Annotated in this window: 28 protein-coding genes (2 of these 28 cut by a window edge); 10 read left to right on the top strand and 18 right to left on the bottom strand. The window is 44.7% G+C overall.

What is annotated here, in order from left to right; genetic code table 11:
* The 5 genes from OW495_RS16850 to OW495_RS16830 form a co-directional block, all read right to left on the bottom strand.
* Positions 1–2: a 2-nt sliver of a leucine-rich repeat-containing protein kinase family protein gene (locus tag OW495_RS16850; protein ID WP_102514568.1), read on the bottom strand. 1237 nt of this gene lie to the left of the window's left edge; just 2 of its 1239 coding nucleotides fall inside the window; its start codon straddles the left edge of the window (only 2 of its three bases are visible, at positions 1–2); its stop codon lies beyond the left edge, outside the window.
* Positions 3–115: 113 nt separating this feature from the next.
* Complete coding sequence (locus OW495_RS16845) at positions 116–1690, bottom strand: ATP-binding cassette domain-containing protein (RefSeq protein WP_102514567.1); 1575 nt, start codon at positions 1688–1690, stop codon at positions 116–118.
* A gap of 491 nt (positions 1691–2181) precedes the next feature.
* A complete protein-coding gene (locus tag OW495_RS16840) occupies positions 2182–2760 on the bottom strand; it encodes a TetR/AcrR family transcriptional regulator (protein WP_065103388.1) in 579 nt (192 codons plus the stop codon).
* The gene (locus tag OW495_RS16835) at positions 2757–4193 is read right to left on the bottom strand and encodes a coniferyl aldehyde dehydrogenase (protein WP_102514566.1); all 1437 of its coding nucleotides are present in this window, start codon (positions 4191–4193) and stop codon (positions 2757–2759) included. Before OW495_RS16835 ends, OW495_RS16840 begins: the two co-directional genes overlap by 4 nt.
* 272 nt (positions 4194–4465) lie before the next feature.
* Positions 4466–5170: a class I SAM-dependent methyltransferase gene (locus OW495_RS16830; RefSeq protein ID WP_102514565.1), complete on the bottom strand. Its 705-nt coding sequence runs from the start codon at positions 5168–5170 to the stop codon at positions 4466–4468.
* Positions 5171–5594: 424 nt separating this feature from the next.
* On the opposite strand from OW495_RS16830, the gene speA reads away from it, so the two are divergent.
* The 3 genes from speA to OW495_RS16815 all read left to right on the top strand — a co-directional run bounded on the left by speA (position 5595) and on the right by OW495_RS16815 (position 29513).
* Complete coding sequence (gene speA / locus OW495_RS16825; protein WP_102514564.1) at positions 5595–7502, top strand: arginine decarboxylase; 1908 nt, start codon at positions 5595–5597, stop codon at positions 7500–7502.
* Positions 7502–8431, top strand: a complete 930-nt coding sequence (gene speB / locus OW495_RS16820) for an agmatinase (RefSeq protein ID WP_017082742.1) — start codon at positions 7502–7504, stop codon at positions 8429–8431. Before speA ends, speB begins: the two co-directional genes overlap by 1 nt.
* A gap of 664 nt (positions 8432–9095) precedes the next feature.
* Positions 9096–29513, top strand: a complete 20418-nt coding sequence (locus OW495_RS16815) for a retention module-containing protein (RefSeq protein WP_289887514.1) — start codon at positions 9096–9098, stop codon at positions 29511–29513.
* A 74-nt stretch (positions 29514–29587) separates the two neighbouring features.
* On the opposite strand, the gene OW495_RS16810 is transcribed toward OW495_RS16815, so the two are convergent.
* The 5 genes from OW495_RS16810 to OW495_RS16790 all read right to left on the bottom strand — a co-directional run bounded on the left by OW495_RS16810 (position 29588) and on the right by OW495_RS16790 (position 34985).
* Entirely contained in the window at positions 29588–30352 is a 765-nt protein-coding gene (locus OW495_RS16810) for a transporter substrate-binding domain-containing protein (RefSeq protein WP_102514427.1), read from the bottom strand.
* A gap of 245 nt (positions 30353–30597) precedes the next feature.
* The gene (locus tag OW495_RS16805; RefSeq protein ID WP_017110888.1) at positions 30598–32364 is read right to left on the bottom strand and encodes a sodium:solute symporter family protein; all 1767 of its coding nucleotides are present in this window, start codon (positions 32362–32364) and stop codon (positions 30598–30600) included.
* 618 nt (positions 32365–32982) lie between these two features.
* Positions 32983–33609: a bifunctional 4-hydroxy-2-oxoglutarate aldolase/2-dehydro-3-deoxy-phosphogluconate aldolase gene (locus tag OW495_RS16800; protein WP_017110887.1), complete on the bottom strand. Its 627-nt coding sequence runs from the start codon at positions 33607–33609 to the stop codon at positions 32983–32985.
* A gap of 73 nt (positions 33610–33682) precedes the next feature.
* A complete protein-coding gene (locus OW495_RS16795) occupies positions 33683–34615 on the bottom strand; it encodes a sugar kinase (RefSeq protein ID WP_289887511.1) in 933 nt (310 codons plus the stop codon).
* Positions 34616–34649: 34 nt separating this feature from the next.
* Positions 34650–34985 (bottom strand): cupin domain-containing protein, encoded by a 336-nt coding sequence (locus OW495_RS16790; protein ID WP_009846518.1) that lies wholly within the window; start codon positions 34983–34985, stop codon positions 34650–34652.
* Between the two features lie 333 nt (positions 34986–35318).
* On the opposite strand from OW495_RS16790, the gene OW495_RS16785 reads away from it, so the two are divergent.
* The gene (locus tag OW495_RS16785) at positions 35319–37517 is read left to right on the top strand and encodes a heparinase II/III family protein (RefSeq protein WP_289887510.1); all 2199 of its coding nucleotides are present in this window, start codon (positions 35319–35321) and stop codon (positions 37515–37517) included.
* A 2-nt stretch (positions 37518–37519) separates the two neighbouring features.
* Positions 37520–39673, top strand: a complete 2154-nt coding sequence (locus tag OW495_RS16780) for a heparinase II/III family protein (RefSeq protein WP_289887509.1) — start codon at positions 37520–37522, stop codon at positions 39671–39673.
* A 579-nt stretch (positions 39674–40252) separates the two neighbouring features.
* Here OW495_RS16780 and phnE (OW495_RS16775) read toward each other — a convergent pair.
* The 4 genes from phnE (OW495_RS16775) to phnD form a co-directional block, all read right to left on the bottom strand.
* Entirely contained in the window at positions 40253–41083 is an 831-nt protein-coding gene (gene phnE / locus OW495_RS16775; protein WP_289887508.1) for a phosphonate ABC transporter, permease protein PhnE, read from the bottom strand.
* 11 nt (positions 41084–41094) lie between these two features.
* Complete coding sequence (phnE, locus tag OW495_RS16770; RefSeq protein WP_017110881.1) at positions 41095–41949, bottom strand: phosphonate ABC transporter, permease protein PhnE; 855 nt, start codon at positions 41947–41949, stop codon at positions 41095–41097.
* Positions 41946–42764, bottom strand: coding sequence for a phosphonate ABC transporter ATP-binding protein (phnC, locus tag OW495_RS16765; protein ID WP_289887507.1), 819 nt, complete (start codon positions 42762–42764; stop codon positions 41946–41948). The genes phnE (OW495_RS16770) and phnC overlap by 4 nt, the downstream gene beginning before the upstream one ends.
* A gap of 142 nt (positions 42765–42906) precedes the next feature.
* Complete coding sequence (gene phnD / locus OW495_RS16760) at positions 42907–43863, bottom strand: phosphate/phosphite/phosphonate ABC transporter substrate-binding protein (protein ID WP_065104096.1); 957 nt, start codon at positions 43861–43863, stop codon at positions 42907–42909.
* Between the two features lie 265 nt (positions 43864–44128).
* Here phnD and OW495_RS16755 point away from each other — a divergent pair, with 265 nt between their 5' ends.
* Positions 44129–44845 (top strand): FadR/GntR family transcriptional regulator, encoded by a 717-nt coding sequence (locus OW495_RS16755; protein ID WP_017110878.1) that lies wholly within the window; start codon positions 44129–44131, stop codon positions 44843–44845.
* A 213-nt stretch (positions 44846–45058) separates the two neighbouring features.
* Here OW495_RS16755 and OW495_RS16750 read toward each other — a convergent pair whose 3' ends face one another.
* From OW495_RS16750 to OW495_RS16735, 4 genes are all read right to left on the bottom strand, one after another.
* Entirely contained in the window at positions 45059–46558 is a 1500-nt protein-coding gene (locus OW495_RS16750) for a tripartite tricarboxylate transporter permease (RefSeq protein ID WP_017077174.1), read from the bottom strand.
* 9 nt (positions 46559–46567) lie between these two features.
* Positions 46568–47023 carry a tripartite tricarboxylate transporter TctB family protein gene (locus tag OW495_RS16745; RefSeq protein ID WP_289887506.1) on the bottom strand — a complete coding sequence of 152 codons (456 nt, stop codon included), beginning with the start codon at positions 47021–47023 and terminating at the stop codon, positions 46568–46570.
* An 85-nt stretch (positions 47024–47108) separates the two neighbouring features.
* Positions 47109–48035, bottom strand: a complete 927-nt coding sequence (locus OW495_RS16740; protein WP_065111177.1) for a tripartite tricarboxylate transporter substrate binding protein — start codon at positions 48033–48035, stop codon at positions 47109–47111.
* 25 nt (positions 48036–48060) lie between these two features.
* Positions 48061–48531 carry a hypothetical protein gene (locus OW495_RS16735; protein ID WP_065111178.1) on the bottom strand — a complete coding sequence of 157 codons (471 nt, stop codon included), beginning with the start codon at positions 48529–48531 and terminating at the stop codon, positions 48061–48063.
* A 942-nt stretch (positions 48532–49473) separates the two neighbouring features.
* Between OW495_RS16735 and OW495_RS16730 the strand changes: the two genes are divergently transcribed.
* The 4 genes from OW495_RS16730 to OW495_RS16715 form a co-directional block, all read left to right on the top strand.
* A complete protein-coding gene (locus tag OW495_RS16730; RefSeq protein WP_017110873.1) occupies positions 49474–51252 on the top strand; it encodes a transporter in 1779 nt (592 codons plus the stop codon).
* Between the two features lie 220 nt (positions 51253–51472).
* Positions 51473–53551 (top strand): DUF4962 domain-containing protein, encoded by a 2079-nt coding sequence (locus OW495_RS16725; RefSeq protein ID WP_102383483.1) that lies wholly within the window; start codon positions 51473–51475, stop codon positions 53549–53551.
* A gap of 629 nt (positions 53552–54180) precedes the next feature.
* A complete protein-coding gene (locus OW495_RS16720) occupies positions 54181–55062 on the top strand; it encodes an NAD(P)-dependent oxidoreductase (RefSeq protein WP_004733521.1) in 882 nt (293 codons plus the stop codon).
* Positions 55063–56183: 1121 nt separating this feature from the next.
* Positions 56184–57671: the 5' portion of a methyl-accepting chemotaxis protein gene (locus OW495_RS16715; RefSeq protein WP_102543535.1), read on the top strand. Its footprint extends 384 nt past the window's final position; 1488 of the gene's 1872 nt are visible here — the first part of the coding sequence; it begins with the start codon at positions 56184–56186; the stop codon falls past the right edge of the window.

The raw sequence follows: 57671 nt of genomic DNA, 5'->3' as shown, positions 1-57671 counted from the left end.
AAACCTTAGCCTTATGAATAGATGTTCGAGGCGCGTAGTTTACTTGTCTCAATCGAGAAAGGCGAGCACCGGACGATGCTCGCTTAACTAAACTAAGTGAACGAATTTACGAAGGTTAAAGTCGTATATGGTTTTGGCTGACGCCGACCTCCTCAACAAAGTCGCTGTCATGACTCACCAAGATAAATGCGCCTTGGTATTCACGTAAAGCGGATGCCAGTATTTGCTTTGAGTCGATGTCTAGGTGGTTGTCCGGTTCATCGAGTAATAGAAGCGGGGTGTCTTGCTTATGGCTAACGATCAACATCGCCAGTTTCATTTTTTCACCACCACTTAAATGAGCCACTTTTCGGTATACAGAGTCTCGTCTGAACCCAATCCCTGCCAACAAGGTTCGAGCGTCACTTTCTGTTAACCCAAAGCTGTGTGTCATCAAGCTATCGAACATGGTGTCGTTGGTGTCTAACAGGCCAAAGTGTTGATCCAAGTATACGGTCGCCCCTAAGCGCTTAATGGATCCGATATAGTTCGAGTGTTGGCCGTGAATGGCTTTTAACAGTGTCGATTTTCCGCACCCATTAGCCCCGGTTAGATAGCATCGTTCCCCTTGTGATAGAGAGAAGCTAATAGGAGCACCAGAACCAAAGCTCAGGCGACACTCTTCAACGGTTAATAGTGAGTGTTTTTTAGAACTATTCGCTTGTTGTAGGTACAACGCTTGCGGCTTCAGTTGCTCTTGCTGTTCTTTAAGAGATTGAAGCTTATGTTGGTTTTGATCCTTTAAGTTCTTGTGGCTTGTTGCCGATGCGCCTTGGGTTCGCCCTGCTTTATCTTTCATGGCATCCAATAATATCTTGGGTTGGCTACCTGATTTTCGGAGTCGGTTACCTTGAGCCTCACGTTGTTGAGCTTTTTCCTTGTTAATCTGAGCTTGGCGCTCGAGTCGTTTCTTCTCCGATTGATGATGCGTTATCTGCTTGTCCAGTGCTTCACTTTGACTCGACATTTGCGTGAAGTAATCATCGTAGTTTCCTTTGTAGAAACGTAATCCCAAACTGTTGAGATGATAGATCCCTTCCATGTGTCTCAACAAGCTTCGATCGTGACTGACGACAAGCACTTTGCCTTCAAACAACTGGCACTGTTCTAGTAACCAATTACGTCCGTCGCTATCCAAATGGTTTGAAGGTTCGTCGAGAATCAGTATGTCGTGGTTTGATGCGAATAACCGATGAAGCTGTAAAAGAGCGAGTTGCCCACCGCTCAATGTACGGCACGGTGTGGTTAACCCACTGGTTATTTTCAATGTGGCTAAAAGTTGCTTGGTGTTCGCTTGTAAATCCCAATCCTCTCCAACGATATTGAAGTGTTGAAGTTCGCAGCTGCCTTGTTCTATGGCGTGTAATGCGTCTAGCTTTTCTGTGATCCCCAAGAAGTCAGCAATGCTGGTTGTGCTATCCAATAGTTTTGAAGGCAACTGGGAGTAAAAGCCGATCGAGTCTTGTCTGGAAACACTGCCTGATGTGGGTTGTGTTTGCCCGACCAGTAACGAAAGCAGTAGTGACTTCCCAGCTCCATTTCTTCCAACTAGACCTGTAAGGCGCGTGTTCAGATTAAAGGTGATGTCTTTGAATAACCACTCACCAGTATCGAGTTGGAATGAGAGATTGTTGGCTAATATAGTAGGCATAAAAATACCTCCCTTTACGTTTAAACGAGTAAAAGGGGTGAGGCGCTTTTCTACATAGACTTCAACATGGGAGTCTAAGAATAGATCGCCAAGACGTTACTTAGGTAGATGACCAATCAAAGATAGAAAGCTGCGCTGAGATAATTTCTGTCTTTGAGGTACAGTTCTGCAAGATATATGTTGTCAAAAGACGGATCTTTAAGAACTTGATTTGTCGCGAAAATAGATGACGAAGTAACGCCCACTAACCCCGAGTGTCCAAATGATTTTTATAAAAATAAATCGGATGTCAGGATGTTAGTACTTCATTATGGCGTTATTCTCTTTTGAAATGATGGTGGGATGTTACTGAAAGAGAGTGCTTAAAGTCAATATGGTGATGTGATTAAAATGTATCCAAATAATTAAAGCGCCTCATGCCTATATATAGATATAACCATGAGGCGCTTCAGAGTGTTCTTTTAAAGCAAGAGCTTCAAAGAATTTGAAAATTACAGGTTTTGTCCGCCGACAGCTCGCCAACACATGTCAAAGCTATCGCTGATGTACTTGCCTGACTGCTCTGGTGGTAACTCATTCTGCTCAATCAACCAGTTTGCGCAAATCAAAAAATGGCTGTGGATGAAGTGCCTAACAAGGTTGATGTCTAACACCATCAGCTCACCAGTTTCTTGTCCTTTCAAAATGATCTCGTCTAACGATGCGAACATCTTTGAAACAATCACTTCTCGAGTTTGAGTCGTCGGGTCGAAATGAACATTGGTGAAAAACTTCATCGCAACTGGATTTTCTAACGCCCATTCAAGCCCTGTGATCCACATGAACTTAAAGGCTTGGTAGCGATCTTGTTCAGCGATTTCTGTGTGCTGGTCAAGGGTAGAAAATAGCTCTATTTTCAGTTCACGAAACAGCTCATCAATCAACAACGATTTGTTCTCGAAGTGATGGAACAGCGTTGCCTTTGCCACACCTGCCGTTTTCGCTATTTGTCCGGTAGATGTGCCCTCTAGCCCTTGCTGAGAGAAGAGCAGGAGCGCAGCATCTAGGATTTTTTGCCTTTTCGTAATCATCTATTTAGTACTTTGAACAGAATCTTTTTAATTGGGTTGTTGTAAGGAGGGTGCATTAACTTGGTGAAGTTAATTTTTCCTCTACTTAGAACGGTTTTGGCATGGCTAAAGGTCTTAAAGCCTTCAATGCCGTGGTAGTGTCCCATGCCTGAAGGGCCAATGCCACCGAACGGCGCGTCTTCTGCGGCCACATGTACTAGAGAGTCGTTAATACAAACACCGCCAGAATGCGTGCTCGATAAGAACTGACCTTGCGTCTGCTTATCATGACTCATCAGGTACAGAGCAAGTGGACGTTCTCTTGCTGTGATGTAGCTGATCGCTTCTTCAATAGAATCATAAGGCACGATAGGCAGAATAGGGCCAAACAACTCTTCTTGCATTGCGACCATGTCGTCGTTCACTTCGGTTAGGAGGTGTGGCGTCATTCTGTGGTTCACATCGTCTTGTGCTTGCTCGGTGACAGTGTGAATAACCGCACCTTTAGACTGAGCATCTGCAATCACACCCTTCAAACGATTGTATTGGCGCATATCGATCACTGAGGTTAAGTCTTTGCTTTCAATACCGGCTTTATAAAGTTTTTTGAAGTACTGCTTATAAGCCGTGATGAACGCGTCGACTTTTTCTCGTGGCAATAAGATGTAATCTGGTGCTACGCAAATCTGGCCAGCGTTTAAGCTTTTTGCAAACAGGATGCGTTCAACGGCGTCAGCGACATCAAAGTCAGGCGCAATAATCGTTGGAGACTTACCGCCCAATTCCAAAGTTACTGGCGTTAAGTTGTTGGCTGCTGCTCTCATTACGTGCTTACCCACAGAGGTTGACCCTGTGAATAGAATATGATCAAACGGGAGTTGGCTAAATTTCGCGGAAACGTCAGCTTCACCTTCTATAATCGCAACCTGATCTTCGTTAAAACCCTCAGCCAACATCGCTTTCAACACTCGGTTTGTCGCTGGAGTGAACTCAGACATCTTGAGCATTGCAGTATTACCTGCCGCCAACGCCGTGATGAGAGGCCCTAAAGAGAGCATCACCGGGAAGTTCCAAGGAACAATGATACCGACAACACCCACTGGCTGATAATGAACGGTGATCTTCGCGGGTGTCAGCATTAAGCCTGCTTTTCTGCGAGATGGCTTCAACCATCTCTTAAGGTTCTTCAGGCTGTAATTGATCTGGTGAAGAGAAGGGGTGATATCAGCAATCAAGCTGTCGTGTTTTGCTCGATGGCCATAATCTTCAGACACCGCATCAATCAATTGCCCTTGGTAGCGCATTAGCAACGCTTTTAATTTCGAGAGGTCTTTTCTTCTCTGCTCAAGCGCTGGATTAACATTACTGCGGTAGTGATCTTTTTGTCGGTTGAATATTTGATCCATGTCGTTGATGTTCGACGTGGTTGGTTCAAGGTCTAGATTATGGCTCATAGTATCCCCTAAATTCGAAAGCTGACCGATTGGTTGGTCAGTTGAAATTACAAGAAGATTGAACCGAATACAAGATATGTGCGAGAAAAGTTTATTTTTTGTTCAGTTGCACGTTGTTTGTTCGAAGGGGAATTGAGGAAAAGTGACTTAGACGTTGGGTGATAATAGCTATCGTAAGAAGATAAGAAGATAAGAAGATAAGAAGATAAGAAGATAAGAAGACAACGAGTGCCTTTGACGGAATCAAAGGCACCAAGATAAGCGTTTAATGACTACGCAGGGGCTTTTTCACAACGGATAAAGATAAAGTTAACGTTCTTTGACAGTCGTTCGTATGTCGCTTCAGAAATTTCTTTAGCTTTCTCATCGATAGTGCCTTCCGTGATGTTTGAAATCAGCAAGCCTGATTGAGTCACCGCTTGGCAAAGCTCGGTTAAAGAACGGCGGTAGAAGCTCACTTGAACGGGGGTACCTACCGTGTTCCACTCTTCTTGAATGAATTCACGCTCGTAGTAATTACCAGAAATCGTACATTCAAAGTCAGCAAAAGGGTGGTGTGTTGAAAAGACGATGTAACCACCGGGCTTAAGGACTCGATGAAGATCATCAAAGACGGGTTTTAGATCTTCAATGTAGTGCAAGACTAGCGGACACACGATGACATCGGCACTGTTGTCGGCTTCACTAGGTAGGCCAAGGGCGGCATCTTGAGCGTAAGCGGAAACATTTTTGATTTGTTTTCCGTTCACCAAGTCGACCATATCCTGAGAGAGATCGGTGCACGTCACTTTATTCGCGCCTTGGTCAATAAACCATTGTGCGTAAATACCAGATCCACAACCTAGGTCGACAATATCCATGTCTTTTACATCGTCAAGCAATGCCATTGTTGATGGGCGTTCAAGTAGTGCATTGTAAATATTATCGCGGGCAGCAGAGTCGTATTGTTTAGCGTAGGTAGTGTACATTTCAGACATGATTTAGCACTCATCAATAGGCATGGGATAACAGGATACAAGGTATCGGGATGATAGCGACAGTTCTGGTAGATAAGTGGTTATATTTGTCACAATCCTGACTTAACTTGACCAGATTAACCGAGGATTTTATGTGTCTTTGGTATTTTATTCACCTGATTTTTTGTTAGAAAGTGCTTTAAATCTAATGCGCTTCAGCCTGTTTTTTTGCCTAAAACCTTGTAATACCTTACCTGTCACTTTAAGTCGGATCGACGATAAAAAAACGTAATCGTAACCACAAATATCAATGGTTGGACTCACTCTTAATAATATCGGTTAATGCAGCCAACAAATCGTTTTTGAACGTTTTTTGTTGGGTTATACCTCGCTATTCCAATGAGGTATCTTCTGTCGATGGCCCTATAGTGTGAGGTCTCTAGAATTGGAAAATTCGGTTAATTTGGAACGCATCCGTGCTGAGTATAATGTAAAGCACTGGAGCCAAGGTTTTTATGGAATTGATGATAACGGCGAAGTGTATGTATCACCGAGCGAAACCGATCATCAAGTTCCGCTAAGTCAGATCGTAAAACAGTTAGAGCAGCAAAATATTGGTTTGCCTGCTCTTGTGCGTTTTCCTCAAATAGTGCATCAACGTGTGCACAATATCTGTAACGCATTTAACCAAGCGATCGATGAATATCAGTATGACAACCGTTACCTGCTTGTTTACCCGATTAAAGTTAACCAACAAAAAGAAGTGGTTGATGAGATCTTAGCGAGCCAAGCTCAATTAGAGCAAAAGCAGCTAGGCCTAGAGGCGGGCAGCAAGCCTGAACTATTAGCGGTATTGGCGCTGGCTCAAAAAGCAAGCTCCGTGATCGTTTGTAACGGTTACAAAGACAGAGAATACATCCGTCTTGCGCTGATTGGTGAAAAGCTAGGTCATAAAGTATTTATCGTTCTAGAGAAACTGTCAGAGCTTGATCTTGTTCTTTCTGAAGCGAAAGCGCTTGGCGTGAAACCTCGTTTAGGTTTGCGTATTCGTCTTGCCTCTCAAGGCGCAGGAAAATGGCAAGCAAGTGGTGGTGAGAAGTCGAAGTTCGGCTTGTCTGCATCACAAGTGCTTACCGTTATTGAACGCTTGAAAGCAGAAGATCAGCTTGATGTTCTAGAGTTAGTGCATTTTCATCTTGGCTCACAAATGGCCAATATTCGTGATGTACGAAATGGTGTGAGCGAAGCGGCTCGTTTCTACTGTGAACTGCGCGATATCGGAGCTCAATTGAAGTACTTAGATGTTGGTGGTGGTTTGGCTGTGGATTACGACGGTACACGTAGCCAGTCTTCAAACTCAATGAACTACGGCTTGCTTGAATACGCTCGAAACATTGTGATGACAGTAGGGGATATTTGTAAGCTCTACAATCAACCACAACCTGTGATCATTTCTGAATCTGGTCGTTCGTTGACTGCGCATCACGCTGTGCTTGTTACTAACGTGATCGGTACAGAAAGCTATTCTCCGGAAGATATGGCTGCGCCTGAAGCTGACGCACCAATGTTGCTAAACAACATGTGGAAGAACTTCTTAGAGCTAGATGCGGGTAATGATGACCGAGCGTTGATCGAGATCTACAACGACACGCAGAGCGATATCGCAGAAGCGCACAACCAATTTGCAACAGGCATGTTGAACCTTCAGCACCGTGCTTGGGCAGAGCAGATGTCTTTGCGTATTAACTACGAACTTAGCTCTCGTATGAGCACTAAGAACCGTTACCACCGTCCTATTTTGGATGAGTTGAGCGAACGCTTAGCTGACAAGTTCTTCGTGAACTTCTCGCTGTTCCAATCGTTGCCAGACGCGTGGGGTATCGATCAGGTGTTCCCTGTATTGCCTCTAAGTGGTTTGGATAATGCGGACGAGCGACGCGCTGTAGTACTGGATATCACATGTGATTCTGACGGTACGATTGACCAGTATGTTGACGGCCAAGGTATTGAAACGACTCTGCCAGTTCCTGCATGGAACCCAGATGAACCATACCTGATGGGCTTTTTCTTAGTCGGCGCATATCAAGAGATCTTGGGCGATATGCACAACCTATTTGGTGATACCCACAGTGTCGTGGTGAATGTTGATGAAAGTGGCCGAGCGAATATCGACTACATCAACGAAGGCGATACGGTTGAAGACATGATGCGTTATGTTCACATCGATACGGATCTGATTCGTCAGAATTATAAAGATTTGGTCACGGCGAAAGTACCAGCACAAGAGCAACAAAGCGTACTTGAAGAGTTAGAGCAAGGCTTGATGGGTTACACCTATCTTGAGGATTTTTAATGAACGATCTATTTACCAAACCAGATTACTCTCTGTACTCCAACGCGATGACTTTTATGCGTCGTCCATTGGTACAGAACCCAATTGATAACGATGCTGATGTGGTTGTGTTGGGCGCGCCGTTAGATATGGCAACGTCGGGTCGTCCGGGCGCTCGTATGGGCCCTGATGCGATTCGTCGTGCGTCTGTAAACTTGGCGTGGGAAGGCAAAAAGTTTCCTTGGGACTTCAATGTATTTGAACACACCTCGGTGATTGATGCTGGCGATCTTGTGTTTGATTGCGGTGATGCAGAAGACTTAACTCAGCGTCTAGAAGCAGCCGCTGATGCGATTCTAAACAGCGGTAAAACACTGTTAGGGTTAGGTGGCGATCACTTCATTACATTGCCTTTGCTAAGAGCATACGGCAAGAAGTACGGTGAAATGGCTCTGATTCATTTTGACGCGCACACTGATACTTACAGTCAGGGTAGTCGTTACGATCACGGTACTATGTTCTACCATGCGCCAAATGAAGGGTTAATCTCGCCTGAGCATTCTGTGCAAATAGGTATTCGTACAGAGTATAAGCAGGAAGGTCATGGCTTTAATGTTATCAATGCGATGCAAGCGAATGACATGAGCGTGGATGAGATCATTGCTCAAGTGAAAGGCATTGTTGGTGATAAGCCAGTTTACCTAACGTTTGATATTGACTGTCTGGACCCTGCGTTTGCTCCGGGTACTGGGACACCAGTGTGTGGTGGTTTGAATTCAGATAAAGTGCTCAAAATTATCCGTGGCTTACAGGGTATCAACATGGTTGGTATGGATGTGGTAGAAGTGTCTCCAGCGTATGACCAAAGCGAAATTACGGCATTGGCTGGCGCGACGATTGCTCTTGAGCTGCTTTATGTTTGGACTGCTAATCGCCTTGCTAAATCATAGTGTTTGATTGTTAAAATCGTAACGCTACATACTGATTTTAAAGCCCACTAAGGTTCAACTTAGTGGGCTTTTTGTTTTTGGTGGTGGACAAATAGAGTAACTCATCGTTGGAAATGAGCAGCTTCTCCCTGCTATGAATTAATGCGCTATCAGGTGTGGCTTATGCAAGTCGTTTAATTGATTCTGGGTAGAAATACAGCATCTTTACTCTGGTTTCTGTCTCAAATGTGGGACTTACCTCTGCTTTGCTGTTAACGCATATCTCACCTCTATTAATGCCCCACATTCGCTAATGATTTATCAACTTTATTACTGTATATATTTATAAAACGAAGAGGTGCAATCAAGCTGTGCGTTTATTTGCATATAAATCAGCATCCTACTAACTTTTAACTCAGGTTTTCAAATCCCAGCCACAATACCCAGATTTGTGAAAAGACGTCTCGTCGCACAGACATGGCATTTTTTATGGGGAAGACTAGGCTTAAGGGTAAGTAAACTATAAAAAAACAGGTGAAATACTTCTCTCTTTTCAAGCCGATTGGGCATAACAATGGATTGCCATTGATGAGAGCTAAGTATGTGTTTAATTAAAACCTGAAATTGCTATTACAAATAATTTTCACAGCTCTAGAGAATAGTGCTTTGTGACAACGGGGGATATATGGATATCGAAGTTTCGCGCCAGGTTGCGGTAGTTGAAGCAACTAGTGGAGATGTCGTCGTAGTTAAGCCTGACGGCAGCGCAAGAAAGATTTCAGTTGGCGATATCATCCGTGAAAATGAGATCGTGATTACGGCCAACAAGTCAGAGCTTGTATTAGGCGTTCAGAATGATTCGATTCCGGTTGGAGAGAATTGTGTTGGCTGTGTTGATGAGACTGCCGCATGGGTAGACGCTCCAATCGCCGGTGAGGTTAATTTTGATTTACAGCAAACAGACGCAGAAACCTTCACCGAAGACGACTTTGCTGCAATTCAAGAAGCCATTTTAGGTGGTGCCGATCCGACTCAAATATTAGAGGCAACGGCTGCTGGTGGCGGATTAGGTTCTGCAAATGCTGGCTTTGTGACGATTGATTATAACTACACAGAAACTCATCCATCGACATTCTTTGAGACCGCTGGTCTAGCAGAACAAACCGTTGATGAAGACAGAGAAGAATTTAGGTCAATTACTCGTTCATCCGGTGGTCAATCAATCAGTGAAACACTGACTGAAGGCTCCATATCTAGCAATACCTATCCCCAATCTATAACAACTACCGAAACGATCATTGCTGGTAGTTTAGCTCTCGCCCCTGACTCTTTCATTCCAGAAACGCTATCCCTCGCTTCACTGCTTAGTGAATTAAACAGCGACATTACGTCAAGTGGTTTGCCCGTCACCTTCACGTATGACGCGGTGACTAATTCTATCGTTGGTGTCCAAGGCTCGGATACAGTTTTAAGCATCGATATTGATGCCGTCAGTGTTGGTAATAACATTGAGCTTTCACTAACCACAACGATTTTTCAGCCGATTGACCATGTTCCGTCTGTCGGTGGCGGCCAAGTTTCCTATACTGGCGATCAAATAGATATTACCTTTGATATTCAAGGTGAAGACACCGCCGGAAACCCATTAGCAACACCAATCAATGCGCAAGTTGCCGTGGTTGATGGGGTAGATCCGTCTGCTGAAAGTGTAAATATCACTAACGTTGAAACTAGCAGCGCGGCAATAGAAGGAACGTTCTCCAATATTGGTAGTGATAATCTTCAATCAGTCGTATTTGATGCAAGTGCACTAGACCAGTTTGATGGGTTGCTCAGTGATAATCAAAACACGCTTGCCAGACTGTCTGACGATGGAACAACGATCACTCTGTCCATCCAAGGCCGAGGTGAGGTTGTTCTCACTATCTCGCTTGATACCGATGGCACGTACAATTTCCAACAGTTTAAGCCAATCGAAGAAGTGAGCTCCGACACTCTTTCGTTTGCATTACCAATTACGGTTACCGATTTTGACCAAGATGTTGTAACCAATACCATCAACATTGCCATCACTGATGGTGATAGCCCTGTTATCACTAATGTTGACAGTATTGATGTTGATGAAGCGGGTATTGTTGGCGGCTCACAAGAGGGCACGGCGGCAGTGTCTGGCAGCGGCAGTATTACCGCAGATATTTTTGAAAGTGACATCATTGACCATTATGAACTTGAACCGGCAGAATTTAATACTGGCGGCAGCTTGGTTTCAAATGGTGAGGCTGTGCTACTTGAGTTGATTGATGAAACCAACGGTGTAAGAACTTACGAAGGTTATGTTGAGGTCAATGGTTCGAGAATTACGGTCTTTGACGTTAAAGTTGATAGTCCGTCGTTGGGGAACTATGAATTCACTCTGTACGAAGAGCTTTCTCACCAAGGCACTGAAGACGCGTTGTTGACCTTTGCATTGCCAATTTATGCCGTTGATGCAGATGGTGACCGTTCTGCACTATCTGGAGGTTCGAGTACACCAGAAGCTGCTGAGATTCTCGTCAATGTTACAGATGATGATGTTGAACTCGTTGATAAGGTTGAATCTGTCACTGAGCCGACTTTAGCGGGCGATACCGTGGTTTCGTATAACCTATTCAACTTCGAAGGCGCCGATGGTTCGACAATTCAATCCTTCAACTACGACGGTGTTGACTATTCATTAGACCAAAGTTTATTGCCTGATGCTGATCAGATCTTCAGCTTTACTGAGGGTGTGGTCACTATCTCACTGAATGGTGATTTCAGTTTTGAAGTCGCTCGTGATATCGACCACTCAAGCAGCGAAACTATCGTCAAACAGTTTTCATTTTTAGCTGAAGATGGTGATGGAGACACTGATACCTCAACACTTGAGCTAAGTATCACTGACGGCCAAGATCCAATCATTGATTTGGTTCCGCCTGTTACTCTCTCTGAAACCAATCTTGCTGATGGCTCTGCGCCAAGCGGAAGTACAGTTAGCGTAACCGAGACGATTACCTTTACCGCTGGTAGTGATGATGTAGCTAAATTCCGAATTGAACCAACCGAGTTTAATGTGGGTGGAGCTCTGACATCCAATGGTTTTGCGGTTGAGATAAAAGAAGACTTTGCTAATCCGGGTACTTACATAGGCTTCATTACCAATGGTTCGGGCACTGAAGTTCCTGTATTCACGATTGCCTTCTCTACAAGTACGTTGGGCGAATACACCTTTACCTTACTTGAAGCGTTAGACCATGTGGATGGTCTAGATAACAACGATCTGAGTTTTGATCTGCCCGTTTATGCGGTTGATACAGACGGCGACGATTCATTGGTGTCTCAACTTAATGTGACCATTGGTGATGATGTCCAAATCATGCAAGACGGTACGTTAGATATTGTTGAACCAAATCTTGCAGACGGCACAATCACGACCAACACCATTGATGTGATGCCAAATCAGAGTGCTGATGGTGCGACGATCACTGAGTTTACTTATGATGGTCAGCTACGAACACTTGATCAAAATGACACTGGCGAACAGCAATTCAGTTTCACCGAAGGCGAGCTATATATCACCCTTGAAGGTGAAGTGCGCTTTGAGCCGAACCGCGACCTAGACCATTCAGTTAGCGAAGACATCGTGAAGTCGATTGTAGTGACTTCAAGTGATTTTGATAATGATTCTCTGACATCAACCATAACGCTGACGATTACGGATGGTGATAACCCTACGATTGATGTTATTCCAAGCGTTACCCTTTCTGAAACTAATCTGAGTGATGGCTCTGCGCCAAGTGGCAGCGCGGTAAGCTCGACTCAAACCATTACTTTTACCAATCAAAGTGATGATGTGGTTCGTTTCCGTATTGAGCCAACGGAGTTCAATACTAACGATGATCTCAAATCGAACGGTTTAGCCGTTGAGTTGCGTGAAGATCCTGCAGGGTCTGGTGACTATATTGGTTTTACTACCAGTGCTACGAATGTAGAAACCACGGTATTTACGCTGAGTTTCTCTAGCACTACATTAGGTGAGTATACTTTCACTTTACTTGAAGCGTTGGATCACCAAGATGCTCGAGGCAACAACGACCTCAGCTTTGATCTACCTGTTTATGCGGTAGACAGTGACGGTGATGATTCGCTGATGTCTCCGTTAAACGTCACTATCGGCGATGATGTTCAAATCATGCAAGATAGTACGTTAGATATCGTCGAGCCAACCGTCGCAGATTTGGCCGCTGGCACTGTGACAACCAACACCATTGATGTGATGCCGAATCAAAGTGCCGATGGCGCGACGATCACGCAATTCACTTATGATGGCCAGCTTCGAACGCTTGACCCAAATGATAATGGCGAGCAGCAGTTTAGCTTCACAGAAGGAGAGCTGTTCATCACTCTTGAAGGTGAAGTGCGCTTTGAGCCAAATCGTAATCTAGACCACACGCTGAACGAAGACATCGTGAAATCGATCGTGGTGACGTCTAGTGACTCCGATAACGATGTGCTGACCTCAACGGTCACGTTGACCATTACCGATGGTGATATCCCTACCATTGATAATGTCCCAACAGTGAACTTGTCAGAAACGAATCTGAGTGACGGCTCTGCGCCAAGTGGCAGCGCGGTTAGTTCAACTCAAACCATTACCTTTACTAATCAAAGTGATGATGTAACAAGTTTCCGTATTGAACCGACTGAGTTCAATGTTGGTGGCGCTCTCACATCAAATGGTTTGGCCGTCGAACTGAAAGCCGACCCAACCACGCCGGGTGGTTACATCGGTTTTGTTACGGATGGTTCGAACGTCGAAACCAACGTGTTCACGATTAGCTTCTCAGATACCAATTTAGGGCAGTACACCTTCACCTTACTTGAAGCGTTAGACCATGTGGATGGTTTAACGAACAATGATCTGACCTTTGATCTTCCTGTTTACGCCGTTGATAGTGATGGCGATGATTCACAGGTTTCTCAGTTAAATGTAACCATCGGTGATGATGTTCAAATCATGCAAGGTGGTACGTTAGATATCACTGAGCCAAATCTTGCAGACGGCACAATCACAACCAACACCATCGATGTGATGCCAAATCAGAGTGCCGATGGTGCGACGATCACTCAGTTCACTTATGACGGTCAAGTTCGAACACTGGATCAAACGGACACTGGTGAGCAGCAATTTAGCTTCACGGAAGGTGAGTTGTTCATCACTCTTGAAGGTGAAGTGCGCTTCGAACCAAACCGAAATCTAGACCACACGGCTAGCGAAGACATCGTTAAGTCGATTGTGGTGACCTCAAGCGATTCAGACAACGATGTACTGACTTCCACAGTGACGCTGACCATTACGGATGGTGATAACCCAACCATTGATGCAGTGCCAAGCGTTACTTTGTCTGAAACCAATCTTGCCGATGGCTCTGCGCCAAGCGGTAGTGCAGTCAGTCAAACTGAGACGATTACTTTCACGAACCAAAGTGATGATGTGGCGAGTTTCCGTATTGAGCCTACTGAATTCAATGTCGGCGGTGCGTTAAAATCAAATGGTTTTGCGGTCGAGATAAAAGAAGACTCTGCTAACCCAGGTAGTTATATCGGTTTTATTACTGATGGTTCGGGCGCGGAAGTTCCAGTGTTCACGATTGCCTTCTCTACGAGTACGTTGGGTGAATACACCTTTACTCTGCTTGAAGCGTTAGACCATGCAGATGGCCAAACGAATAACGATCTGAGCTTCGATCTGCCTGTTTATGCGGTTGATACAGACGGCGATGATTCACTGGTGTCTCAGCTTAATGTGACCATTGGTGATGATGTCCAAATCATGCAAGACGGTACGTTAGATATCACTGAGCCAAATCTTGCAGACGGCACAATCACAACCAACACCATTGATGTGATGCCAAACCAAAGTGCTGATGGTGCGACGATCACTCAGTTTACTTATGACGGTCAGCTAAGAACGCTTGATCAAAATGACACTGGTGAACAGCAGTTCAGCTTCACAGAAGGCGAGTTGTTTATCACCCTTGAAGGTGAAGTGCGCTTTGAACCTAATCGCGATCTAGACCATTCCGTTAGCGAAGACATCGTGAAGTCGATAGTAGTGACTTCAAGCGACTTCGATAACGATCCGGTGACTTCAGCCATTACGCTGACCATTACGGATGGTGATAATCCGACTATCGATTCGGTACCGAGCGTTGTACTTGAAGAAGCTGATTTAACTGATGGCTCATCGCCAAGTGGCAGCGCGGTTAGTCAGACGGAAACCATCACTTTCACTAATCAAAGTGACGATGTCGAAAAATTCCGTTTAGAACCAAGTGAATTTAATACTAACAATGCGCTCAAGTCCGATGGCTTGAGCATTGAGATTCGAGAGGAACCAACAGGCTCTGGCAATTATATTGGTTTCACGACCGATATTTCGAATGTCGAAACCACTGTGTTTACACTCGATTTCAGCAGTACTACTTTGGGTGAGTACACCTTCACGCTTCTGGAAGCGATTGACCACACGCCTGTTCAAGGCAATAACGATCTAACATTCAACTTGCCAGTATACGCGGTTGATAGCGACGGTGATGATTCGCTAATGTCGCCACTGGCTGTGACTATCACTGATGATATTCAAGTGATGGTTAATGACTCCCTCACTATTGAAGAGCCAACGGTTGCAGATTTGGCCGCAGGTACTCCGACGACAGCTACCGTTAATGTACTTGATGAAGAAGGTGCTGATGGGACGACCATTACTCAGTTCACTTATGATGGTGGGGCGGTATTAACGCTTGATCAAAACGATGCGGGTGAGCAGAAGTTCGTGGTTGCTGATGGGGCATTATATATCACTCTGCAAGGCGATATTCGTTTCGAACCAAGTCGTAACCTTGACCATACTGGTGGCGATATCGTGAAGTCGATAGTCGTAACTTCAAGTGATTCTGATAGCGATTTTGTGTCTTCAACGGTAACGCTAACCATTACCGATGGTGATATCCCAACCATTGATAATGTGCCAACAGTGAGCTTGTCAGAAACAAGTCTGAGTGACGGCTCTTCACCAAGTGGCAGCGCGGTTAGCTCAACTCAAACTATTACCTTTACTAACCAAAGTGATGACGTGACGAGTTTCCGTATTGAACCGACTGAGTTCAATGTTGGCGGTGCTCTCACATCAAATGGATTGGCGGTTGAGCTGAAGGCCGATCCAACCACTCCGGGCGGCTACATCGGCTTTGTTACTGATGGCTCGAATGTTGAAACTAACGTGTTTACGATTAGTTTCTCGGATACCAATTTAGGCCAATACACCTTCACCTTACTCGAAGCTCTAGACCATGTAGATGGCTTAGCGAAGAATGATCTGAGTTTTGATCTTCCTGTTTATGCCGTTGATAGCGATGGTGATGATTCACTGGTGTCTCAACTGAATGTGACCATTGGTGATGATGTACAGGTCATGCAAAACCAAGCGCTTAATATTATTGAGCCTACGGTTGCAGATTTGGCTGCGGGTACTCCGACGACAGCCACTGTTGATGTGATGCCTAGTCAAAGTGCCGATGGTGCGACAATCACTCAGTTTATCTACGATAACGGGTCGGTAATAACGCTCGATCAAAACGATACGGGTGAACAAAAATTCGTCTTTGCTGAGGGTTCACTGTTCATCACCTTGCAAGGTGAAGTGCGCTTCGAGCCAAATCGCAATCTAGACCATACAGCTAGCGAAGATATCGTGAAGTCGATTGTGGTGACCTCAAGTGATTTAGATAACGATGTGGTGACGTCAACAGTAACTCTGACTATTACCGATGGTGATATCCCAACAATTGATGCGGTGCCAAGCGTTACCTTGTCTGAAACCAACCTTGCAGATGGCTCAACTCCAAGCGGCACTGCAGTCAGTCAGACTGAGACTATTACCTTCACGAACCAAAGTGATGATGTGAGCAGTTTCCGAATTGAGCCTGCTGAATTCAATGTCGGCGGTGCGCTAAAATCAAATGGTTTTGCGGTCGAAATAAAAGAAGATTCGGCTAATCCGGGTACTTACATTGGCTTTATTACCAATGGTTCGGGCGCTGAAATCCCAGTGTTTACGATTGCCTTTTCTACGAGCACGCTAGGTGAATACACCTTTACTTTACTTGAAGCGTTAGACCATGTGGATGGCCTTGCGAATAACAGCTTAAGCTTTGACCTGCCTGTTTACGCTGTCGACAGTGATGGCGATGATTCACTGGTGTCTCAACTCAATGTGACCATTGGTGATGATGTCCAAATAATGCAAGACGGTATGTTAAATATCACTGAGCCAAATCTTGCAGACGGAACAATTACAACCAACACCATTGATGTGATGCCAAATCAGAGTGCCGATGGTGCGACGATCACTGAATTCTCATTTGGCGGTATTGTTAAAACACTCGATCAAAGCATCGTAGGCGAGCAGCAGTTTAGTTTCACTGAAGGTGAGCTATTCATCACTCTTCAAGGTCAAGTGCGCTTTGAACCGAATCGCGACCTTGACCATTCAGTTAGCGAAGACATCGTGAAGTCGATTGTCGTTACTTCAAGTGATTTTGATAACGACCCGGTGACTTCAACCGTTACGCTAACCATTACCGATGGTGATATTCCAACCATCGATGCAGTGCCAAGCGTTACGCTCTCAGAAACAAACCTAGCTGATGGTTCTGCACCAAGTGCCGGCGCGGTCAGCTCAACACAGACGATTACTTTCACCAACCAAAGTGATGATGTGGTTCGCTTCCGTTTGGAACCAACCGAGTTCAATACTAACGATGCGCTTAAGTCGAATGGCTTAGTGGTCGAACTGCGCGAAGATCCTCAAGGTTCTGGTCAGTACATTGGTTTTACTACTAGCTCGTCTAACGTAGAGACGACAGTATTTACACTGGACTTCAACTCCGGAACCTTAGGTGAATACTCATTTACTTTAATCGAAGCTCTGGATCATCAAGATGCGCGTGGCAACAACGATTTAAGCTTTAATTTACCTGTGTATGCGGTGGATAGTGATGGCGATGATTCGTTAGTTTCTCAGCTTGGTGTGACCATTGGCGACGATGTGCAGTTGATGCAAGACGGCACAATCACCAGTCGTGAGCCGGCAGCAAGTGTTGAAACATCAAATACCTTTGATGTGATGCCAAGTCAAAGCGCCGACGGAGCGAAAGTCACTTCATTTGTTTTCGATGGTAATACTGCAGAAAGCCTTGATTTAAATGTAAATGGTGAACAAAAATTTGTCTTCACGGAAGGCTCGGTATTCATTACGACAGAGGGTGAAATACGTTTCGAACCTGTGCGTAACCAAAACCATGCTGCCGGTGACATTACTAAGTCGATTGAGGTGACGTCTGTTGACCTCGATGGCGATATTGTTACTTCGACCGTGACGCTGAAGATTGTTGATGGTGACCTTCCTACAATCGACCTTGTTCCCGGAATTACGTTATCTGAAGTGGAACTGGCTGATGGCTCTGCGCCAACCGGTAATCCAGTGACAATGACACAAACCATTACCTACACCGCAGGTAGTGACGACGTAAGCCATTTCAGAATTGACCCTACGCAGTTCAATACTTCAGGGGCTTTGAAATCGAACGGGCTAGATGTCGAAATAAAAGAGCAACCAGCTAATTCTGGTAATTACATTGGCTTCGTTAAAGACGGTTCTAACGTAGAAACCAACGTCTTCACGATCAGCTTCTCGACGAGTAATTTAGGGCAATACACGTTCACACTGCTTGAAGCATTAGATCATGTCGATGGATTACAAAACAATACACTAAGTTTCGATGTCCCTGTGTTAGCGGTTGATGCGGATGGTGATGATTCTGCAATGTCGCCGATGACGGTTGCGATCACCGATGACGTGCAAGGCGTTCAAGATGGTACCTTGAGTATCACTGAGCCTTCATTAGCTGATTTGGCATCGGGTACGCCACCTACGACACCAATCATTGATGTTATGCCAACGCAGAGTGCTGATGGCGCGAAAGTGACACAGTTTACTTACGATGGTGGCACCGCTGTAACGTTAGATCCAAGCGTCTCTACAGAACAAGTCTTTACTGTAACTGATGGGTTGCTGTACATCACCATTGAAGGGGAGGTTCGTTTTGAGCCGAACCGAGATCTCGACCATTCATCCGGTGACATCGTAAGAGCGATTGTAGTCACCACCAGTGATTTTGATAACGATACCGATACTGCGGACGTCACTTTGACGATCAAAGACGGCATCGATCCCGTTATCGACGTGGTTCCAGATGTTAACTTATCGGAAGTTAACCTAGCGGATGGCTCGACGCCAAGTGGTTCTGCAGTCAGTTCGACTCACACAATCACTTACACCGAAGGAAGTGATGACTTTAGTCACTTTAGAATTGCGACCAACGAGTTCAATCCGGGCGATCTGTTGAAATCAAATGGTCTTGTCGTTCAACTAAAAGAAGATCCTTCTTCTACTGGTGACTACATTGGTTATACCGATGACGGTATGGGTAACGTTACCGATGTATTTACCATTAGCTTTGATAGTGCAAACAAAGCTCAGTTTACATTTACCTTAATCGAGGCTCTCGATCATCTTGATGGCGTGCTTTACAACGACCTTACGTTCCGCTTACCTATCTATGCTGTCGATACCGATGATTCTGAGTCAACAAAGCGCGATGTAGTGGTTACGATAGAAGATGACATCCAGCAAATGCAAGATGGCTTCTTAACCATCACTGAGCCTAATACTGGTACGCCAACAACAACTACCGTTGACGTGATGCCAATACCAAGTGCAGACGGCGCGAATATTACGCAGTTTACGTACGACGGTAGCTCTCCAATTACTCTGAATCAAAGTATCAGCGGTGAACAAGAGTTTGTTTTCACTGAAGGTTCACTGTTTGTGACATTAGATGGTGATGTGAGGTTTGAGCCAAATCGGAACCTTGATCACTCTGCGGGCGACATTGTTAAATCGATTGTGTTCACCTCTTCAGACTTTGATAACGACATATTCTCATCAAAAGTCACTCTCACCATTGTTGATGGTGATGGGCCAACAATCGACGTTGTACCGGGTGTGGCATTGTCAGAAAGCTTACTTGCGGATGGTTCTACGCCTAGCGTAAACCCTGTGAGTATGACTCAAACCATTACTTCACTTGCAAGCAGTGATGATATTGCTGAAATAGTGGTGGAAGTGGGGCTGTTCAATACCAATGGCGCGTTGAAGTCGGATGGCCTTGAATTGAGTTTGCGCGAAGACCCTGCAAACTCTGGCGACTACGTAGCATTCACGACGGATGGTTCGGGTGTTGAGAAAGTTATCTTCACTCTGGATTTTGATGACACGAATCCGAGCCAATATACCTTTACTCTGCTTGAACGTTTAGACCATGTTGATGGCTTAGGAAATAACGATCTGAGCTTTGATCTTTCTGTTTATGCAGAAGATACCGATGGTGATATTTCAGCGTCTAAACCGCTGACAGTCACCATCACCGATGATGTTCAGCTGATGCAATCCGGTGCGCTCAACATTACTGAACCAACCACTGGTACACCGACTACAGCAGTCTTTGATGTGATGCCTGCGCAAAGTGCTGATGGCGCGACAATTACTAAGTTTGTGTATGACAATCAAGCTGAAACAGCCTTGGTACAAACCGACACGGGTGAGCAAGAGTTTGTATTCACTGAAGGTTCTCTGTTTATCAATCTTGAAGGTGATGTACGTTTCGAACCTAACCGTAACCTCGATCATTCTGGTGGTGACATTGTTAAGACCATTACGGTGACATCGGAAGATAAAGATGGCGATATTGTCACTTCAACAGTGACGCTGACTATTGCAGATGGTGCTCCACCAGTAATAGACACAGTACCAACGGTTGCATTGGAAGAAGCGAATCTGGTCGACGGCTCTTCACCGGGGTTACCTGTGAGCCAAACTGAAACCATTACTTTCACAGCAGGAAGTGATGATGTTAGCCACTTCCGCATTGATACGGCTCAATTCAACACATCAGGTGATCTGAAAGCGGATGGCTTGGTGGTTCAGCTAAAAGAAGATCCTCTGAACAGCGATAATTATATTGGTTACGTTGAAAGCGGCGGTGTCCAAACGGATATCTTCACCATCACTTTTGATAGCTTGGTGCTTGGTCAATATACCTTCACATTGTTAGAAGAGTTAGATCACCTACCAGTGCAAGGTAATAACGATCAAATCTTCACCTTACCAGTTATCGCAGTCGACAAAGACAACACTGACTCAGCGATGAAACCGCTAACGGTGACCATTACTGATGATGTACCAACCATTACTGATACGACTGTTGCAAGTACGTTTGTGGTTGATGAAGATGATTTAGGCACTCTGGCACAAGCGACGGGTTCGTTTGTCACCACAGAAGGTGCAGACCAAGTTGAGGTTTACGAGCTGCGTAATATCTCAACGCTGGAAGCGACGCTATCGTCGGGTAGTGAAGGTATTAAGATCACCGAAATTACCGGTGCTGCTAATACGACCACCTACCAAGGGGCAACCGACCCAAGTGGAACGCCAATTTTCACATTAGTATTGACTGATGATGGTGCTTACACCTTTACCTTACTTGGCCCTCTCAATCACGCTACGACACCGAGTAACCTCGATACATTAACAATACCATTCGATGTCGTTGCGGTTGATGGCGACGGAGATGATTCTAATCAGTATGTATTGCCAATCGAGGTACTAGACGATGCGCCAGTAATGAGTGCGCCAACGGGTGAAACGGTTGTTGATGAAGACGATCTTACTGGGATTGGTTCGGATCAAACGGAAGACACCATTATCAATGGACTGTTCACAGTCGATGAAGGTGCCGATGGCGTTGTGAAGTATGAACTGGTTGATGAAGACTTGGTTCTAGCTGGCTTAACCTCCGATGGAGAAAGCCTAGAGTGGCAAGCTGTTTCACAAAACGGCACAACATTTACTTATACTGCTCAAACGGTGACGAGTAATGAAGCAGTGTTCGAGATTATTTTCGATACTTCGGATAACAGCTATCAGTTTGAATTGTTTAAACCTCTTAAACACCCTGATGGTGCCGATGAAAACAACATCGAACTTGGTTTCTCGGTCGTGGCTGAAGACTTTGATCAAGACCAATCAAACGCGATTGATCTGACAATCACAGTGACGGATGATGTTCCGTTGGTGACAACTCAGTCGATCACTCGTCTTGAAGGTCAGAATTACGATGGTTCTAAGGTCGATATGTTTGCCAATGCGACGGATGTGGGGGCTGATGGTGCGGTACTGAGTCGAATTGAGGGCATCTCAAATAATGGAGCGGATATTGTTTTCCGTATTGGGAACAATGGATCATACAGTAGTGGTTTCGATTTAAACAGTGGCAGCCAAGAGATTCGCGTTTACGAGCAAACCGATGATGGTAATGGAGGCGTTGATACCCGACAGCTTGGTCGATTGCTTATCAACTCAAATGGTGAGGTTGAATTCAGAGCTAACGGCTATCTCGATCATGACGGTCTTGATACGATCGACTTCTCGATTAACGTGATTGCGACGGATGGCGATTTAGACACCTCTGAAACACCGTTAGATATAACGATTACTGATAGGGATTCTACAAAAATTGCGCTGAAAGTGACTACCTTCGAGGATGCGGGTAGAGACTCAACCATACCTTACGCAACAGGCGATGAGCCAACTCTTGAGAATGTTCAAGATAACCAGATTGATTTGCCTGATGCACCAGCGCAAGTTGCACTACAAGTTAACCTGTATGACCAAGATAACGCTGAATCTATTGGGCAGTTGACGATTAAAAGCCCGAACGGAGGTGACAGTCACCAAGGTACTTTCTATTACTTTGATAGTGTTAGCGCTAAGTACATTGAATTAGTGCCTGAGCCCAATGGGAGCATTATATTTGGTCCTCCTCAACTCGAACAAAGCTTTGATCCAAACCCGAATGAACCAAGACAAACTATCGCGACGATAGATAATCTGTTCTTTGTTCCAGACCAACACGCTAGTTCGGATGAAACTGGTGGGCGAGTTCGTTATGAGCTTGAAATTGAGAAAAATGGCACTACGGAGCACACCATTAACTCAAACTTCAGAATCGAGATTGAAGCGGTAGCGGATATTGCGACTTGGGATGATTCCAACAGCACGTATCAGTATCAAGTCAACGAAGATGAAGACAATGTCACGTTGCAGCTGAACGCAGAGTCGCAAGATAACAGTAATACTGAGACGATTACCTATGAACTTGAAGCCGTTCAAGGCGACGGGAAGTTTGAGTTACTTGATCAAAATGGCAATGTGTTAACGCCCGTTAATGGTGTTTATATCATCGCATCTGCTGATATCAATAGTACCGTAGTTAACCCTATTGATAACTTCTCAGGGCAGATTGAGTTCAAAGCGACGGCAATTACGGAAGAGACGCTTAACCCATACGATGATTCAGCCAACGGTGGAGCAAACGATAAGACGACCGCTCGTTCTGTAGAGCAAAATATCATTATTGATGTCACTGCTGACGCCGACCCGGGCAAATTCAGTGTGAGTCGTATCAAGATCAACGAAGACAACATCGATGACCCTGATTACATTGGTCCTTTGGACAACAAAGACGCATTCACGCTAGACGAAGTCATCACCATGACTGGGTCAGTGGATACCGATGGCTCTGAAGAGCTGTTTGTTCGTATCAGCAATGTTACGGAAGGCGCGGTACTTTACTTTTTAGGTACCACGACAGTCGTTCCGACTATCACGATCAATGGTGTGGATTATCAAGAAATCGCGTATTCCGATTTGGCTAACGTGGAAGTTGTTCCAACCAAACACAGCAATGTGGATTTTACTTTCGATGTCACCGGTGTGGTTAAAGACACCGCGAACCTTTCTTCAGGTGCGCAAGTCGATGAAGAAATACTGGGTACTAAGACGGTCAACGTCGAGGTCAAAGGTGTTGCCGACACGCCTTATGGTGGGACGAATGGTACAGATTGGACGACGTTTAACGAAGGTGGCATAACCGGCGTTCAAACCACGATTCAAGAAAGTCAAAACGGTGATAACTTTGCTCTGCTTGACTTCACTGTGTTATCTGGAGAGAGAAGACCAGATCCGGCAGCTGTAGATCAAACCCCATTGCCTGACGACGGTTCAGAATCCATAACCGTTATCCTCTCGGGTATTCCTGATGGCGTTATTCTCGAAGACGGCGACGGTACGGTGATCGATCTTAACTTTGTCGGTTACGAAACTGGACCGGGCGGTAGTCCTGACTTATCCAAACCTATCTACGAAGCGAACATTACTGAGGCAGGTAAAACCTCAGGCATTCGCATTCGACCTGTCGACTCATCGACAGAGAATATCCACATCCAAGGTAAAGTGATTGTGACCGAGAATGATGGTCACACGCTTACGTTTGATCAAGAAATTCGAGTGCTTGTTATACCTCAAATCGATACATCAGCAACTTATGTCAACACGACTAACGGTGATGAAGATACGGCTATCAACATTGATTGGCACCCCGAAGGTGCAGACTATATTGATTCTGATGAGCATTTCACTTCGATTACGATTTCCGGTATTCCATCGGGTGTCACACCTACCGTAAATGGTGATGTTACTGTTGTAAACGATGGTGCAGGTACGTTAACGATTACTCCTAAAGACGCTAGTCAGACACCGGAGCAATTTACTCAGATTGCTTTGGCGAATAACTTCATTCAAATGACGCCTCCGGCTGATTCTAGTGCAGATTTTACGTTGACCACCGAGCTTAAAATGGAAGAGCGAGATCATGAGTATACGTCTAGCGGCCTAGAGGATGAAGATGGTGGTTATGTCGAAGCCGATCCAGATATAACCGGAATCATTAACGTTCAAGTACGACCTGTGGTTGAACCAGGAGATGCCGACAACAAGATTGTTGTTTCAAACGAAGATGGCTCTGTAGATCTGACTACGATTACGGCTGACGCTAATGGCGTAATTAAATTTACAACCAATAGTGATAACCAAACGACGGATACTAACGGAGACGAAATCTGGGACGGTGAATACGTCATCCGATACCAAGAAACGGATTTAAGCACAGTAGAAGAGCAAGTTGACGAAGTGATTGTTCAGCTGACTAACACTGACGGAAGCGCTTTGTCGGATGATATTTTAGGGCAACTTTTAGTAACTGGTGCCTCTTACGAAGGCGGTGGCCGATGGGTTGTGACCAATGAAGATGCCTTTAGCGTCAGTGCGCCAAATGGCTTAGATTTCACCCCTGCCAATGATACAGATGACGTGGCAGGGGACTTTAATAATATCAAGATGACGATTCATACCTTAGTGTCAGATCCTGGAGATGCCAACAATGAAACGTCCGTCCAAGAGCAACGCACCGGTGAGGTAACGCTTTCTTATCCTGAAGTACTTGTTGCTCCAGATAAAGTTGCAGCTGGGATCTCCATTGTGCAAGACAGCGTTATCGATGCGGTTGAAGATACTCAACTTGATCTCGGCGCGGCACTCAATGGCATTTTGAGCTTTACGGGCCGTGATGATTCTCCTGACCAAGTGACGGTGATCATTGATGGTATCCTGGTCATAGATGCTACTACATCATTCCCGATTAGCCTTTCGGGAAGAAGTGATGTTGACTTTGTGAACGGAAAATATGTTTACGAGACAACGGTTGAACAGGGTACAACCGTCGATTCTTCAGGTTTGTTGTTGAACCTGCCACCAAACTACTCTGGTGACTTTAGGTTGCCAATGACCATAGTGACCAAAGATTTACAATCTGGCGATGAGAAGACCTTAGTGACCGAAGTCGTCATCAAAGTCGCACCGGATGCGGAGACGGATCCAACGATTGAGGTGAATGTCGTGGGTTCTCTTGATGACGCCTTTAATCCTGTCGATAACGATGGCCAAGCCGGACAAGATCCGGTGGGTTACGAAGACACTTATATTCAACTCGACTTCAATTCGACTATTTCGGATCAAGTATCAGGCGTCGAAGGCGGTCAAGAAGAGTTTACTTCGATTACCTTGACGTTGGACGATCCTTCTATAGGCGCATTTTATGACAATGCGGGTACCTCATTAGGTACGTCTGTGACGTTTAATCAGGCTGAAATTGCGGCAGGTGCACTCGATAATGTGCTCTTTAGGGCAATCGAAAATTACCCAACGGGCAATGATATTAACCAAGTGCAGGTTAATGTCAGCGGCACCGTTACCGATACAGCAACCTATAATGATCCTGCTTCTCCTGTGGGTACGGCAACAGACTCCGATACGTTCTCTACAAGTGTCAGCTTTGAAGTCGTTCCTGTGGTGGATGACGTGTCTGTCACAGGGCCGGGTAGTGATCCGGATGTTATCGAGATTACTGGTAACGAAGATCAGCTTATTTCCTTGTCCGGTACGGGGCCAGTATCGATCGCATTGACTGACCTTGATGGCTCAGAGCAGTTCGTTTCGATTAAGTTTACGGGTGTACCAGATGGTTTCTTAATGAGTGCAGATGCTGCCTCAACTTACACAGTGAAGAACAACGGTGGTGGTGAATGGAGTGTTCAACTGCCCCAAGCATCAGGACTGTCATTCGACCTGAGTGAGCTGTCGATTTTACCACCGAAAAACTTCAGTGGTACGGCCGAGTTTGGCGTTGAAGTCTTCACTCAAGAATCTTTGTTGGGCGTGCCTACTGCTGCGGCAAACTTGCCAAGCTTCAAACTGCATGTGGTACCTGTTGGTGATTATGTCGATACTAACCCGACCGACTCTGTGACAGGCAATGAAGGCCAAAACATTGATATCGAAATCAATGCGACGATTTTGGACAAAGAATTGTCTGCAACAGGAAGCGGAACATTTACTGAAAATGCTCCTGAAACACTTCGAGTTGAAGTGGCGGGTGTGCCTCAAGATGCTTCTATTTTCTATCCAGATGGCACTACATTGGCTAGCTACGATCCGGCGACACAACTATGGACACTTGATGTTCCTGCTCAGTCACTCGATAAGATCGTATTTAATTCGGGTGAACACAATAGCGATGCGGGCAATGCGCTCGGCATCAATGGGCCATTGCAAATTACGGTTCGCTCTGTGGATACAGACGCTGACAACACCGAATACTTAGGTACGCCAACCAGCTTCGATGTTGATTTAGTGATTGATCCTATCAACGATCAACCGACGTTTGTGAATGTGACCAACATTGAAACGCCGGAAGATATTAGCATCGCTATCGATAACTTCAGTATCTACGATGTTGACGCTAACTTTGACAACCCAGATGCGCCGTATGTTCTGACGTTACAAGTGGATCAAACACTGCCGGGAGCGCAAGGCGTGTTTGAGTTTACGAGCTCACCTGACGTGACGTTTGTATTGCAGCCTGATGGTTCGCTTGTGATTACCGGTAAAGAAGCTGACATCAATACCGCATTGACCAATGGAGCCGTGACTTTCAAACCCGACCCAGACCAGAACTACCTCAACCAAAGTGGTTTAGTCACAATCAATGCAACGCTCGATGATGGTGGTAATAACGGCTTGATTGACGCGGGTGATCCGAATACCGCTCAAACCAATCAAACTACGTTCACCATTAAGGTGACGGAAGTGAATGACGCTCCGGTGGCTACTGATGTCGATTTAGGCTCGATTGCGGAAGACGGTCAAATCGTGATTGTTGAAAGTGACTTGATTGCAGCCAGTTCTGATCTAGAAAACCATAACCTCACGGTAACCGGCGTAACTATTACCCAAGGTCAAGGTCAGCTAACGCGCTTTGAAAATGCTGGTGGTGCTGATGACGCAGCGATTACGGGGCCATTCTGGATATTCATTGCAGCCAATGATTTCAATGGCGATGTGAAGTTCAATTACGACATCATTGATGACGGTACCACCAACGGTGCGGATGATTTCTTAACGGATAATGCTGAAATTAGCCTTGTGGTTACTGAAGTTAATGACCAGCCAGTGGCATCGGACATTGACTTAGGCACCATGCTTGAAGAAGGTCAGTTGATCATCAAAGAGGAAGACCTGATTTCAGCAACCACTGATCCGGAAAACGACACGATTACTGTGAACAGTTTGGTGCTCGATCAAGGTCAGGGCCAATTACAACGCTTTGAGAACGTGGGCGGTGCTGATGATGCGACGATCACTGGCCCATACTGGGTATTTACCGCAGCCAACGAGTACAGCGGTGATGTTAAGTTCACTTATACCGTTGAGGACGATGGCACAACCAATGGCGCTGATGATTTCTTAACAGATACCGGCGAAATCAGTGTTGTGGTAACAGAAGTGAATGATCAGCCAGTGGCAACGGATATCGACTTAGGTAACATCCTTGAAGAAGGTCAGTTGATCATCAAAGAGGAAGACTTAATTGCTGCTACGAGCGATCCGGAAAACGACACGATTACCGTGACCAATCTGGTGCTCGACGAAGGCCAAGGCCAGTTACAGCGCTTTGAGAACATAGGTGGTGCTGATGACGCTATGATTACTGGCCCGTACTGGATATTTACGGCGGCTGATGAATACAACGGTAACGTTAAGTTCACCTACACCGTCGAAGATGATGGTACTACCAACGGTGCCAATGATTTCCTAACCGATACTGCGGAGATCAGCGCGATTGTCGATGGAGTGAACGATACACCTGTCGTTAATGGTGACAGTGTCACCACGGTTGTTGATGAGGACGCTGGTCAGCTATTGAGTGGTATCAATGTCAGTGACCCTGATTATGTTGATACATTTTCCGATGATCTCATGACCGTCACGCTGACAGTGGATTACGGTACATTGAACGTTTCACTTCCTGCAGTGACGACGGTGATGGTCAACGGCAACAACACTGGTTCGGTTATCTTAGTCGGTACTCTGAGTGATCTAAATGCACTGATTGATACGCCAACCAGTCCAAGCGGTGTGTTCCTTGATGCGAGTCTGTCTCCAACCAATAGTATTGGCTTAGAAGTTGTCGCCAAAGACAGCGGAAACCCTTCTGGTATAGCGATAGAGACGACGCCTGTTGTTTACAACATCGCGGTAACGCCAGTAGCGAATGCGCCAACCTTGTCGATTGATACTGCGTCTAATTACGTGAGAAACATTACTGCGAGCCAGTCAGTCAGTGCGAGTGGCATTCCTTTGGTTGGAATTATCGCTGCCTTAACGGACATTACTGAGGAGCTAACGCTGCATATCAGTGATGTGCCTGCTGGCGCTCAAATCACCAGTGATGTCGGTTCTGTGACCGATCTCGGTGGTGGTGTTTGGGTAGCAACGGCGGATGCAATCGAAAGCTTGCAGGCAGTAGGGCTTTCTCAAACTCCGGGTAGTTACACGCTTAAAGTTGAGGCGGTTTCTGAAGAGACTGATAACAACGATACAGCGACCTCTGCGTCGATTGACCTGAATTTGAACATTGTGTCTAACGCGGTTGATATTAACTTGGCTTCGGAAACTGATGATGTTCAGTTACTGGCTGGTGCTAATGCGACTGACTTAACTGGTGGATCGGGCAATGATCGATTGGTCGGTGGGTCAGGTGACGACACCCTTATTGGTGGTGACGGCAACGATACGCTCATTGGTGGAGGTGGTTCCGATATCCTGACGGGTGGCAATGGAATGGATTCGTTTGTGTGGCTCAATATTGAAGATGGTGTCGCAGACACGATTACCGATTTCAATCTATCTGAAGGCGATCAGATTGACCTACGAGAGGTGTTGCCGGAACTGAAAGATGCCACTGTGAACATGACGACGCTGTTGCAACATATCGATGCAAAAGTGGATGGAAATGATGTAGAGCTAACCATCAACCCTGATGGTTTGGGCACCACAGAGCAAGTGATTGTGGTTGAAGACCTTGCTCCTCAGTTAACGCTAAGTGGCACCATGCCGTCAGATATTTTGGATGCGTTAGTACAACAGAATGTCATCACTCACGGTTAAAGCGAACCATTAAACCGTAACGAAAGAGGCCAGCATTGCTGGCCTCTTTTTTGTCACTAAGTAAATCGAAAGAGTTACTTAAGAGAGTTGTGGATCAGAAACTCTTCTTCAACCCCTTTCAATTTCATCTCATCCATAATGAAGTTCACTGTGTTCAACAAGCGTTGTTCACCTTTTGGAATCAGGTAACCGAATTGGCTGTTGGTAAACGGTGTATCACAACGAGCAGCTTCAAGACGCTCGTCCGTCACTTGATAGAACAGGCCTTCAGGAGTTTCTGTCACCATTACATCAACTTTACCTTCCGCAACAGCTTGCGGAACGTCTAGGTTGTTCTCGTAACGTGTGAAGCTTGCGTCTTGCAAGTTAGCATCCGCAAACATCTCGTTAGTCCCGCCGATATTGACGCCAACACGCACAGAAGAAAGGTTCACTTTCTCAATGCTGTTGTATTGTTCTGCTTTGCCTTTCGCAACTAAGAAACACTTGCCAAAGGTCATGTAGCCTTGAGTTTGTTCCGCGTTTAACTGACGCTGCATTTTACGCGTGATACCGCCCATCGCGATGTCGTATTTATCACTGTCTAGATCGGTTAGCAGATCTTTCCATGTAGTACGAACAATCTGTAATTCAACGCCCAACTGTTCAGCAACATGTTTGGCTACGTCAATGTCATAACCAGAGTAGGTTTTGCCGTCGAAGTAAGAAAAAGGTTTGTAGTCGCCTGTAGTACCGACACGAAGTGTACCTGATTTTTGGATGTCTTCTAATTGGTCAGCTTGTGCTACACCAGAAAGAGCCAGAGTAATGGAAGCAAGTAATAGTGATGTTTTTTTCATTGTAATTATCTGTTGTGTTTGTGTTGTCATTCAAAGTAACAGAAACAACCAGAGAAAGAGATCAAACCATTGGCAAGGTTGTAAAAGAAGATAAAGCGAGGGCAGGAGACAGGGACTTTGATGGGCTTGTGAGCATTGATAGAGATGCATTTCATATTCTAACTTGATGAATGAAAAGCAAATAAAAAGCCCATGTTATCGAATAACATGGGCTTCATTATTGGTTTAACTTGTTAGCTGTTTAGCTATTTAGCAACTGACTCGTTGTTCATCTTAGCCGGAGCTTTAGATGCGTTAACCAGTAGGATACCAACGGTGAGTACCATTGAACCACATAGTAGGAACAACAAGCGTCCTGTTGGTTCGTTTGGAATCAGAGCCATTGCTAGGATACCGAAACCAGCTGTGCTGATAAGCTTACCAAGCATTGAACGTTGTTTAGTATCTAGGTTTTGTTGCTCTTCACCTTCCGCGACTAGCGGTGTATTCCAGTTAGTGAATAGTTGGTCAACTTCTTTCTCACGTTCAGGCGATAGGCCTTTGTAGAAGCGAGAAGTTAGGATGAAGTAACCACCAGTGAACACTACGTGAGCCGCTAGGCTAAGACCCACTTTCAAGTCGCTCCATTCACGGCCAGTAAGCGCTGTTTCCATACCGAATAGGTGCTCGATGTCTTCTGCTTGAAGCGAGATACCGAAGATGTAAGAAACGAAGCCACCAACGATTAGCGTAGACCAACCAGCCCAGTCAGGCGTTTTACGAATCCACATACCAAGTAGTACAGGGATAAGCATTGGGAAGCCAATTAACGCGCCTACGTTCATTACGATATCGAACAAGCTCAAGTGACGTAGAGAGTTAATGAACAAGCCAATCGCGATGATGATAACACCCATCATGATAGTGGTTAGCTTACTTACAATAACCAGCTCTTTCTGAGTCGCGTTTTGACGAAGAATCGGGCTGTAGAAGTTCATTACAAAGATGCCAGCGTTACGGTTCAAACCTGAATCCATAGAAGACATTGTTGCAGCGAACATTGCTGACATAAGAAGACCAACCATACCTGCTGGCATTACGTTCTGTACGAATGCTAGGTAAGCAGCATCACCCGCTTTATCACCCATTGAAGCGTATTCCAATGCGAAATCAGGCATGAATGCACTTACGTACCAAGGCGGTAGGAACCAGATTAGTGGGCCAACAACCATAAGGATACATGCTAGGCCTGCCGCTTTACGTGCGTTTTCACTGTCTTTCGCACATAGGTAACGGTAAGCGTTGATGCTGTTGTTCATTACACCGAACTGCTTCACGAAGATGAATACAACCCAAAGAACGAAGATGCTCATGTAGTTTAGGTTGTTACCTAACATGAAGTCGCCGTCGAAGTTAGCAACGATATTCGTTAAGCCGCCACCGTGGAAGTAAGCTGCAACCGCACAAGTAATGGTTACCGCCATGATAACAAGCATTTGCATGAAGTCAGAAGCAACAACCGCCCAAGAGCCGCCAGTTACTGCCATCAATACTAGAACCATACCCGTTACCACAATGGTTGCTTCCATTGGGATGTTGAATACCGCTGCTACGAAGATAGCGAGACCATTTAGCCAGATACCCGCAGAGATAAGGCTGTCAGGCATTCCTGCCCATGTGAAGAACTGTTCAGACGTTTTACCAAAGCGCTGACGAATAGCTTCGATCGCTGTTACCACACGAAGTTGGCGGAACTTTGGAGCGAAGTACATATAGTTCATGAAGTAGCCAAAAGCATTGGCTAAGAATAGGATTACAATAACGAAACCGTCATTGAACGCGCGTCCTGCGGCACCTGTAAACGTCCATGCTGAAAACTGTGTCATGAAGGCAGTTGCACCAACCATCCACCATAACATTTTGCCGCCCCCTCTGAAGTAATCACTAGTCGACGTGGTGAACTTACGGAACATCCAACCAATAGCGATTAAAAAGAAGAAGTAGGCGAGAACAACAAAAGTATCAATAGTCATCTTTTCAGCCTTTTAAATATCATAATTAACTGGGCTTAGATTAACGCGTCCAAAGGTTTATTTGTACTACAATATGTCTTTAGTATGATCTAGGTCGCATTGATTTTTGAGTACACACGGTAAGTTAATTTAAACTTTTGTTTTTATTGGCTTTAATTGTTTTTGCGAATTACTCTAGATCCAAGGTAAATTGAAGTTCAAATGTTTATATGTATTACAATATAAGTGGTGGTGTGTTGGTTGAGCTTATTTATAAGATTTTAATTATAACCGTAACAAATGTGCTACAACTGAGCATGGTTGTGCGATCGGATTCACGTTAAATCTCAGTGCTAAATCGCAAAATATTGTTTCTGGAATTTAAGTGTAGCTTATTGTTTTTATGTCGCTATTTTCTATTTCACGTCCCGATCTGTTCGTTATTTACCCGTACTCTTTATCTACGCGATTTATCCGCCAAATTTTCTGTTGTTCTTGTGTTGGGGGCTTGGTTTGTCCAACAAACTATCAAACTTCAGTTACTCAAAGACCTAGATAACAAAATCTTCAGTTATTGAAAAACCTCAGATAACAAAAAGCCCCACCGAAGTGAGGCTTTATCACGAAATCTAAAACAGATTAAGCGTTAACGTGATCAACTGCGTCACGAACAAGTTTGCCTAGTTCGTCCCACTTACCTTCATCGATAAGGTTAGTTGGAACCATCCAAGTACCGCCACACGCAAGTACAGAAGGGATAGATAGGTATTCATCTACATTCTTCAAGCTTACGCCGCCAGTTGGCATGAATTTAACAGGGTAAACTGCGGTGAGTGCTTTAAGCATACCAGTACCGCCAGAAGGCTCAGCAGGGAAGAACTTCAACGTGCGAAGACCCATTTCCATTGCTTGCTCAACTAGGCTTGGGTTGTTTACACCCGGTACAATTGCAACACCTTTGTCGATACAGTATTGAACAGTACGAGGGTTGAAACCTGGGCTTACGATGAAATCAACGCCTGCTTCGATAGATGCGTCAACTTGCTCGTTAGTCAGTACCGTACCTGAACCGATTAGCATGTCTGGGAACTCTTTACGCATGATGCGAATCGCTTCGATTGCACATTCTGTACGTAGTGTGATTTCTGCACATGGCATACCGTTTTCAACAAGTGCTTTACCTAGAGGGATAGCGTCTTCAGCACGGTTGATAGCGATTACAGGGATTACTTTTAGGCTTGCTAGTTGTTCATTTAATGTAGTCATGAATTCTTTCTCACGTTAATTATGGGCTTGCTTTCAACTAAGCAAACCCTTGATTAATATATAAAGTGCGTAATTATAGAGACAAATCAGGCGTCGCTTCTAGAGGTATGATAGCACCTGGATACTGAATCACAGTCCCTGCCACAATATGACCTGCTAATGCTGCATCGCTAGCATTACCACCACTTAAGCGTTTAGCTAAGAAGCCAGCACTGAATGAATCACCAGCTGCGGTAGTATCAACGATGTTGTCTACAGGGTTCGGTGCAACGTATCGAGCACTTTGGCTTTCAACTACTAAGCAATCTTTTGCACCACGTTTAATGATGATCTCTTTCACACCAGACTCAGACGTACGTGCAATACACTGTTCAATACTTTCGTCACCGTACAGCTCTTGTTCGTCATCGAACGTGAGTAGAGCCGTGTCAGTGTACTTAAGCATTTTTAAGTACCAAGAAATCGCTTCTTGTTGGCTTTCCCAAAGTTTAGGACGGTAGTTATTGTCGAAGAATACTTGGCCGCCTTGAGCTTTGAATTTGTCTAAGAAGTTGAATAGTTGCGTACGTCCGTTCTCAGTCAAGATAGCAAGCGTAATACCACTTAGGTAAACCGCGTCAAAAGAGAACAGCTTATCAAGTAGAGCAGGGGTATCTGGTTGATCAAACATGAATTTCGCGGCAGCGTCACTACGCCAGTAGTGGAAGCTGCGCTCACCAGTTTCATCGGTCTCGATGTAGTAAAGCCCTGGTTGTTTGTGATCAAACTGAGCCACTAAGCTCGTGTCGATACCTTCTGCTTGCCACTTTTTCAACATGTCGACACTGAATGGATCAGTACCTAACGCTGTTACATAGCTAGTTTGGATATCTTGCTCTTTTGTTAAGCGTGACAAGTAAAGTGCAGTATTCAGCGTATCGCCACCAAAACTTTGCTTAAGCCCGTCTTGTTTCTTTTGTAGCTCAACCATGCACTCGCCAATGACCGCGATGTTTAATGATTTCATATGCTTACCTTAGCAACTGAGGTTGCGCTATTAATTATTTTAGGAAATCTTCACGCGCAGGGTTGAAGATATCAAGAAGGATGCTGTCTTGCTCTAGTGCAACCGCACCGTGCATCATGTGTTTACGAGCGAAGTAAGCATCGCCTTCTTTAAGTACTTTCTTTTCGCCTTCAATCTCAGCTTCGAAGCTACCACGAACAACATAACCGATTTGGTCGTGAATTTCGTGAGTATGAGGATGGCCAATCGCGCCCTTATCAAAACACAGGTGTACAGCCATAAGATCGTCAGTGTAAGCAACGATTTTACGCTTAATGCCGCCACCAAGTTCTTCCCATGGGTTTTCATCTAGGATAAAGAAAGAGTTCATTGTGTATCTCCTAATCTGTTTAAATCTTTTAAGTGTTACTTAACTTGGATTCATCATAAGGGAATGAGCTCAATTGTAATACAATATATCTAAATTTGTGTGATGTTGATCAAGCGATACTTTATATAGCGTAAATAAATCAATAACTTAATAAACGGCTGATATTTATCATTAGTCATTTTTATCAATGACTTACGGTTGATTGTGTGACTCTAATCATCATTTGGTAACGAATAGGTATAATTAAAGCTCTTATTGTATTACTTTATGTGGAGTTTGAAAATTTAATCAAAGTTTAAGCAGATAAACTCTTTATTGAGGGTGACAAAGAATATGACGACTAAACCAGTATTGTTGACTGAAGCAGAAATCGAGCAGCTTCACCTTGAAGTGGGCCGTTCTAGCTTAATGGGCAAAACCATTGCAGCGAACGCGAAAGATCTAGAAGCATTCATGCGTTTACCTATTGATGTCCCAGGTCATGGTGAAGCTGGGGGTTACGAACATAACCGCCACAAGCAAAATTACACGTACATGAACCTAGCTGGTCGCATGTTCTTGATCACTAAAGAGCAAAAGTACGCTGACTTTGTTACAGAATTACTAGAAGAGTACGCAGACAAATATCTAACGTTTGATTATCACGTACAGAAAAACACCAACCCTACCGGTCGTTTGTTCCACCAAATCCTGAACGAACACTGCTGGTTAATGTTCTCAAGCTTGGCTTACTCTTGTGTTGCTTCGACACTGACACAAGAGCAGCGTGACAACATTGAGTCTCGCATTTTTGAACCAATGCTAGAAATGTTCACGGTTAAATACGCACACGACTTTGACCGTATCCATAACCACGGCATTTGGGCTGTTGCTGCTGTCGGTATCTGTGGTCTTGCTTTAGGCAAACGCGAGTACCTTGAGATGTCAGTGTACGGCATCGACCGTAACGATACTGGTGGTTTCCTAGCGCAAGTTTCTCAGCTATTTGCACCTTCTGGTTACTACATGGAAGGCCCTTACTACCACCGTTATGCGATTCGCCCAACGTGTGTGTTCGCTGAAGTGATTCACCGCCACATGCCTGAAGTAGATATCTATAACTACAAAGGTGGCGTGATTGGCAACACAGTACAAGCGATGCTTGCGACGGCTTACCCGAACGGTGAGTTCCCGGCTCTGAATGATGCTTCTCGTACAATGGGCATCACAGACATGGGTGTTCAGGTTGCGGTCAGTGTTTACAGTAAGCATTACTCTTCTGAAAACGGTGTAGACCAAAACATTCTTGGTATGGCGAAGATTCAAGACGCAGTATGGATGCATCCATGTGGTCTTGAGCTATCTAAAGCATACGAAGCCGCATCTGCAGAGAAAGAAATCGGCATGCCTTTCTGGCCAAGTGTTGAATTGAATGAAGGCCCTCAAGGTCACAACGGCGCGCAAGGCTTTATCCGTATGCAGGATAAGAAAGGCGACGTTTCTCAACTTGTTATGAACTACGGCCAACACGGCATGGGTCACGGCAACTTTGATACGCTGGGTATTTCTTTCTTTAACCGCGGTCAAGAAGTGCTACGTGAATACGGCTTCTGTCGTTGGGTTAACGTTGAGCCAAAATTCGGCGGCCGTTACCTAGACGAAAACAAATCTTACGCTCGTCAAACGATTGCTCACAATGCAGTTACGATTGATGAAAAATGTCAGAACAACTTTGACGTTGAACGTGCAGACTCAGTACATGGTTTACCTCACTTCTTTAAAGTAGAAGACGATCAAATCAACGGTATGAGTGCATTTGCTAACGATCATTACCAAGGCTTTGACATGCAACGCAGCGTGTTCATGCTAAATCTTGAAGAATTAGAATCTCCGTTATTGTTAGACCTATACCGCTTAGATTCTGAAAAAGGCGGCGAAGGCGAGCATCAATACGACTACTCACACCAATATCAAGGTCAGATTGTTCGCACTAACTTTGAATACCAAGCAAACAAAGAGCTAAACACTCTAGGTGACGATTTCGGTTACCAACATCTATGGAACGTGGCAAGCGGTGAAGTGAAGGGCACAGCACTTGTAAGCTGGCTACAAAACAACACTTACTATACTTGGCTAGGCGCAACGTCTAACGACAATGCTGAAGTGATCTTTACTCGCACTGGCGCTAACGATCCAAGCTTCAACCTACGTTCAGAGCCTGCATTCATTCTACGCAGCAAAGGCGAAACAACACTGTTTGCTTCTGTTGTTGAAACGCACGGTTACTTCAACGAAGAATTCGAGCAATCAGTTAATGCACGTGGTGTAGTTAAAAACATCAAAGTAGTGGCTCACACCAATATCGGTTCAGTAGTAGAAATTACGACAGAGAAATCAAACGTGACAGTGATGATCAGTAACCAACTCGGCGCGACTGACAGCACTGAACACAAAGTAGAACTGAACGGCAAAGTATACAGCTGGACAGGCTTCTACTCAGTAGAAACAATTTTAAACCCAGAATTAGCAAGCACAGCAGAGCAGGGGAAATAATAATGAGCTATCAACCACTTTTACTTAACTTTGATGAAGCAGCAGAGCTTCGTAAAGAACTTGGCAAGGATAGCCTTTTAGGTAACGCACTGACTCGCGATATTAAACAAACTAACGCTTACATGGTTGAAGTTGGCATTGAAGTTCCAGGTCACGGTGAAGGCGGCGGTTACGAACATAACCGTCATAAGCAAAACTACATCCACATGGATCTAGCCGGCCGTTTGTTCCTTATCACTGAGGAAACAAAATACCGTGACTACATCGTTGATATGTTAACTGCGTACGCGACGGTATACCCAACGCTTGAAAGCAATGTAAGCCGTGACTCTAACCCTCCGGGTAAGCTGTTCCACCAAACGTTGAACGAGAACATGTGGATGCTTTACGCTTCTTGTGCGTACAGCTGTATTTACCACACGATCTCTGAAGAGCAAAAACGTCTGATCGAAGACGATCTTCTTAAGCAAATGATCGAAATGTTCGTTGTGACTTACGCACACGACTTCGATATCGTACACAACCACGGCTTATGGGCAGTGGCAGCAGTAGGTATCTGTGGTTACGCAATCAACGATCAAGAGTCTGTAGACAAAGCGCTTTACGGCCTGAAACTGGACAAAGTAAGCGGCGGTTTCTTAGCGCAACTTGACCAACTGTTTTCGCCAGACGGCTACTACATGGAAGGTCCTTACTACCACCGTTTCTCTCTACGTCCAATCTACCTGTTCGCAGAAGCGATTGAACGTCGTCAGCCTGAAGTGGGTATCTATGAATTCAACGATTCAGTGATCAAGACAACGTCTTACTCTGTATTCAAAACCGCATTCCCAGACGGTACATTGCCAGCTCTGAACGATTCATCGAAGACAATCTCTATCAACGATGAAGGCGTTATCATGGCAACGTCTGTGTGTTACCACCGTTACGAGCAGACTGAAACTCTGCTTGGTATGGCTAACCACCAACAAAACGTTTGGGTTCATGCTTCAGGTAAAACATTGTCTGACGCTGTTGAAGCAGCTGATGAAATCAAACCATTTAACTGGGGTAGCCTGTTCGTTACCGACGGCCCTGAAGGTGAGAAAGGCGGCGTTAGCATTCTTCGTCACCGTGATGAGCAAGACGACGACACAATGGCGTTGATCTGGTTTGGTCAACACGGCAGCGATCACCAGTACCATTCTGCGCTAGACCACGGTCACTATGATGGCTTGCACCTAAGCGTATTCAACCGTGGCCACGAAGTGTTGCACGATTACGGCTTCGGTCGCTGGGTAAACGTTGAGCCTAAGTTTGGCGGTCGTTACATTCCAGAGAACAAGTCTTACTGTAAGCAGACGGTTGCTCACAACACAGTAACGGTTGATCAGAAAACGCAGAACAACTTCAACACAGCATTGGCCGAGTCTAAGTTTGGTCAGAAGCACTTCTTCGTAGCAGACGATCAGTCTCTACAAGGCATGAGCGGTACAATTTCTGAGTACTACACTGGCGTAGACATGCAACGCAGCGTGATTCTTGCTGAACTTCCTGAATTCGAGAAGCCACTAGTGATCGATGTATACCGCATTGAAGCTGACGCTGAGCACCAGTACGACCTGCCCGTTCACCACTCTGGCCAGATCATCCGTACTGACTTCGATTACAACATGGAAAAAACGCTTAAGCCATTAGGTGAAGACAACGGTTACCAACATCTGTGGAACGTTGCTTCAGGCAAAGTGAACGAAGAAGGTTCTCTAGTCAGCTGGCTACATGACAGCAGCTACTACAGCCTAGTAACCAGCGCTAATGCGGGCAGCGAAGTTATTTTTGCTCGCACTGGTGCTAACGATCCAGACTTCAACCTTAAGAGTGAGCCTGCGTTCATCTTACGTCAGTCTGGTCAAAACCACGTGTTTGCTTCTGTACTAGAAACGCATGGTTACTTTAACGAGTCTATCGAAGCCTCTGTAGGCGCTCGTGGTCTGGTTAAATCAGTGTCTGTTGTGGGCCATAACAGTGTCGGGACTGTTGTGCACATTCAAACGACATCTGGCAACACTTACCACTACGGTATTTCAAACCAAGCTGAAGGCACGCAGCAAGCAACTCACACTGTTGAGTTCGCGGGTGAGACATACTCGTGGGAAGGATCATTTGCTCAACTGTAAATGATGAACATACATGCCGTTTAACGAGGGCATGTATTGATGTGGTGCTTTGCGGGAACGAAGCATCACATTGAAATTCAGTCGTGATTGAAAAATCGTTCGTTGATACCAACAACGACTGAAAACATCGGGAATAAGTCAAACCGAGTAACTCACTGCGAGTTGCTCGGTTTTTTTATGCGTGTAGGAAACAAATGGAACGTTCCAACAAACGAAAAGCCTACTCAGTGAGTAGGCTTTGATCTTATTGACTAGGGCGTGTTGACTTTTCGCGGTTAAATTTTGTTCGGATGGGGACGCCTAGTCAAAAGCGTTTTAATCGAGGCGAGGGGGAAGTAGCCTAGTCATTCTAAGCAAATTCCCCTCAACAAAGAGTAAAACGCTTTTTGCGGGGGCGCCCAGCCCGAACCCTTCGGGCAGCGTTTGCTGGTCATTTCTACTACGTTATCGGCTTCTCATGTAGGCTAGCTACACATCGAAGCCTCAGTCTTGTATAAATGCCCAGCAACTCGCTACAAAAATCAGCTCGAAAGATCAACACGCCCTAAATAACCGTCTATTTGACGTTGTTTTTAGTATTTAGATAAGGGCTTTTCTTGCTTTGGCAGCCACACATTCGGAGAAGATGACCGTCACTAGAATCGCACAGAAAATCACAGTCACTTGAGGCCATGCCAGCATTGCCATCGACTCTTGTAGTTTTAAGCCGATACCGCCTGCGCCGACCAAGCCCAGTACTGTAGATTCACGTATGTTGATGTCCCAACGGAACAAGCTCGTGCCGATGAAACTTGGCATTACTTGCGGAAGAATGCCGTAGTTCAATACTTGCAGTGGAGATGCACCCGTCGATTCAATCGCTGACATCTGCGTGACGTTTACTTCTTCAATCGCTTCGTACATCAACTTAGCCACGAAACCAATCGAGCGCAGCGCTATCGCGATAATACCGGCCAGTAACCCTGGGCCAATGATTGCCACTAACAAGAGTGCCCAAATTAACGAGTTGATCGAACGGCTTGCCGCAATGATGAACAGTGCGATAGGCCTAATAAAAGTTGTGCTTGGCGTTGTGTTGCGTGCAGCTAAGAACGCAACTGGAAATGCCAGTACGATCCCTAACAGTGTGCCAAGTGTTGCGATGTTGATTGTGTCCCACAAAGGGTTCCAAAGTGACTCTAAATAACTCCATCTTGGTGGCCACATACGTGACGATATATCAGCAAGTTGGTTGGGCGAATCAGTCACAAAGTACCAAATCGTGTCCTTGTTCATGACTTGCCATGCAAAAACCGTCAGGGCAACAAAGCAAAGCCAGCCTAGCCATAGCATTAGGCTCTGTTTGCTGTCATAACGTTGCCATTGGGTACGATTCATAGCGCTTGAAGGTGTGTCATTTAGCGTGCTCATTTAGTCGTTCCTTACTGCACATGCTTGCGAATGATGGTCGATAGATATTCACACAACATCACGATCACGATAATAATCAATAGAATAGCGGCCGCTGCGCTGTATTCGTAGCGGTCCATGGCGGTGTTCAATGTTGCGCCGATACCCCCTGCGCCAACAATGCCAATCACTGCCGACTCACGAAAGTTGATGTCGAGTCGGTACATCGAAAGTCCGATAAAGCGTGGCATCACCTGCGCTTGAATCGCATAGTTCACTTGTTGTAACCAACTTGCGCCAGTTGCGCGCATTGCGGTGAGTGGTGCTGGGTCAATGGCTTCAATCTCATCGGCAAACAGTTTTGCGAGAAAGCCGATGGTTGCGAATGTCAGCGTGACAAACCCCGCAAACGTACCAAAGCCAAACAGAGCCACACATAGAATCGCAACGATGATCTCCTGTAAGCTACGAGCGATCGAAATAAACGCACGGCAGAATAGATAAACGGGAGTAGGGGCAAGGTTTTTGGCTGCGCCTAATCCGAATGGGATTGAAAGAATGACACCTGCCACGGTTGATGTGAGCGTCATGGTTAAGCTCTCAATTAAACCTTGTGAGATGTTGTTCCAACGTCCGCCAAAGTCTGGGTTCATGAAAGCTAAAATGAACTGCCAGCCGCGCTCGCTGCCTTCGTAGATTCGAGCCCAGTTTACGTGTACCGATTGAGTCGCAAGGTATAAGTACACCGCGACAATGATGATCAAACTCCAACGTAACCATGAGTTGGATATCAGTGGCGGCTTCGTCCACTGTGTCGGGTATTGTTTGGGATTCTGTTGTGCTGACTTCAAATGTTGCTGAGCTTGATTTGGATATGGCTGAGTCATATTGTTGCCTCAGACAAGCGAGGGTTCATGATGATGAGATCATCTTCCTCTTCTTCTGCTTGTTGGCTCCAATCTTCTTCACCGTAGATTTGTGTGAGTACGTCTTCGGTGAGTAGGTTTGGTTTGTCATCAAATACCACACAGCCAGCATTTAGGCCGACAACACGGTCGACAAACTGTTTCGCTAACTGAACATCGTGAATATTGATGATGGCTGGGAGTTGTTGCTCTGAACAAATCTCGCTAATCAATCGCATGATCTGGCGCGCAGTACGTGGATCAAGTGCCGCTGTTGGCTCATCAATCAACAGTAATTTTGGTTTCTGAGCGAGTGCGCGTGCAATACCAACACGTTGGCGCTGACCACCCGACAGAGCATCGGCTCTCTTATTGGCGTGCTCTAACAATCCAACACGGTCGAGTAGGGCATAAGCGGCTTGGATATCTGACTCAGGGAAACGGCGAGTGAAGCTTTGCCAGAAATTCACATACCCTAAACGGCCTGAAAGCACGTTTTCCATTACCGTTAAACGCTCAATCAGTGCGTACTCTTGGAAGATCATCCCAATTTCACGTCGTGAATGTCTTAGTTGTCGCTTAGACAGTGCCTCAAGGTTGGTGTTGGAGAAGATAACTTCGCCGCTGGTGGGCTCGGTTAGTCGGTTAATACAGCGAATCAGCGTTGATTTACCCGCACCAGATGGGCCAATCAATCCAACCACTTCGCCGGCATTCACCGATAAGCTAACGTTGGTCAGGGCTTTATCAGAACGGGAGTAGTGCTTGGTAAGCCCTTTAAGGGTAAGAGTAGACATAGAATTCCTATAAGAGCGGTGTACTAAGAGTTCGCCTGAGACAGGCATGGAAAGTAAACCGAAAGAGTGATGAATAACTGCAGGCGCGTAAGCCCGCAGTTAGTTTTATCAATGTGTGATTGGCTTTTTAGTTCGGTTGAACTTAGCTACACGTGTAAGACACTTTATTAGCGGTATCGATAGTGCGGATCACTTCCCAGTGCTCTTGGTAAGTGATCGGAACAAATTTCGCTTCACCGTTACGCTCAAATTCTTGTTGAAGCTTCGTGCCTTCCCAGTCGAAAGTGAAGAAGGCTTTTTGAATCTTCTCTTGAAGCTCTGGTGTTAGGTTGTGCGCTGTGCCGTAAGCCGTTGTTGGGAAGGTTTGTGATTTGTAGATGCTCTTGATTTGACCCTCTTTCACGACTTCACGTGAAAGCATGCGGTTCAGTACTGAGTTAGCGACGGCTGCTGCGTCGTAATCTTTGTGCGCCACACCCAAAATTGAGTTGTCATGGGCACCAGAGAAAGCCGGTTTGAAATCACGTTCAGGTTGAAGCTGGTATTCAGCATCCAGAATCGCAGAAGGGGCTTTGAAGCCAGAGTTTGATGTTTGCGATGTGAATGCTAGGTTTTTGCCTTTTAGGTCTTCAACCTTTTCGATGCCTGAACCTGGGTGCGTGATGATTTCCATTTCGTAACCGAAAGAGCCATCTTCAGCCGCCATCATTGTGAATGGAGCAAAGCCAGCACAGTTAACTGCTAGCGGCGTTGAACCTGTGTTGAAACCTGCGATATGTAGACGACCTGAACGCATTGCTTCAATTTGAGCTGCGTTATTTTGAACAGGGAAGAAACGAACCGTTTTTTCCGTTGTTTTTTCAAGGTGGCTCAAAAACTCGCTCCACACATCAGCGTATACTGCTGGGTCTTCAACTGGCGTGTAAGCAAAAATTAGCGTGTTTGGATCCACCCATTGTGATTCATCTTGGGGTACATCGGCGACCAAGTTACCAGAGCGGTCCTCGTATCGCGTATCCATCGCTAATGCAGAACCAGAAAAAATCAGCGCAGCAGTAATCGCGCTTTTAAGCGTGAGATTTGTTTTTGTCGGTTTCATTATGTCAGTCCAATAGAGTGATTTGTTGGAAGGAAGTATAGGAATCGAGGATGACAGAACCGATGCTTTTTGATGACGGATTTATGAATGGTGTAACATAATGTTTCTAGCAGAGTAGAGTTGGATGCTTTCTAAGTGATTGATTAGGCTAGCAAATTAATAAGCTGTGATTCGTTTTGATTTTACTCAATTGGCTGTAGGTTGAAATACTGTTATAGTGATCCTTAAATAATACATAAACATAACATATAAAATAAGTGAACTTATGGTTACCACTTTTAATTCAATTTCGGGCTCGAAGCGCAGCCTGCACGTGCAAGTAGCTCGTGAAATCGCTCGTGGAATCTTGTCTGGCGAACTGCCACAAGGTTCTATTATTCCTGGTGAAATGGCGTTGTGTGAACAGTTTGGTATCAGCCGAACGGCACTTCGCGAAGCAGTTAAACTGTTGACCTCTAAAGGTTTATTAGAGTCCCGCCCGAAAATCGGTACTCGTGTAGTAGACCGCGCATACTGGAACTTCCTTGATCCTCAACTGATTGAATGGATGGACGGCCTAACCGACGTAGACCAATTCTGTTCACAGTTCTTAGGCCTTCGCCGTGCGATTGAACCTGAAGCGTGTGCATTGGCGGCAAAATTTGCGACGGCTGAACAACGTATCGAGCTTTCAGAGATCTTCCAAAAGATGGTAGAAGTAGATGAAGCTGAAGTGTTTGACCAAGAACGTTGGACAGACATTGATACTCGTTTCCATAGCTTGATCTTCAATGCGACAGGTAACGACTTCTATCTACCGTTCGGTAATATTCTGACTACGATGTTTGTTAACTTCATCGTGCATTCTTCTGAAGAGGGAAGCACATGTATTAATGAACACCGCAGAATCTATGAAGCTATCATGGCCGGTGATTGTGACAAGGCTAGAATTGCTTCTGCCGTTCACTTGCAAGATGCCAACCACCGTTTGGCTACAGCGTAATAGAAATGAACTGCCTCACGTTCTGATAAACGAACTAAAAAGGTATGCCAAGTGCATGCCTTTTTTATTGTCTGTTTTTTGCATAAATTGATTGTTTATTGTGTACTAAAAAGCCAGAGACGTAGGTCTCTGGCTTTGATTTTTAACGTTATAGGTTTTAGGTCATAAGCTAAATGCTATGCCTTAATCGCTATCCATTGAACAAGCAGTCAACTATGGACATTGTTCAGTTTCCTTTTGTTTCTGTTTCTTCTTCATTTTTAACGTTGAATAAACAGAGAATACAGCCAGCACGATAAACGCGAGTGCAATAGGGCGCTCATAAAGGAAAGACCAACTGCCATCGTACATCAGCAGCGATTTCCTCAGATTTGTTTCTGCCATTGGCCCTAAAATGATCGCAAGCAGAATTGGCGAAGACGGAATGTCCAGTTTAGTTAAGATAAAGCCCAATAGACCAAAACCGATCGCAATACCCACATCAAACATCGAGTTGTTAATCGCGTAAGCACCAACGATCGACAAGAAGACAATAATTGGGATCATGATGATCTTGGGTACTTCAATGATGCGGCAGAAGAAACGAATACCCAGTAAACCAATCACCAACATCACAAGGTTAGCAACCAACATCGAGCTGAATACGCCGTAAACCACTTCAGGGTTTTGGGCAAACAGCAGAGGCCCCGGTGTTAAGCCTTGAACAATGAGTGCGCCTAACAGAACTGCTGCCACAGCATCCCCCGGAACGCCAAGTGTTAACAATGGAACCAACGAACCACCCGTTACACCGTTGTTTCCAGATTCGGCTGCTGCTAGACCTCGTACTGATCCTTTACCAAATTCTTCTGGATTTTTCGATGAGCGCTTGGCTTCGTTGTAACAAACGAATGCCGAAATATCAGCACCTGCACCCGGTACAGAACCGATGGTTGTTCCCATCAAACCACTTTTTATTGCGGTTGGTAGCATTTCTTTAAGGTCGCCTTTGCTCAACAGTTTATGGTCAAACTTCGGCGCGACGACTTTCTTTTCAGAGAATAGCTTCTCTAACTGGTTTAATGCTTCAGATAGAGCGAACAGACCAATCAAAACAGGGATGACATTGATTCCGCTGTAGAGATCCATGATGTCAAAAGTAAACCTTGGCACACTGCTGATTGGGTCGAGCCCAACGGTCGATACCAATAGTCCAATCGTACCCGCAAGTAACCCTTTAAAGATGTTGTTCGAAGAAACGCTCGCAATGATAGTTAAACCAAACAGAGCAAGTGCGAAGTACTCTGGTGCATTAAAACGCAGTGCAAAGGTCGCCAGTTTAGGTGCAATTGCAATAAGGACGATAGTACTGAGTAACCCGCCAATAAATGAAGCAACAGCCGAAATACTTAATGCTCTTGCTGCTTGCCCTCTAACAGCCATGGTGTGGCCGTCGAGTACACTTGCTGCAGACGCTGGTGTCCCCGGTGTTTTAAGCAGTATTGCGGCAATTGAACCACCGTAAATGCCACCAATGTATACACCAATTAACATCACGAGGGCTGACGTCGGTTCCATGCCAAAGGTAAACGGCAGGAGAATCGCAACGCCCATCGTCGCCGTTAGGCCGGGTAGTGCGCCTAGAATTACGCCACCCAGTACGCCAAAAACAAGGACAGGAAGCACTGCAAAACTAACAGCTGTTGCGAGACCATCGATTAGATATTCAAACACTATGACCTCCTATGACCAGGTTACTTCAGGAAGCGCGATGTAAAACACCTCGCCAAACAAATAGTAAACCGCAAACACAAAGACAACGGCGACAACGTAGTAAATTGGTTTCTTCACTTTGAAGTAAACGAGGTAGAACATAAATGCAATCAAACTCGCGTAAAGGTAGCCAACCACACTGATGAGTAATGCGTATCCAATAAGAAAGGCAACGCCGAAGATAGACATCTTGCTTATCATCGGTTCTTGTTGTTCTGAGACGCCTTTGAGTTTGTGTTGAACGATGAGAACAATGCAGATAGCAATCTGAGCAATCACAATCATCATCGGGAAGAATTTTGCATCAACACTTGCATCTTGATACATCGGACGATCAAACTGAGTAATCAACGCGAGTGCTATTGCGCTCAATATGATGATTATGGAAGGGAAAACGACATTCCGATTTAAGTTGGCGTTAGACATAGAATTTACCCCTAAAAAGTAAAGCAAGGGAAAGGTACAGACCGATAAAAAAGGCACAACTGATCGTTGTGCCTCCGAACAAAGGTTATTGAATTAATTGAGTCAGTGATTTTGTATCTTCTGCGACAAACTCAGTGAAGGCTTTGTCATCAAGGTTGTGAATCGTCATCGCACCTTTCTCCATGAAAGATTTGAACTCTTCACTTGCCATTGCTTCATCAAATGCAGCACCCAGCTTCTCGATTACTGCATCAGGTGTATCTTTTGGAGCACCAATACCGCGCCATGTACCTGTTACTACATCAATGCCTTGCTCTTTCAAAGTAGGAACATCTGGAATGTACTGAATACGTTCTTCAGACATGACACCTAATGCTTTTAGTTGGCCTGAACGAAGTTGAGCGATAGCTTCACCAGGAGTAACCATAGTCACGTCTGTGTGATGACCTAATACAGCAGGAATTGCTTCTGATGCACCGTTGTAAGGGATGGCGTTGAGTTTAATATCTTGGTCTTTTTCAAGAGACATTAGGTAGAAGTTTGGCGCAGCGGTTGAAGCGAATTTTACGCTGCCTGGTTTTTCTTTGGCTTCTTTAATCAGATCATTAATGGTGTTGTATGGGCTATCTGCTGCAACTAATACGACCGCTGGGTCGAGGTTTACTAAGCGAATGAGTCTAAAGTCATCAGCGCTATGACGCATTAAACCCATTTGAGGAAGTGAAGCAATTTCACGTGTTACTACTGTTAATGTGTAACCATCAGCACGCTGCTGGGCACCAAAGCTCATTCCAACGGCGCCAGCTCCACCCGTACGGTTCATGATTGAAATGTTCTGCCCTAGAATGTCTTTCGCACTATTTGCAAGGGTACGGCCAACGGCATCTGTACCGCCGCCCGCGCCAAATGGGACAACTAAGCGAATGTTTTTGCTTGGGTAGTCTGCTGCAAACGACGTTGCAGAAACAAGTATGCCAGCTGCCAGCATGATGGATTTCAATAATTTACTCATAGTAAGTTCCTTCTGTTTCTAATTATTAGCGATATGTTTTTGTAGGGTTTTCTGTTTTTTCTGTTTGGTATTCGTGCATTGCTAGCTGTTCAATAGCTACCGCTATCCAGCCACTGATCAGCATGTCATACCATTGTTGTACGCCACTGCAGGCAACAACCACGTTTCCGTAAACAAACGAACCATAAAACAGTAAGTCTTCGTCACGTAATGAAGATGGGTGTTGAGAATGAAGTGTTAGGTTGCTTGTCGATTCTCGCCATGCTTGCTGAGCTTTCTTACGAGCAAGGTGATCAAACTTGATAGTCCAGTTATCAGGGGTTCCTAAAGACTCTTCATAAAGAATGGCGTCTTCAAAAGAGGCTTCCCAAGGCTTGAGGTGTGGATTCATAACGACAATATGCAGTTCTTTTCTGTTGGTTCTTTCAAACAGCTTGTCGATAGAGGGTTTAACGATATCGATAGCGTCTTGAGTGATATCTTTCATTGAGCGCATGCCACATGTCCTTATGTCTGGTTAGATATATAGAATATTGTATGACAATAATTCTTCAATTAACGAAAGCTTGGAAGCGGGGAGCGATCACAACCGGAAGTCTTCTAACTAGACTTCGATCTTGTTTTAACCGTATTGTTTCGGAAATAGTGTGATTCTGGTCTTTTATTGAGCTGGAAATAAATGCACTCATCTCCAGCTTATTTTGTCTGATTTATTGGATACAAACTCATCATCATATGATCACCGTTCTATTAATTCATATGGGCGAAAATACGAACATGTAAGCGAACTAATCTGTTTGTTTTTAGGAAGTGTGTTGCACTGTTTTGGTTCAATCATTCTCCCATATCTTTTAAGCTATTCGGATTACTCAATACCCCTAGTCTTTGCACGTTCTCTTTATCACTCCCAGAAACAGCATCTTAAATCTCCTCTCTTAACTCATCAGGAAATGGTCTAAATAATCATTCGATTGAGGTGATTTCTCATCCATTTGTATTTAGATCTAAAGATAAGAGCACTACACAAATTTGAATTGAATTCTAACGAGAATATCTTGTCAATTTTAAGAAAAACACTGGTTTATTGTGTGATTAATGGGCTTCGTTGTCCTTTAGCTTGGCTTTGATTATTTTTGAGGACTTTATATTTATATGTATTTGGTTGCATTTTTAATTTAGTGCGCAAAGTCTTGCTTGTTTGTATAAGTGTCTGATTTTAAATTATTATTTTGTTTTATTTTTTGATTGGTCAAATTTTTATCTAAAATATCAGTGATTGCCTTGATGAATTGGTCATATTCCATCCTATGTCATATATATAATTAACTTAATCAATCAAAATAAGATCACCATCACTTATTTGGATTATTGTACTACAAATAAAGGGTCGAATTTCCTATAGTCCTCGTAACAAATTAAAACGGACAAAGGACACACGATGGAACTCAACACGATTATTGTTGGCATTTATTTCCTATTCTTGATTGCGATAGGTTGGATGTTTAGAACATTTACAAGTACCACCAGTGACTACTTCCGCGGGGGCGGTAATATGTTGTGGTGGATGGTTGGTGCAACCGCTTTTATGACCCAGTTTAGTGCATGGACATTCACCGGTGCGGCAGGTAAAGCGTATAACGATGGTTTTGCCGTAGCGGTCATCTTCGTAGCCAACGCATTTGGTTACTTCATGAACTTTGCATACTTCGCTCCTAAATTCCGCCAGCTACGTGTAGTAACGGTAATCGAAGCAATTCGTATGCGTTTCGGTGCGACTAACGAACAAGTATTCACTTGGTCTTCAATGCCAAACAGTGTTGTTTCTGCGGGTGTATGGTTGAACGCACTGGCAATCATCGCTTCTGGTATTTTCGGCTTCGACATGACAGCCACTATCTGGATTACCGGTTTGGTTGTATTGGCCATGTCTGTAACGGGTGGCTCATGGGCGGTAATCGCATCTGATTTCATGCAGATGGTTATCATCATGGCAGTAACCGTGACATGTGCTGTTGTAGCAGTAGTGCAAGGCGGCGGTGTTGGTGAAATCGTTAATAACTTCCCTGTAGCGGAAGGCGGTTCTTTCCTTTCTGGTAATAACATTAACTACTTAAGCATCTTCAGTATTTGGGCATTCTTCATCTTCGTGAAGCAGTTCTCTATCACTAACAACATGCTTAACTCTTACCGTTACCTAGCGGCTAAAGACTCAAAGAACGCTAAGAAAGCGGCATTGTTAGCCTGTGTACTTATGCTTTGTGGTGTATTCATCTGGTTCATGCCTTCTTGGTACATTGCAGGTCAAGGTGTCGACCTAGCAGCAGCTTACCCAGATGCAGGTAAAAAAGCGGGTGACTTTGCATACCTATACTTCGTACAAGAATACATGCCAGCAGGTATGGTTGGTCTTCTAGTTGCTGCTATGTTTGCCGCGACAATGTCTTCAATGGACTCTGGCCTAAACCGTAACTCAGGTATCTTTGTTAAGAACTTCTATGAACCAATCGTTCGCAAAGGTACGGCAAGTGAAAAAGAGCTAGTAACGGTTTCTAAGATTACTTCTGCAGTCTTTGGTATCGCTATCATCCTTATCGCGCAGTTCATTAACTCGCTTAAAGGTTTGAGCCTGTTCGATACAATGATGTATGTCGGTGCTCTAATCGGCTTCCCAATGACAATCCCTGCATTCCTTGGCTTCTTTATTAAGAAGACTCCGGACTGGGCTGGTTGGGGTACGCTAGTGGTCGGTGCTTTAGTCTCTTACTACGTAGGTTTTGTTGTTAATGCTGAAATGGTGTCTTCAGTCTTCGGTCTAGAAGAGCTAACAAGCCGTGAATGGTCTGATGTTAAAGTTGCAATTGGTCTAATTGGTCATATCACACTGACGGGTGGTTTCTTCATCCTATCGACTCTGTTCTACAAGCCATTAACTGAGAAGCGTCAAGCCGACGTTGATAAGTTCTTTGGCAACCTAGCCACGCCACTTGTTGCTGAGTCGGCTGAGCAGAAAGCATTGGATAACAAACAGCGTGAAATGCTTGGTAAACTGATTGCGGTAGCAGGTGTTGGTATCATGCTAATGGCTCTACTCACTAACCCAATGTGGGGGCGTCTAGTCTTCATCCTTTGTGGTGTGATTGTTGGTGGTGTTGGTGTACTACTGGTTAAAGCGGTCGATGACGGCGGCAAGCAGGCGAAAGCAGTAACCGAAAGCTAAACCATAGAAAACGTTTATAATAGAATGCGACGACTCGAAAGGGCGTCGCATTTTTGTGCTTTTCGAAGCGAGTAAACGTGTCAGCCTTACAACATCAGACCCAAATCACGAAAACTGTAAAAAATTGTACGATTGAATCGAAATACGTTCAATTGTCCTACAATAAGACGTATATTGTTGCTAATTCCTTTCAATCAACTTGAAAAATAAGTGAGTTAGAATGAGCGACCAAAAATCTCTTGATGCAATCAGGAAGATGAAGCTGGAAAATGATACTTCAGCAGGTAATCTTGTAGACCTACTCCCTATCGAAGTTCAAACACGTGACTTCGACCTATCATTCCTAGACACCTTGAGCGAAGCACGTCCGCGTCTTCTTGTTCAAGCTGATCAGTTAGAAGAATTCAAAGCGAAAGTGAAAGCTGATGAAGCTCACTGCATGTTTGATGATTTCTACAACAACTCTACCGTTAAGTTCCTTGAGACTGCTCCTTTTGAAGAGCCTCAAGCGTACCCAGCTGAGACGGTAGGTAAAGCTTCTCTATGGCGTCCTTACTGGCGTCAAATGTACGTTGATTGCCAAATGGCACTGAACGCGACACGTAACCTAGCGATTGCTGGTGTTGTAAAAGAAGACGAAGCGTTAATTGCAAAAGCAAAAGCTTGGACTCTAAAACTGTCTACGTACGATCCAGAAGGTGTGACTTCTCGTGGTTATAACGATGAAGCGGCTTTTCGTGTTATCGCTGCTATGGCTTGGGGTTACGACTGGTTACACGGTTACTTCACAGATGAAGAACGTCAGAAGGTTCAAGATGCTTTGATTGAGCGTCTAGACGAAATCATGCACCACCTGAAAGTGACGGTTGATCTATTGAACAACCCTCTAAACAGTCACGGTGTTCGTTCTATCTCTTCTGCTATTATCCCAACGTGTATCGCGCTTTACCATGATCACCCGAAAGCAGGCGAGTACATTGCATACGCTCTAGAATACTACGCAGTACACTACCCACCATGGGGCGGTGTAGACGGCGGTTGGGCTGAAGGCCCTGATTACTGGAACACGCAAACGGCATTCCTAGGCGAAGCATTCGACCTATTGAAAGCATACTGTGGTGTAGACATGTTTAACAAAACATTCTACGAAAACACCGGTGACTTCCCGCTTTATTGTATGCCTGTTCACTCTAAGCGCGCGAGCTTCTGTGACCAGTCTTCAATCGGCGATTTCCCAGGTTTAAAACTGGCTTACAACATTAAGCACTACGCAGGTGTTAACCAGAAGCCTGAGTACGTTTGGTACTACAACCAACTGAAAGGCCGTGATACTGAAGCTCACACGAAATTTTACAATTTCGGTTGGTGGGATTTCGGCTACGACGATCTTCGTTTTAACTTCCTTTGGGATGCACCTGAAGAGAAAGCACCATCGAATGATCCACTGTTGAAGGTATTCCCAATCACGGGTTGGGCTGCATTCCACAACAAGATGACTGAGCGTGATAACCATATTCACATGGTATTCAAATGTTCTCCGTTTGGCTCAATCAGCCACTCTCACGGTGACCAAAACGCATTTACGCTTCACGCATTTGGTGAAACGCTAGCGTCAGTAACAGGTTACTACGGTGGTTTCGGTGTTGATATGCACACGAAGTGGCGTCGTCAAACGTTCTCTAAAAACCTTCCACTATTCGGTGGTAAAGGTCAGTACGGCGAGAACAAGAACACAGGCTACGAAAACCACCAAGATCGGTTCTGTATCGAAGCGGGCGGCACTATCTCTGACTTCGACACTGAATCTGATGTGAAGATGGTTGAAGGTGATGCAACGGCATCTTACAAGTACTTTGTTCCTGAAATTGAATCTTACAAGCGTAAAGTCTGGTTCGTTCAAGGTAAAGTATTCGTAATGCAAGACAAGGCAACGCTTTCTGAAGAGAAAGACATGACTTGGCTGATGCACACGACTTTCGCAAACGAAGTAGCAGACAAGTCTTTCACTATCCGCGGCGAAGTTGCGCATCTAGACGTAAACTTCATCAACGACTCTGCTGATAACATAACTTCAGTTAAGAACGTTGAAGGCTTTGGCGAAGTTGACCCATACGAGTTCAAAGATCTTGAGATCCACCGTCACGTTGAAGTGGAATTCAAGCCATCGAAAGAGCACAACATCCTGACGCTTCTCGTTCCTAATAAGAACGAAGGCGAGCAAGTTGAAGTGTCTCACAAGCTTGAAGGCAACACGCTATTGCTCAATGTTGATGGCGAAACGGTTTCAATCGAACTGTAATTAGCTGAAGTAACAGAAGCTAGATATTAAAAACTCCGAGTGAAAGCTCGGAGTTTTTTTGTTTGGCGAGCGAGCGAGTTAAGTTGGATAAGTTGGCAAACCCATCAGGTTGAAAGAAAACTTAATTGGCCAGAGGTAAATAACTTCTCGATGCCAAATCAGTGGTTCAAGGGCTGAATCTGGACACTGATACACAAAGACCGAGTAGTACTTAGCCACTATGTTGAATGAAATGTGCAGGAGTCATATATGAGAGCCGCATGTATCGCTCTGTTAGAAGAGTAGGGCGCCAACGCCTGTTTCCTAGAAATGATTATGACTTACTTTTCTGTGAACAGTTTAATCACTGGCTGAGTAAGGGAGTAGTGAACTATACATAGGTAAAGGCGTAGCTTGTTCTTACTAATCGTATGACATTTAACGAATGTTATTTCATCAATAGACGGTTTTTAAAGTGGCAAATAGTTCCTGTAAGTACAAAGCGTGACCCATATTTTCTCGTAAAGTGAATCCCCGTCACAACTTGCATCGAACCATCGAATCAATGCCCTAAAACTATTGCGTAACGAGAAATACGTAGTTATTATAATGAGCATATAATCATACAATACTATATTTGGAGTTTAAACATGACTAAACCTGTAATCGGTTTCATTGGCCTAGGTCTTATGGGCGGCAACATGGTTGAAAACCTACAAAAGCGCGGCTACCACGTTAACGTAATGGATCTAAGCGCTGAAGCTGTTGCTCGCGTTACAGATCGCGGTAACGCAACTGCATTCACTTCTGCTAAAGAACTAGCTGCTGCAAGTGACATCGTTCAGTTTTGTCTTACAACTTCAGCTGTTGTTGAAAAAATCGTTTACGGCGAAGACGGCGTTCTAGCGGGCATCAAAGAAGGCGCAGTACTAGTAGACTTCGGTACTTCTATCCCTGCTTCTACTAAGAAAATCGGTGCAGCTCTTGCTGAAAAAGGCGCGGGCATGATCGACGCACCTCTAGGTCGTACTCCTGCACACGCTAAAGATGGTCTTCTGAACATCATGGCTGCTGGCGACATGGAAACGTTCAACAAAGTTAAACCTGTTCTTGAAGAGCAAGGCGAAAACGTATTCCACCTAGGCGCTCTAGGTTCTGGTCACGTGACTAAGCTTGTAAACAACTTCATGGGTATGACGACTGTTGCAACTATGTCTCAAGCTTTCGCTGTTGCTCAACGCGCTGGTGTTGATGGCCAACAACTGTTTGACATCATGTCTGCAGGCCCATCTAACTCTCCGTTCATGCAATTCTGTAAGTTCTACGCAGTAGACGGCGAAGAGAAGCTAGGTTTCTCTGTTGCTAACGCTAACAAAGACCTTGGTTACTTCCTTGCTCTTTGTGAAGAGCTAGGTACTGAGTCTCTAATCGCTCAAGGTACTGCGACAAGCCTACAAGCTGCTGTTGACGCAGGCATGGGCAACAACGACGTACCAGTAATCTTCGACTACTTCGCTAAACTAGAGAAGTAATCGACGTACGACCTCGCCAGGGTATTGCTTGTCTGTTAGACGGCGATACCTCAGCGAGGTTCGTTTTTATCTACACAAAGTCTTTTCTACAAGCCCGTTTATCTCAACTTCCAAGTATCTACAACTTTCTGTTTGCTTCCACGGTTTCACTCTTCCTCACAAAGCCTTTTATCATCAGTTCTACTCTTCTAGCTCTACTTAAAACTCTACCTGTTTCTACTTCCATTTAAGATCGACCTTTCAATGCTACAAAGCTTCTCGCTAGCACTTAATTTCCTTAGAAACTCTTTGTTCTAGACACGCTTTGTTAGACATAACCTGACTCACCATTCTTATGTTTTTCAAAGCAGCGCTGATGCGTGATAGTTAGTGCAGCTGAGCAATCACATCCCCAACGTCAATGAAAAGCAAAAAAAAGCCCACACAGCTGGTGACTGTGTGGGCGTATTCGGACTAGCCGTCTGGAAAAACCAATGAACAATCCAAGTGAAATAACGATTAACGAGATCCCCCGACAGTTTCTGCATTAAACGTGTTCAATGACCTTAAAGCGAGTTGCTTCAATTACCACTTTGAATTGCACAAAAGCATCCAGAAAGAACTTAAGTTATGATTCAAATACACCATACATCAAGGGTTATTGTATTACAAATAAATCTAAAGTTTGAATGCCTTTAGTGAATGCTTGGTTGGTCTAAATGTGATTCAGTACTCGTTTTTCAATCGACTCGATGATACTGGGAGGAAGAATAGAGCGAAGAAGAGTATCGACGAAGTTACGAGGTAATCGTTCAAAAAATGAGTTAAATCCAAATTTACGCCGTTTAATCTAATGGTGGGAAAATGGAGGAATCATAAATGATACCTATGTCACAGGGTGGTTTTAACCAGTTTTAATATATCAATATCGCTCACAGAAAGGGCGCCTAATTAAACATACAATATTAATTAACTTGGTGGTTGTGACGATGGTTCGGCATGAAAGACTTTCGCTTCCCGTATCTTCGAGAATGTAAAAATAACCATTTCATTTGGATGAAAATAATAGACATAGGTTGATATGGATGATGAGTTTTATGAATTCAAAATTGTCTCTAGGGTTTAAAGGAAAATTGATTTTAATGGTGGCGATCGTCAGTTCTAGTGCTTTGGCATTTACGAACTGGTTTACGCTTGATTTGGCAACAGACCAGGTAAACCAAACGATTTATAACGAGATCGATCACTCGCTAACGATAGAAATTAATCAGATTGAAAGTACCGTCCAACGCACCATCGATACCGTCAATTCCGTTGCACAAGAGTTCATGAAATCACCATATCAAGTGCCGAATGAAGCGCTGATGCATTACGCGGCTAAGCTCGGTGGCATTGACAAGATTGTGGTGGGTTTTGACGACGGCCGTTCTTACACTTCTCGACCTTCCGAGTCTTTTCCTAACGGTGTCGGAATCAAAGAAAAATACAACCCAACGACTCGCCCTTGGTATAAACAAGCGAAATTGAAATCAGGCTTATCTTTTAGTGATCTGTTTTTCACTAGAAGTACTCAAGTGCCTATGATTGGGGTGACGTACTCATACCAAGATCGCGTAATCATGGCGGACATTCGATTTGACGATTTGGAAACTCAGCTTGAACAACTGGACAGCATCTACGAAGCCAAAGGTATCATCGTGGATGAGAGAGGGATGGTTGTCGCATCCACAATAGAAAACGTGCTTCCACAGAGCAATATCTCTTCTGCTGACGCCTTAATGAAACTCAACAAGGCTATCGAATTACCTGATCAATTCATTGAAGGTGTAATTGATGGCAATCAGCGAATCTTAATGGCTAAGAAGGTCGATATTGGCAGTCAGAAAGAGTGGTACATGATCTCAAGTATTGACCCAGAACTCGCGCTCAATCAATTGAATGGTGTGATGTCGAATACGCGAATGCTGATTGTCGCCTGTGTATTCGGTTCGGTGATATTGATGATTTTACTTCTGAATCGTTTCTACCGCCCAATCGTGTCACTGCGAAAAATCGTTCATGACCTTTCTCAAGGTAATGGAGACTTAACTCAAAGGCTCGCTGAAAAAGGCAATGACGATCTAGGACACATCGCCAAAGACATCAACTTGTTCATCATTGGCCTTCAAGAGATGGTTAAAGACGTGAAATTCAAGAACTCGGATCTTGATACCAAGGTATTAAGTATTCGAGAAGGTTGTAAAGAAACCAGCGATGTGCTGAAAGTTCATACCGATGAAACGGTTCAAGTAGTCTCTGCGATTAATGGATTGTCTGAAGCTTCAAGTGAAGTAGAGAAGAACTCACAGTCAGCCGCAGAAGCAGCGCGAGATGCGGCCGTGTTTAGTGATGAGACTAAGCAAATCAACACCGTGACAGAAACGTACATCAGTGATCTTGAGAAACAAGTTTGTACGACGTCGGATGATATTCGTTCTATGGCTAATGAAACGCAGAGCATCCAGTCGATAGTGTCTGTGATTGGTGGCATTGCTGAGCAAACTAACTTGCTAGCGTTGAATGCATCCATAGAAGCGGCGAGAGCAGGCGAGCATGGTCGAGGTTTTGCTGTGGTGGCTGACGAAGTCCGT

This window comes from Vibrio sp. 14N.309.X.WAT.E.F5 (assembly GCF_030397615.1).
Classification (GTDB): domain Bacteria; phylum Pseudomonadota; class Gammaproteobacteria; order Enterobacterales; family Vibrionaceae; genus Vibrio; species Vibrio lentus.
Note: the sequence above shows the minus strand (reverse complement) of the source record. Positions and strands in the feature narration are given on the sequence as shown.

Bases quoted from the DNA above. Each gene is read 5' to 3' on its own strand.
- OW495_RS16845 (WP_102514567.1), bottom strand. From the start codon at position 1,690: ATGCCTACTATATTAGCCAACAATCTCTCATTCCAACTCGATACTGGT.
- OW495_RS16840 (WP_065103388.1), bottom strand. From the start codon at position 2,760: ATGATTACGAAAAGGCAAAAAATCCTAGATGCTGCGCTCCTGCTCTTC.
- OW495_RS16835 (WP_102514566.1), bottom strand. From the start codon at position 4,193: ATGAGCCATAATCTAGACCTTGAACCAACCACGTCGAACATCAACGAC.
- OW495_RS16830 (WP_102514565.1), bottom strand. From the start codon at position 5,170: ATGTCTGAAATGTACACTACCTACGCTAAACAATACGACTCTGCTGCC.
- speB (WP_017082742.1), top strand. From the start codon at position 7,502: ATGAACGATCTATTTACCAAACCAGATTACTCTCTGTACTCCAACGCG.
- OW495_RS16815 (WP_289887514.1), top strand. From the start codon at position 9,096: ATGGATATCGAAGTTTCGCGCCAGGTTGCGGTAGTTGAAGCAACTAGT.
- OW495_RS16810 (WP_102514427.1), bottom strand. From the start codon at position 30,352: ATGAAAAAAACATCACTATTACTTGCTTCCATTACTCTGGCTCTTTCT.
- OW495_RS16805 (WP_017110888.1), bottom strand. From the start codon at position 32,364: ATGACTATTGATACTTTTGTTGTTCTCGCCTACTTCTTCTTTTTAATC.
- OW495_RS16800 (WP_017110887.1), bottom strand. From the start codon at position 33,609: ATGACTACATTAAATGAACAACTAGCAAGCCTAAAAGTAATCCCTGTA.
- OW495_RS16795 (WP_289887511.1), bottom strand. From the start codon at position 34,615: ATGAAATCATTAAACATCGCGGTCATTGGCGAGTGCATGGTTGAGCTA.
- OW495_RS16790 (WP_009846518.1), bottom strand. From the start codon at position 34,985: ATGAACTCTTTCTTTATCCTAGATGAAAACCCATGGGAAGAACTTGGT.
- OW495_RS16785 (WP_289887510.1), top strand. From the start codon at position 35,319: ATGACGACTAAACCAGTATTGTTGACTGAAGCAGAAATCGAGCAGCTT.
- OW495_RS16780 (WP_289887509.1), top strand. From the start codon at position 37,520: ATGAGCTATCAACCACTTTTACTTAACTTTGATGAAGCAGCAGAGCTT.
- phnE (WP_289887508.1), bottom strand. From the start codon at position 41,083: ATGAGCACGCTAAATGACACACCTTCAAGCGCTATGAATCGTACCCAA.
- phnE (WP_017110881.1), bottom strand. From the start codon at position 41,949: ATGACTCAGCCATATCCAAATCAAGCTCAGCAACATTTGAAGTCAGCA.
- phnC (WP_289887507.1), bottom strand. From the start codon at position 42,764: ATGTCTACTCTTACCCTTAAAGGGCTTACCAAGCACTACTCCCGTTCT.
- phnD (WP_065104096.1), bottom strand. From the start codon at position 43,863: ATGAAACCGACAAAAACAAATCTCACGCTTAAAAGCGCGATTACTGCT.
- OW495_RS16755 (WP_017110878.1), top strand. From the start codon at position 44,129: ATGGTTACCACTTTTAATTCAATTTCGGGCTCGAAGCGCAGCCTGCAC.
- OW495_RS16745 (WP_289887506.1), bottom strand. From the start codon at position 47,023: ATGTCTAACGCCAACTTAAATCGGAATGTCGTTTTCCCTTCCATAATC.
- OW495_RS16740 (WP_065111177.1), bottom strand. From the start codon at position 48,035: ATGAGTAAATTATTGAAATCCATCATGCTGGCAGCTGGCATACTTGTT.
- OW495_RS16735 (WP_065111178.1), bottom strand. From the start codon at position 48,531: ATGCGCTCAATGAAAGATATCACTCAAGACGCTATCGATATCGTTAAA.
- OW495_RS16730 (WP_017110873.1), top strand. From the start codon at position 49,474: ATGGAACTCAACACGATTATTGTTGGCATTTATTTCCTATTCTTGATT.
- OW495_RS16725 (WP_102383483.1), top strand. From the start codon at position 51,473: ATGAGCGACCAAAAATCTCTTGATGCAATCAGGAAGATGAAGCTGGAA.
- OW495_RS16720 (WP_004733521.1), top strand. From the start codon at position 54,181: ATGACTAAACCTGTAATCGGTTTCATTGGCCTAGGTCTTATGGGCGGC.